Annotated in this window: 45 protein-coding genes and 4 tRNA genes; 34 read left to right on the forward strand and 15 right to left on the reverse strand. The window is 71.1% G+C overall.

Annotated elements, in window-relative coordinates; all coding sequences use genetic code 11:
* From E4P40_RS27965 to E4P40_RS07250, 12 genes are all read left to right on the forward strand, one after another.
* The coding region (locus E4P40_RS27965; protein ID WP_167762136.1) for an MFS transporter at positions 1-470 on the forward strand (470 nt) is incomplete at its 5' end.
* Positions 471-521: 51 nt separating this feature from the next.
* Entirely contained in the window at positions 522-1496 is a 975-nt protein-coding gene (locus tag E4P40_RS07200; RefSeq protein ID WP_135158121.1) for an alpha/beta fold hydrolase, read from the forward strand.
* On the forward strand, positions 1489-2409 hold the full coding sequence (locus tag E4P40_RS07205; RefSeq protein ID WP_135158122.1) for an LLM class flavin-dependent oxidoreductase: 921 nt from the start codon (positions 1489-1491) through the stop codon (positions 2407-2409). Before E4P40_RS07200 ends, E4P40_RS07205 begins: the two co-directional genes overlap by 8 nt.
* Positions 2410-2561: 152 nt before the next feature.
* Positions 2562-3605, forward strand: a complete 1044-nt coding sequence (locus E4P40_RS07210) for an ABC transporter substrate-binding protein (RefSeq protein WP_135158123.1) — start codon at positions 2562-2564, stop codon at positions 3603-3605.
* A gap of 94 nt (positions 3606-3699) precedes the next feature.
* Complete coding sequence (locus tag E4P40_RS07215; protein ID WP_135158124.1) at positions 3700-4545, forward strand: ABC transporter permease subunit; 846 nt, start codon at positions 3700-3702, stop codon at positions 4543-4545.
* 29 nt (positions 4546-4574) lie between these two features.
* Positions 4575-5423: an ABC transporter ATP-binding protein gene (locus E4P40_RS07220; protein WP_245160181.1), complete on the forward strand. Its 849-nt coding sequence runs from the start codon at positions 4575-4577 to the stop codon at positions 5421-5423.
* Positions 5404-6252 carry an ABC transporter permease gene (locus E4P40_RS07225; RefSeq protein WP_135158126.1) on the forward strand — a complete coding sequence of 283 codons (849 nt, stop codon included), beginning with the start codon at positions 5404-5406 and terminating at the stop codon, positions 6250-6252. The genes E4P40_RS07220 and E4P40_RS07225 overlap by 20 nt, the downstream gene beginning before the upstream one ends.
* A 220-nt stretch (positions 6253-6472) precedes the next feature.
* Positions 6473-7033 (forward strand): 2Fe-2S iron-sulfur cluster-binding protein, encoded by a 561-nt coding sequence (locus tag E4P40_RS07230; protein WP_209305216.1) that lies wholly within the window; start codon positions 6473-6475, stop codon positions 7031-7033.
* Positions 7030-9351, forward strand: a complete 2322-nt coding sequence (locus E4P40_RS07235) for a xanthine dehydrogenase family protein molybdopterin-binding subunit (RefSeq protein ID WP_135158127.1) — start codon at positions 7030-7032, stop codon at positions 9349-9351. Before E4P40_RS07230 ends, E4P40_RS07235 begins: the two co-directional genes overlap by 4 nt.
* Positions 9351-10265, forward strand: coding sequence for an FAD binding domain-containing protein (locus tag E4P40_RS07240; RefSeq protein WP_135158128.1), 915 nt, complete (start codon positions 9351-9353; stop codon positions 10263-10265). Before E4P40_RS07235 ends, E4P40_RS07240 begins: the two co-directional genes overlap by 1 nt.
* Positions 10266-10270: 5 nt before the next feature.
* Complete coding sequence (locus tag E4P40_RS07245; RefSeq protein WP_209305217.1) at positions 10271-10615, forward strand: isochorismatase family protein; 345 nt, start codon at positions 10271-10273, stop codon at positions 10613-10615.
* Positions 10616-10844: 229 nt separating this feature from the next.
* Positions 10845-11570 (forward strand): class II aldolase/adducin family protein, encoded by a 726-nt coding sequence (locus E4P40_RS07250; RefSeq protein WP_135158130.1) that lies wholly within the window; start codon positions 10845-10847, stop codon positions 11568-11570.
* 550 nt (positions 11571-12120) lie between these two features.
* On the opposite strand, the gene E4P40_RS07255 is transcribed toward E4P40_RS07250, so the two are convergent.
* Together E4P40_RS07255 and E4P40_RS07260 are read right to left on the reverse strand one after the other, a co-directional pair.
* Complete coding sequence (locus E4P40_RS07255) at positions 12121-13323, reverse strand: dihydroorotate oxidase (RefSeq protein WP_135158131.1); 1203 nt, start codon at positions 13321-13323, stop codon at positions 12121-12123.
* Positions 13324-13469: 146 nt separating this feature from the next.
* A complete protein-coding gene (locus E4P40_RS07260) occupies positions 13470-14273 on the reverse strand; it encodes an enoyl-CoA hydratase/isomerase family protein (RefSeq protein ID WP_135158132.1) in 804 nt (267 codons plus the stop codon).
* 137 nt (positions 14274-14410) lie between these two features.
* Here E4P40_RS07260 and E4P40_RS07265 point away from each other — a divergent pair, with 137 nt between their 5' ends.
* From E4P40_RS07265 to meaB, 3 genes are all read left to right on the forward strand, one after another.
* Positions 14411-15517, forward strand: coding sequence for an NAD-dependent epimerase/dehydratase family protein (locus tag E4P40_RS07265; protein WP_167762137.1), 1107 nt, complete (start codon positions 14411-14413; stop codon positions 15515-15517).
* A 157-nt stretch (positions 15518-15674) separates the two neighbouring features.
* A complete protein-coding gene (locus tag E4P40_RS07270; protein ID WP_135158134.1) occupies positions 15675-17213 on the forward strand; it encodes a class I adenylate-forming enzyme family protein in 1539 nt (512 codons plus the stop codon).
* The gene (gene meaB, locus E4P40_RS07275; RefSeq protein WP_245160182.1) at positions 17204-18205 is read left to right on the forward strand and encodes a methylmalonyl Co-A mutase-associated GTPase MeaB; all 1002 of its coding nucleotides are present in this window, start codon (positions 17204-17206) and stop codon (positions 18203-18205) included. The genes E4P40_RS07270 and meaB overlap by 10 nt, the downstream gene beginning before the upstream one ends.
* Here meaB and E4P40_RS07280 read toward each other — a convergent pair.
* Positions 18198-18884, reverse strand: coding sequence for a TetR/AcrR family transcriptional regulator (locus tag E4P40_RS07280; RefSeq protein WP_167762138.1), 687 nt, complete (start codon positions 18882-18884; stop codon positions 18198-18200). The two genes, meaB and E4P40_RS07280, sit on opposite strands and share 8 nt — an antisense overlap.
* 193 nt (positions 18885-19077) lie before the next feature.
* Complete coding sequence (locus E4P40_RS07285) at positions 19078-20217, reverse strand: MFS transporter (RefSeq protein WP_167762139.1); 1140 nt, start codon at positions 20215-20217, stop codon at positions 19078-19080.
* Between the two features lie 506 nt (positions 20218-20723).
* Between E4P40_RS07285 and E4P40_RS07290 the strand changes: the two genes are divergently transcribed.
* Together E4P40_RS07290 and E4P40_RS07295 are read left to right on the forward strand one after the other, a co-directional pair.
* Positions 20724-21731: a PhnD/SsuA/transferrin family substrate-binding protein gene (locus E4P40_RS07290; protein WP_135158137.1), complete on the forward strand. Its 1008-nt coding sequence runs from the start codon at positions 20724-20726 to the stop codon at positions 21729-21731.
* Between the two features lie 40 nt (positions 21732-21771).
* On the forward strand, positions 21772-22656 hold the full coding sequence (locus E4P40_RS07295; protein ID WP_135158138.1) for an SDR family NAD(P)-dependent oxidoreductase: 885 nt from the start codon (positions 21772-21774) through the stop codon (positions 22654-22656).
* A 7-nt stretch (positions 22657-22663) separates the two neighbouring features.
* Here the strand turns inward: E4P40_RS07295 and E4P40_RS07300 are convergent, their stop codons facing one another.
* Positions 22664-23935, reverse strand: a complete 1272-nt coding sequence (locus tag E4P40_RS07300; protein ID WP_135158139.1) for an MFS transporter — start codon at positions 23933-23935, stop codon at positions 22664-22666.
* A gap of 221 nt (positions 23936-24156) precedes the next feature.
* Here E4P40_RS07300 and E4P40_RS07305 point away from each other — a divergent pair, with 221 nt between their 5' ends.
* From E4P40_RS07305 to E4P40_RS07345, 9 genes are all read left to right on the forward strand, one after another.
* Positions 24157-24945: an ABC transporter permease gene (locus tag E4P40_RS07305; protein ID WP_135158140.1), complete on the forward strand. Its 789-nt coding sequence runs from the start codon at positions 24157-24159 to the stop codon at positions 24943-24945.
* Positions 24942-25766 carry an ABC transporter permease gene (locus tag E4P40_RS07310; RefSeq protein ID WP_135158141.1) on the forward strand — a complete coding sequence of 275 codons (825 nt, stop codon included), beginning with the start codon at positions 24942-24944 and terminating at the stop codon, positions 25764-25766. The genes E4P40_RS07305 and E4P40_RS07310 overlap by 4 nt, the downstream gene beginning before the upstream one ends.
* Before the next feature lie 45 nt (positions 25767-25811).
* A complete protein-coding gene (locus E4P40_RS07315) occupies positions 25812-26621 on the forward strand; it encodes an ABC transporter ATP-binding protein (protein WP_245160183.1) in 810 nt (269 codons plus the stop codon).
* 71 nt (positions 26622-26692) lie between these two features.
* Positions 26693-27742: an ABC transporter substrate-binding protein gene (locus E4P40_RS07320; RefSeq protein ID WP_135158142.1), complete on the forward strand. Its 1050-nt coding sequence runs from the start codon at positions 26693-26695 to the stop codon at positions 27740-27742.
* Between the two features lie 188 nt (positions 27743-27930).
* On the forward strand, positions 27931-29022 hold the full coding sequence (locus tag E4P40_RS07325; RefSeq protein WP_135158143.1) for an amidohydrolase family protein: 1092 nt from the start codon (positions 27931-27933) through the stop codon (positions 29020-29022).
* 43 nt (positions 29023-29065) lie between these two features.
* Entirely contained in the window at positions 29066-30835 is a 1770-nt protein-coding gene (locus E4P40_RS07330) for a methylmalonyl-CoA mutase family protein (protein ID WP_135158144.1), read from the forward strand.
* Entirely contained in the window at positions 30832-31620 is a 789-nt protein-coding gene (locus E4P40_RS07335) for an enoyl-CoA hydratase-related protein (protein WP_167762140.1), read from the forward strand. Before E4P40_RS07330 ends, E4P40_RS07335 begins: the two co-directional genes overlap by 4 nt.
* A 1-nt stretch (position 31621) precedes the next feature.
* Positions 31622-32089 (forward strand): cobalamin B12-binding domain-containing protein, encoded by a 468-nt coding sequence (locus tag E4P40_RS07340; RefSeq protein WP_135158145.1) that lies wholly within the window; start codon positions 31622-31624, stop codon positions 32087-32089.
* Between the two features lie 93 nt (positions 32090-32182).
* Positions 32183-33679, forward strand: a complete 1497-nt coding sequence (locus E4P40_RS07345; RefSeq protein ID WP_135158146.1) for an amidohydrolase family protein — start codon at positions 32183-32185, stop codon at positions 33677-33679.
* Positions 33680-33700: 21 nt separating this feature from the next.
* Here E4P40_RS07345 and E4P40_RS07350 read toward each other — a convergent pair whose 3' ends face one another.
* Both E4P40_RS07350 and E4P40_RS07355 read right to left on the reverse strand, forming a co-directional pair.
* Positions 33701-35494, reverse strand: a complete 1794-nt coding sequence (locus E4P40_RS07350; RefSeq protein WP_245160185.1) for an acyl-CoA dehydrogenase — start codon at positions 35492-35494, stop codon at positions 33701-33703.
* A gap of 58 nt (positions 35495-35552) precedes the next feature.
* Positions 35553-36290, reverse strand: a complete 738-nt coding sequence (locus E4P40_RS07355; RefSeq protein WP_135158148.1) for a glucose 1-dehydrogenase — start codon at positions 36288-36290, stop codon at positions 35553-35555.
* Positions 36291-36474: 184 nt separating this feature from the next.
* On the opposite strand from E4P40_RS07355, the gene polA reads away from it, so the two are divergent.
* Entirely contained in the window at positions 36475-39213 is a 2739-nt protein-coding gene (polA, locus tag E4P40_RS07360) for a DNA polymerase I (RefSeq protein WP_135158149.1), read from the forward strand.
* A gap of 75 nt (positions 39214-39288) precedes the next feature.
* Here the strand turns inward: polA and E4P40_RS07365 are convergent, their stop codons facing one another.
* Entirely contained in the window at positions 39289-40143 is an 855-nt protein-coding gene (locus tag E4P40_RS07365; protein ID WP_135158150.1) for a class I SAM-dependent methyltransferase, read from the reverse strand.
* 219 nt (positions 40144-40362) lie between these two features.
* Between E4P40_RS07365 and rpsA the strand changes: the two genes are divergently transcribed.
* The gene (gene rpsA, locus E4P40_RS07370; protein WP_135158151.1) at positions 40363-41829 is read left to right on the forward strand and encodes a 30S ribosomal protein S1; all 1467 of its coding nucleotides are present in this window, start codon (positions 40363-40365) and stop codon (positions 41827-41829) included.
* 79 nt (positions 41830-41908) lie between these two features.
* Here the strand turns inward: rpsA and E4P40_RS07375 are convergent, their stop codons facing one another.
* Positions 41909-42181 (reverse strand): hypothetical protein, encoded by a 273-nt coding sequence (locus E4P40_RS07375; protein WP_135158152.1) that lies wholly within the window; start codon positions 42179-42181, stop codon positions 41909-41911.
* A gap of 154 nt (positions 42182-42335) precedes the next feature.
* Here E4P40_RS07375 and coaE point away from each other — a divergent pair, with 154 nt between their 5' ends.
* Positions 42336-42929 (forward strand): dephospho-CoA kinase, encoded by a 594-nt coding sequence (coaE, locus tag E4P40_RS07380; protein WP_135158153.1) that lies wholly within the window; start codon positions 42336-42338, stop codon positions 42927-42929.
* Between the two features lie 9 nt (positions 42930-42938).
* Complete coding sequence (locus E4P40_RS07385) at positions 42939-43466, forward strand: GNAT family N-acetyltransferase (RefSeq protein WP_167762141.1); 528 nt, start codon at positions 42939-42941, stop codon at positions 43464-43466.
* A 13-nt stretch (positions 43467-43479) separates the two neighbouring features.
* Here E4P40_RS07385 and E4P40_RS07390 read toward each other — a convergent pair.
* From E4P40_RS07390 to E4P40_RS07405, 4 genes are all read right to left on the reverse strand, one after another.
* Positions 43480-43554 (reverse strand) — tRNA-Val (locus E4P40_RS07390).
* 51 nt (positions 43555-43605) lie between these two features.
* A tRNA-Cys gene (locus E4P40_RS07395) sits at positions 43606-43676 on the reverse strand.
* Positions 43677-43717: 41 nt separating this feature from the next.
* A tRNA-Gly gene (locus E4P40_RS07400) sits at positions 43718-43790 on the reverse strand.
* Between the two features lie 96 nt (positions 43791-43886).
* Positions 43887-44348: an SsgA family sporulation/cell division regulator gene (locus E4P40_RS07405; RefSeq protein WP_135158154.1), complete on the reverse strand. Its 462-nt coding sequence runs from the start codon at positions 44346-44348 to the stop codon at positions 43887-43889.
* Positions 44349-44508: 160 nt separating this feature from the next.
* Between E4P40_RS07405 and E4P40_RS07410 the strand changes: the two genes are divergently transcribed.
* The 4 genes from E4P40_RS07410 to E4P40_RS07425 all read left to right on the forward strand — a co-directional run bounded on the left by E4P40_RS07410 (position 44509) and on the right by E4P40_RS07425 (position 46593).
* Complete coding sequence (locus tag E4P40_RS07410; protein WP_245160186.1) at positions 44509-45156, forward strand: sigma-70 family RNA polymerase sigma factor; 648 nt, start codon at positions 44509-44511, stop codon at positions 45154-45156.
* A complete protein-coding gene (locus E4P40_RS07415) occupies positions 45153-46013 on the forward strand; it encodes an anti-sigma factor (protein WP_135158155.1) in 861 nt (286 codons plus the stop codon). The genes E4P40_RS07410 and E4P40_RS07415 overlap by 4 nt, the downstream gene beginning before the upstream one ends.
* A gap of 20 nt (positions 46014-46033) precedes the next feature.
* Positions 46034-46495, forward strand: coding sequence for a TIGR02611 family protein (locus E4P40_RS07420; RefSeq protein ID WP_245160187.1), 462 nt, complete (start codon positions 46034-46036; stop codon positions 46493-46495).
* A 26-nt stretch (positions 46496-46521) separates the two neighbouring features.
* A tRNA-Val gene (locus E4P40_RS07425) sits at positions 46522-46593 on the forward strand.
* Positions 46594-46673: 80 nt separating this feature from the next.
* On the opposite strand, the gene E4P40_RS07430 is transcribed toward E4P40_RS07425, so the two are convergent.
* Together E4P40_RS07430 and E4P40_RS07435 are read right to left on the reverse strand one after the other, a co-directional pair.
* The gene (locus E4P40_RS07430; protein ID WP_135158156.1) at positions 46674-47231 is read right to left on the reverse strand and encodes a dihydrofolate reductase family protein; all 558 of its coding nucleotides are present in this window, start codon (positions 47229-47231) and stop codon (positions 46674-46676) included.
* Between the two features lie 91 nt (positions 47232-47322).
* A partial coding sequence (locus E4P40_RS07435) for a multicopper oxidase family protein (RefSeq protein WP_135158157.1) occupies positions 47323-48329 on the reverse strand: 1007 nt, incomplete at its 5' end.

Raw genomic sequence — 48329 nt, forward strand, 5'->3', positions numbered from 1 at the left:
CCGCCGTCATGGGAGCGGTCGGACTGGTGGCCCGGGTGGCGTGGGGCCGCCTGTTCGAACGGGTGCGCCGGCCGGAGCTGCTCCTCGCCTTCCTGCCGGTCGTGGCGACGGGCGCCGTGGGCGTTCTGGCCACGGCGGGCGTCGGCCAGGCTCCCGAGCTCGTCTGGGTCGCCGTCGTCCTGCACGGCGCCAGCGCCGTGGCGGCCAACGCCGTGCTCATGCTGGCGGTGGTCGCCACGTCGGACCCGGGCGTCCTGGGTGCGGCGACAGGGCTCGTCGCCACCGGCCAGTTCGCCGGGTTCGCCCTGGGCCCGATCGCGTTCGGCGCCATGGTCGACGGTTTCGGCGCCTACGGCCCCGGGTGGCTCGCGGTCGGCGCGCTGTACCTCCTGGCGGCAGTCGTCATGGTGGTGGCGGCGTGGCGGGTCCGTCGTCGGCGAGCGGGCGGCGCCTCGACCCTTGACTTATGACCGTTCAGTTACCTAGCTTGGCCATCTGGCCGCCGTGGGGACGGAGAAGTCATGCGAGAACCTGACCGGGGCGGGCGCGTGGCACCGGCGCCCGTGCAGGCGGAGGTCGCGTTCTACTGCGACGGTCTGCGGCTCGCGGCGACGGTGCATCGCCCAGCCGGGCCGCGGCCGGCGAGCGGGTGGCCCGCAGTGGTGGTCTGCAACGGTTTCGGGGCGAGCCGTGAACTGGTCGTGCCCGAGATCGCGGACCGGATCGCCGACGCGGGCATGCTCGCACTGCGCTTCGACTATCGAGGCTTCGGGGAGAGCGAGGGGCGCCCCCACCACCTGATCCCTCAGGAGCAGGTGGCGGACGCGCGGGCTGCCGTCACGTACCTGGAGTCGCGGGACGACGTCGACCCCGGGGCGATCGGGCTGTACGGAACCAGCTTCGGAGGCGGTCACGTCATCGCCCTCGCCGGCACCGATCCACGGGTGCGTGCGGTCGTGTCGGTCGTGCCGGTCGGCGACGGGAGCCGCTGGATGCGCAGCCTGCGCCGCAACTGGGAGTGGAACGCCTTCCGCCGGCGCCTCCGCGAGGACCGCATGCGCCGCATACGCACCGGGGAGTCGGAGTGGGTGGACTCCGACGACATCATGATCCCGGACCCGCACGCCGACGCCTGGCACCAGGAGGTCATCGCGCAGTTCCCCGAGCGCAAGTACTCCCTGCCACTGGAGACCGCCGACCGGCTCCTGGAGTACTCCCCGCAGGCCGTCGTGGCGCACATCGCCCCCCGCCCCCTGCTCCTGATCCACGTCCTCGACGACGACCTGGTCCCCACCGACGAGAGCGAGCAGCTGTACGCGGCCGCGGGGGAGCCCAAGCGCCTGGTCCTGCTGCCGGGAACCCACCACCACGACATCTACGCCGGGGAGCCGTTCGAGGCGGTGATGTCGGAGGCGGTTCCCTGGCTGGCCGGCGCGCTCGGGAGCCGGAGCCACGGCACCGCCGCGGGCGCGGACATCCGCGTGGACGGTGGCTGAGCTCGAGGTCGGCGTCCTGCTGCCGCACTTCGGGGACGACGCGAGCGTCGCCAGGATCCTCGGCCACACCCCCGTCCTCGAGCGGCTCGGATACCGGTCGGCATGGGTGCGGGACAACCTCGCGTACGCCCCGCACGCGTTCGAGCCTCCCGGTCGCCGGTTCGTCGACCCCTTCGTGACCCTCTCGGCGGTGGCGGCCGTGACGGCGTCCCTCGGCGTGGGCACGGCGGTGACCATCCCGTTCCGTCCTCCGGCGGTCACCGCGGCACTGGTCGGGTCGCTGTGCTGGCTGGCGCCCGGCCGGGTCCAGATCGGCATGGGGTTCGGCAGCCCCCGGCCGGCCTTCGCGGCGGTCGGGATCGACTTCCCGGACCGGTACGCGCTGTGCGACCGGACCCTGGCGCTGTTGCGCGACAGCGGCGGGCCGGACGCCGAGGCCGCGGGCCCGCCGATCGACCCGGCGCCGCCTCGGGATCTGCCGCTGTGGTTCGGCGGCGCGTCCGACCGTTCGCTGCGCAGCGCCGTCCGGTGGTGCGACGGGCTGCTGCTCGCCCGCGCCGACCTGACCACCATCACCTCCACGCGCGACAGGGCCGCGGCCATGTCCGGCGACCGTCGGCCGCCGCGCATGGGGACGGTCGCGCTCGTCCTTCCGGGGCGGTCGTACGAGGACGCGCTGCGGGACGTGGACGAGTCGCAACTGCTCGCCGAGCTGTCCCGCGTCAACAGACGCGACTACACCGCGGTGCGGGAGGCGCAGGGCGCCGTCCTCGCGGGCTCGCCGGACGACATCGCCGCCGGCCTGGATGCGCTGGCGGGGGTCGGTGTGGAGCTGGTCGTCGTCGATCTCCGGATGACGATGGGCCGCTTCGAGGAGTGGACCGCGGTCCTGGGCGAGCGCCTGCTCGCGTGAGCGGAGGCCGACGGACCGGCACCGGCGTTATGTGATCGAGACCACAAACAAGTCCGCCAACCCGTTGACTACTAATCGTTCAGTCACCTACGTTCGGCCAACCAACCGCCGGACGCACGTCTGATGGAGGCCGCCACGTGAGGACCCAGGGCATGTCACACACAGCACCAGGCCGAGGACGTCGCCGCTCGGGCCGAGCCGCACTGACGGCCGCACTCCTCGTGTTCCCCCTCCTGGCCGCGTGCGGAGGCGGCTCCGAGGAGCCCGAGGCCTCCGGTGGGGGCGGCGGCGGGGGGGACGAGCCGCTGAGCATCACCGTGGTCAACGGCATCACCTCGTTCGAGTTCATGGCCGCCGACATGGCCGAGAAGATCGGGGTCTGGGAGGACCTGAACCTCGACGTCGAGTACATCCGCGGCAGCGGCGGCGGCGGTCAGGTGACCACCACCATGACGGCGGGCCAGGCCGACCTCGGTCTCCACGGCGGCGGCGCGGCCGCGATCAGCATGGCCGAGGGCATGCCGGCGAAGATCGTCGCCGTCACCGCCCCGTCCTTCTCCGGCATGGTGTGCGTGGTCCACGAGGAGTCCGACATCCAGTCCTTCGCGGACCTGGAGGGCAAGACGATGGGCATCTCCAGCGCCGGCTCGCTGACCGACCTGGTGTCCCGCATGATCGCCAAGAACAACGGGTGGGAGCTGGGCACCGACTTCCACCAGGCGACGATCGGCGACCTGAGCCAGCTCACCGCGGCACTGCAGGAGCGTGTCGTCGACATCATCTGCTGGTCCGCGGAGCCGGCGTTGACGCTGGTCGAGAGGGGACAGGGCCGCATCCTCGGAGACGCCGGGGAGATCGTCGGCCCCAACATCTTCGAGGCGATCGAGGCGACCGACGAGGCGATCGAGTCGAAGCCAGAGGCGATCGAGCGCTACCTGCAGGGCTACTTCACGGCCGTGCAGTACATGAAGGACAACCCGGACGAGAGCATCGAGTTCCTCGCCGAGTACGCCAGCGTCTCCGAGGACGTGGCCCGGCAGGTCTACGAGATGGAGATGGACAACCAGTCCCTCGACGGCACCGCGACCGACGAGATGCTGGAGGGCCTGGTCGCCACCGCCTCAGACCTCTCGGGCAAGAGCCTCGAGGTGGAGCAGGTCTGGGACGACCAGTTCGTCCCGGTCGAGCTGCCCTGACCCAGGCGCCGGACGGCGCCGGGGCATCCGGCGCCGTCCGGCGGACCGCCTCCCCGGAGCGCGGCCATCCAACTTCGAACCAGGGGGGACCCGCATGGTCCAGACGGTCGACCGATCCGCAGCGGGGCCACAGTCGCCCCCGGTCGCCGCCCCCCGGCGGCGGTACTGGCCGTTGCCGGTCCCCGTGGCCCGGCTGCTGCTGATCCTCGCGTGGCTGGTCCTCTGGGAGATCACCGTCCGGCTCGAGCTGCTCAACCCCATCCTGGTCGCGACCCCGAGCGCCACCGCGGTCGAGATGGTCGCCATCCTGGGCGATGAGGAGGTCCGGGCCGCCTTCGGCCGGACCCTGTCCGAGTACGTGGTGGGTTTCACCATCGGAGCTGTCGCCGGCATCGCACTCGGTGTGGTCCTCGGGCTGTCCCGCCCCGCCTTCCGGGTGCTGAACGCGCCGCTGATGATCGTGTACGGCACGCCGAAGAGCATCTTCCTCCCGCTGTTCGTGGTGTTCCTCGGGCTCGGGTTCGAGTCGCCGACCGCCTTCGCCGCCATGGAGACCGTCTTCCCCCTGGTCATCGCGGTCGTCGCGGGGATGCACTCCCTGGACGCACGGCTGATGACGGCGGCGGACGCGATGGGGGCGAGCCGGCTCGACAAGGTGCGCTTCCTGATCATCCCGTCGGCCCTGCCGTCGATCATCTCCGGCATGTGGCTCGGGCTGAAGCAGGCGCTGCTGGCCGTCCTGCTCGCCGAGCTGCTGATCTCCGGCGGTGACAACGTCGGCTTCTACATCGCCCACTACGCGGCCGTGTTCGAGCCCGAGAAGGTGTACGCGCTCATCGGATGGCTCTCGGTCTTCGCCATCACCCTGGGCGTCATCTGGCGACGAGTCGACGCCTACGCCGGTCGTTGGCGCACGGCAGGACGAGGAGCAAGCCTGTGATCCAGTCGACCAATATCGAACGGAGCGATGTGCCAACACAGACGGGGGACGGCGATCCCCGGCCGGTCATCCTCCGCGCGGAGAACGTCTCGGTGTCCTACCAGTCGGCATCGGGCTCCCGGGTCGATGCGGTCCGAGAGGTGTCGCTGGACATCCGCGAGGGCGAGTTCGTGAGCATCATCGGGCCGAGCGGGTGCGGGAAGTCCACCCTGCTCCGTGCCTTCGGCGGACTCACCCGCACCAGCGGTGGATCCGTGCTGCTCCAGGGCGACCCGGTGACCCGACCGAAGCCGGACAAGATCGGCTTCGTCTTCCAGGACTACACGCTCTTCCCCTGGCGCTCGGTCCTGGCCAACACCGTCATGGGCCTGCAGTTCCGCGGGGTCGACCGGCGTGAGCGCGAAGCCACGGCACGCCGGTACCTGGAGCTGGTCGGCCTCGACTGGTGCGCCGACAGCTTTCCCGCCGAACTGTCCGGTGGCATGCAGCAACGTGTTGCGATCGCACGGGCGCTGACCACCGACCCCGCGGTGCTGCTCATGGACGAACCCTTCGGCGCGCTCGACGAGCAGACCCGCACGCTGCTCGGCGGGGAGCTCGCCGGCATCGTCGAGAAGACCGGGAAGACGGTCCTGCTGGTCACCCACAGCCTGGCCGAGGCGGTGTTCCTGTCCGACCGGATCCTGGTGATGAGCGCCCGGCCCGGGTGCATCAAGGAGATCGTCCAGGTGCCGGCGGAACGGCCGAGGACCGAGGAGTTCCTCACCTCCGCCCTGTTCGACGAGATCCGCGCCAAGGTCTTCGCCTCGCTCATCGAGGAGGTCCACCGCCAGGCCCAGGCGAACGAGGAGTCACGGCGTGCCGCGCAACGGGGATAGGCGCAGGGAGCTCCTCCTGGTCGTCAGCGGCCGGCTGGTCCTGGTGGGCGCGCTCATCTGGGGCTGGGACTGGCTGGTGCGCAGCGGCCGGGTGTCGCCGCTGCTGCTCCCGCCTCCGGACGCGGTGCTCAGGCGGCTGTGGGAGCTGCTCCAGGGCGCCGAGCTGTGGGAGAACCTCGCCATCACGGTCTTCGACGTCCTCGCGGCATTCGTCGTGTCCCTCGTCACCGGCCTCGCCGTCGGGGTGACCGTGGGCGCGAGCCGGTACTGGTCCCAGGTGGTCGAGCCGCTGATCGTCGCCGCGTACACGGTCCCGATCATCGTGATCTACCCCGTGATCACCATGCTCTTCGGGATCGACGACCTCTCCAAGATCGTGTTCGCCGGGCTGTACGGGTTCTTCCCGATCGCGGCCAACACCATCCGGGGGCTCATGGTCGTCCAGCCCGGTTTCCTGGACGCCGCCCGCGCCCTGGGCGCCCGACCGAACCAGCTGAAGTGGTCCATCATGGTGCCCGCAGCCCGTCCCCTGATCCTCTCCGGCATCCGGATCGGCCTGTCGCTGAACCTCATCGGCGTGGTGGCCGGCCAGATGCTCGCCTCACGGGACGGCATCGGTTTCCTGATCTCGACGAACGCGCAGTTGCTCAGGTCCCAGGACCTCTACGCCTACATCGCGCTGACGTTCGTCCTGGCCGGGCTGGTCAACTACGTCCTCACCCGCAACGAGCAGGCCATCCCCCGCGAACGCAGGAGCTTCCGGACGCGGAACGGCCGTCGCGGCTCCCCGCTGGCCGGCCCGACGGGGGTGGGTCAGCCCGTCCGGTAGCCGCTCCGTCCGGCGCAGAAAGGTCGTGGGTTTCCTCGCGCATCTGCCCCGGGGCAACTGATCCGTTACACCCCGAGCGAAAGGTGCATCCCGTGGCGGTCCTACCTCACCTACGAGGACGCCTCCGTCCACGGATACCGGGCCGGCTGGGTCCGCGCACGGCGCCCGGCCGGGCTCCGGGCGCCGCGCCTGGTGACGTTCGGCTGAGCGGAGGGAACCCGTGGACGTGAGCGAGGACGAACGGAGCGCCGGCTCCGCGGCTGATCCGGTGTGCACGGCGCAGCTGTCGACCGTGGCCAATGGGCAGCCGGTGACGGCGGACATCGCCTGCCACACGCTGCTGATCGACTTCCTCCGGGAGGAGGTCGGGGTGCGCAGTGCGCGCCGGTCCTGCGACGTCCAGCTGTGCGGGTCGTGCTCCGTACTCGTCGACGGCCTCCCCGTGAGCTCGTGCTGCTACCTCGCCGTGGACGTCGACAAGAAGTCCGTCCTGACGGCCGAGGGACTGCGCGGTCTGGAGGATGCGGACCCGATCTACACCGCGCTCGAGAACGCGTTCGTCGAGCACGCCGCGGTGCAGTGCGGGTACTGCACACCCGGGTTCATGGTCACCCTGTGGTTCCTGATCGAGGGGGGCCATCTCACCCCCGGCACGACCCATGAAGAGCTGCGCACCCTGCTCAAGGGCAATCTCTGCCGCTGCACCGGATACGAACCCATCCTGGCGGCCGCATCCGCGGCCGTGGGAGCACTCGCGGGCGCACGGGGCGACGGCGCGTGACCGGTCCAGCCGTCGTCGACACCGCCGGCGCGACGACCGTCGTCGGGACGTCACACGGGCGCACGGACGCCCGACTGAAGTGCCGCGGTGAGGCCGAGTACGTCGGCGACATCGCACTGCCGGGCATGCTGCACGCCAAGGTCCTTCGCAGCCCCGTCGCGCACGCGCGGATCGTCGGCATCGACGCGTCCGGCGCGGCGGGCGTGCCGGGGCTGGTGCGGATCATCACGGCGGCGGATCTGCCCTTCGGGGACCGCCGGTACGGCCACATCCTGGCCGACCAGCCCGTTCTCGCCCGCGATGCGGTCAGGTACGTGGGGCAACCGGTGGCCATCGCCGTCGCCCGTGATCCCGGTGCCGCCCTCGAGGCCCTGGAGCACGTCGACGTGGACTACGACCCGCTGCCGACGGTCGAGCTGAGCAACGCGTTCGCTCCGGACACCCCGCTCGTGCACGCGGAGCCGGTGGAGCAGGGCTTCCTGCCCAGCGCCGTGGTGCGCGCGGAGGTGACCGGCAACGTGTGCTACGAGTACGCCGACGTCCGGGGCGACATCGAAGGCGCGCTGGCCCGCGCGGACCACGTGGTCGAGCGGGATTACACGTTCCCGAGCACCTACCAGTACGCGATGGAACCGCACAGCGCCATCGCTGTCCGGCAGGGGAACGCGCTGGAGCTCTGGGCGGCGTGCCAGCACCCGTTCCTGGTGCGTCGCGAGATCGCGCGACTGTTCGGTCTGGACCTGGACGACGTCCGGTTGCACGTGCCGTTCCTCGGCGGGGGCTTCGGCAGCAAGTCCTATACCACGGTCGAGCCGCTGGTCTGCACGGCTGCCTGGCTGACCGGCGCACCGGTCAAGCTGGTCAACACGGTCGAGGAGTCCATCCAGACCAGCCGGCAGCACAACATGCGCTGCCGGATGCTGACCGCGATCTCTCGGGACGGGGAGCTCCTCGTACGCAGCGCGCGCATCCTGATGGACACCGGCGCCTACGCGACCAACGGGCCGACCATCACCTTCTTCACCGGCGTGGCGGCTCCCGGTCCCTATGCCTGGGGCGCCGTCGACGTGAACGCCAAGTGCGTCTACACCACCCGCTCGCCGTCCGGCTCGTACCGCGGCTTCGGGGCCTCGCACACCCAGTGGATCAGCGAGATGCAGCTCGACGAGGTCGCGGCGATGGCCGGCCTCGACCGCATGGAGCTGCGCCGGCGCAATCTGCTCCGGCGGGGGGATCTCGTGCACCCGCGGCTCGGGCCCCTGGACGCCGACCTCGCCGACAGCTTCGAGAAGGTGCTCGCCGGCCTGCCCGCACGTCCCGACGCCGCTCCGGGGACGAGGGTCGGCGTCGGCGTCGGGTTCGGGGTCATCCCCGCCGGTGCCGATCCGTCGGCGAACGCCCTGGCGCGTATCCGCAGCGACGGCCGGGTCAAGCTCCTCGTCGGCAGCACGGAGATCGGTCAGGGAGCCAGGACCGTCTTCGCGCAGATCGCCGCGGAGGTGCTCGACGTGCCCGTGGAGAGCATCGAGGTCCCTGGCGCGGACACGAGCATGACGCCGTTCGACCGCTCCACCGGAGCGAGTCGCTCGACGACGCTGGTGGGGCTGGCGGTGGAACGCGCGGCACGCGACGTGGTCGCCCAGCTGTCCGCGCTGGCCGTGCGGCTGCTCCCTGCCGACAGCGGCGAGGTCACCTACGCCGACCGCACGTTCTCCCGGGGCGGCCTGGGTGTGTCCTTCGACGAGGTCGTGGCACTGCTGGGGCCCAATGGCGACGAGATCGTCGGACGCGGGCGCGTGGGCATCGGCGAGGACAAGCCGAACTTCCCGGTCTACTGGGAGGTGTGTGCCGCCGGAGCGGTCGTGTCCGTCGACGAGGGCACCGGCAAGGTGACCGTCCTGCACACCGTGGGGGTCCCCGACGTGGGACGCGCGATCAACCCACGCCTGGTCGCCGTCCAGGACTCCGGCTGCAGCATCCAGGCACTCGGTCACACGCTGCTCGAGGAACTCGAGTTCGGCGACGACGGTGAGCTGCTGACGCCGTCCCTGGTCCAGTACCGGGTGCCGACCACCGACGACATCCCGCACCGGATGGACTGCGAGCTGGTGGAGAACCAGGACGGCCCGGGACCCTTCGGCGCGAAGGGCTGCGGGGAAGGGGCCTTCGGCGCGATCCCCGCGGCGATCATGACCGGCCTGCTCGACGCCGGGGTGCGGGTCCACGACCTGCCGGCGACGCCCGAGCGGATCTGGACCAGCCTCCACGCGGAGGAGCAGCCGGCGGACGGACCACCTACGTTCCGGGCGTTGGCCTGATGCTGCGCCGCGGCCTGCACGTGCACCGGGCGCACGGCATCCAGGAGGCGCTCGCCCTGCTGGAGGAGTACGGCGAGGACGCCACTCTCTACGCCGGCGGCACCGAGCTGGTGCTGGTGCTCAAGCTGGGGCTGTCGTCGGCCCAGCACCTCGTCGACGTACGGGGCATCCCGGAGCTCACCGGTGTCGGTCTGCTCGCCGACGGCGAGCCCGACACCGGGACAGTGCTCCGGATCGGCGCGGCCACGACGCACTGGGCGCTCCAGGGCGCCCCCGCCGTCCGTGCCGGGTGGCCCGCGCTCGCCGCCATGGAACGCACGGTGGGCAACCTCCGCGTCCAGGCGACCGGAACGCTCGGGGGCAACCTCTGCTTCGCCGACCCCCAGTCCGACCCGGCGACGTTCCTGGTCGCCGGCGAGGCCGCGGTGGTCTGCGCCTCCGCCGGGCCGCGGCGGACGATGCCCGTCGCGGATTTCCTCGTGGATGCGTACAGCCCGGCTCTGCGCGAGGGGGAGGAGCTCTTGGAGAGCATCCTGCTGCCCCTTCCCGCCGAGGGCACCTCCGTGGTGCACCGGAAGCTGGCCTTCGGTGAGCGGCCGGACGTGACGTGCTGCGCGTTCGTCACCACGGTCGACGGCCGGATCGACGGGGCGCGCGTGGTCCTGGGGTCGGTCACCGGCGTCCCCGTGGCGCTCGCCGCCGCCACAGAACTGGTCGGGCGGTCGTCGGCGGAGGCCGCCGACGCCGCGGACGACGTCGCCCACACTGCCGTGGCCGAGGTCGCCGACCGCATGCTCGGTGACAAGCAGACCCCCTATGCCCGGTCGCTGGCGCGCTCGCTCGTGGCATCGGTCGTCGCCGAGGCGGTCACCGCCGGTGCGGCTCCACCCCCCGCCTCGTTCCCCGGAGGATGACCCGGATGCGTTCGGCCCTGGATCAGCTCGCAAGGATTCCCGACCAGGACGTCGCGGCGCTGCGCACGATGTGGTCCGGCGACCTGCCGGAGGCCCGCCCCCCGGGGGAGCGCCCCGCGGTGATCATCACCGGCATGACGACCAGCGGCTGCGTGCGGGCGACGGTGAACGACGCCTTCATGCTGAACTTCCACACCGTCGTCCCCCTCGAGTGCGTGGCGGACCGCTCCCAGCTCTCCCACGAGGCGGAGTTGATCGACATGGGGGCGAAATCTGCCGATGCGGTCGACGTCGGAGACCTCGTCGCGGTGCTCGCTGACCCGCGACCCCTCACTGTCACCCGGGCGTGATGCGTAGCCCTGGGTCCCGACCACCGACCCGCCGATCAGGCCACCGTTCAGCCGACCGAGGCCTTTCCGGTCGACGGCGGGAGTCGCGTCACCGGGGCCGCCAGAACGGTCCTGGATCTCGTCGCTGTGCCCGGTTCCAGTTCCCGCTATCGTTGAATGAACGGTCATTGATCGAGCGGACCGCTGTTCCTCGGCACGGGCTGACCACCACTCTCCAGGGAGACACCACATGATCGACATCGACACCCATCGCCGCGACCTGGCCATCGCCAACCGAATCCTCGCCCGAGAGGATGTCGTCGACCACCTCGGCCACATCAGTGCTCGCCACCCGGAAGATCCGAGCCGTTTCCTGTTGTCGCAGTCGCGCAGTCCCGAACTGGTCACGCCCAGCGATATCAAGGAATACGATCTGGCGGGGACTCCGACCGATGGACCGCCGCACCCCATGTATGTCGAGCGCTTCATCCACGCCGCGATCTACCGGGCCCGGCCGGACGTCAACTCGGTTGCACACGCGCACGCCTACGACCTGCTGCCGTTCACCGTCGCCTACGACGCGAAGCTGAGGGCCGTCGTCCACCCCGCCTACACCATCGGCACCGAGGCGCCGGTGTGGGACTTCCGTGACAGGTTCCCGAACGGGACACCGCTGGTGTTGGACATGACGCAGGGCGATGATCTCGCCGCCACACTGGGGCAGAACTCCGTGGCACTGATGCGCAACCACGGGTTCGTCGTTGCCCTGGACTCGGTCGTCAGCACGATCTACGCCAGCGTCTACCTGAAGGTCAACGCGCGAGTCCAGAGCGAGGCCATGCGCTTCGGCGGCGACGTGTCCTATCTCCAGCCGAGAGAGCTGGAGGCGATCGATGAGCTGTACAGGAACGCACCGCACACCGTGGGCCGGGCGTGGGAGTACTGGGTGCGCCGCGCCGACCTGAACGGCATGTAGGGCCGGCTGGTCATGGTGCAGCTGCGGCGCGCGGGCGATGTGGAGCTCTCGACATGGGGGGCCACGTCGCCGACGTGGTGGACGTCGGCGACAGGTCGCGGCGCTCGCCGGACGGCGAGCGGTGACGCCCCCCGCCCCCCCAGGCAGTCGATGAGGGCGATCAGCCGTACCTGTGCCGGTGACCCCGGCCGGACCCGGTGTACCGCATGACGCCGGTCGTGCCGTCGATGTCCATGTTCTGGACGATGTGACAGGGCTCGGGATGTCCACGGCCCTACCGAGTAGCCGGTCAGGGCCGCCGTGAGGTCGTCCCAGCATCGGTGATCGGGGACGTCCGCCAGCGAGACCGTCGAGTCCCCGCGCAGACAGGTCTGCGCGGCCACGCCGTGCTCGATCGCCCACTGCCGGCGTCCGTGGCTGCAGGTGCCGTACCAGAGGTCGGGCGTGTCCTCGACGACGTCCGAGGACGATGCGCAGCATCCCGACGTTCCGCTTGCTCGATGAGGACGTCGCTCGTGGTGAGGAATGACGTGCGCTGGTCGGCCCGTGCTCAGTCCGGTGGATGCGCCTCGTGCGCGGGTGCACCCTGGGGAATCCGGTCGACCCGAGCGGCGAGCTCATCGGCGAGCAGCGGGTTGAAGAAGGCTCCGCTCGCGCTCTGCACCGCCGTGGCCCCCGCGTCGAACAGCCTGAGCGCCTCGTCCACACCGGTCGCCCCGCCCATCGCCAGGATGTCGAACGCGACACCCACGTCCTCCCTCAGCGCGGCGAGGCCGCGCACGAAGTCCACGGCCAGGTGACCGATGGGATGACCGGACACGCCCGCCTCCAGCCGGCCGGGGAAGGTGGGGCGGGACCGGGTCGGATCGCGCACCGGGAGCTGCAGGGCGTTGATGCCCGCCACGCCGTCCACCAGGTGGGCCACCGGTCCGAGCGAGAGGCGCAGACGCTCGGCAGGCATGTAGCCGACCTTGACGACGAGGGCGACCGAGTCGCCGAGCGCGGCGCGGACGGCCCCCACGATCGACCGGACGCTGTCGCCGTCGAGATAGATCGCCGGGAGCGGCCGCCCGTCGGCGACGCCGTTGGGGCAGGACAGGTTCAGTTCGATCGCGCGCACGCCCGTCTCTGCGCCCAGCACCGCCGTCCGGGCGAAGTCGCTCGCGAGTTCCTCGCCCCGGTGGTCCTCGAAGTTGCCCATGACGCTGAGCAGGAGCAGCTGGTCGGCGTCGAGGGCGGACATCGCCCTCCGCACGTCCGGTTGCCACACCGCCGGGTCGTGGGACGGCACCCCGAAGGAGTTGACCGTCGAGAATCGGTGCGCCGAGCGGGGCCACACGGTGGGTCCGGCGGTCACCTCGGCGGAACCGATGTCGGCTTCCTCCCACGGCGCCGCGTCGGTGTCGGCGAAGTACCAGTTGGCATCCGGCAGCGCGGGGCGGGGGACAGAACGCACCGTCTTGTACGTGAGCAGGTTGAATCCCTGTCGCGCGTAGAAGGACACCCACCGCGCGTTCATGGTGAGGGGGCAGGCCGGGATGCCGATGGGGACGCCGATGGGCTGCCCGAGGACGGTCCAGGGGCCGCCCGGCGCGGGGGCCCGGTGGTCGTCGACGACGGAGCCGCCGCTGAACGGTCCGCTCTCGTTCTGCTTCAGGTCCTGGCGGAAGTCGTAGCGGGGGAAGGGGAACCCGTGGCGTTCCAGCAGGTCCGCCCGGCCGGCACGGAACAGCAGCCGGCCCAGTTCGCACACGAGCCGATCCGGCTCGCCGCGGTGCCGGGCGACCAGGGCACGGGCCTCGACGGTGAGGTCGGGCGGACCACCGGCGGCGAGGTCACCGAGCAGGTCCTCGGCCCGCCCTGCGGCGACCGGCCGGATCGGCGGGATGTCCGTGGCCGTCAGCGGTCCCGGAAGTCGGCCGGCCGGCGCTCGCCGTAGGCCCGGATCGCCTCGTCGAAGTCCTCGGTCATCATGCAGAGCGTCTGCGTCCGGTTCTCCATCTCCATCGCCTGGCGCAGGGCCGGCGCGTCCAGCGTGTAGTTGAGCAGTTCCTTGGTCATGCGGATGCCGAACGGTGAGTTCTGGAGGATCTGCCCCGCCAGCTCCTCGGCCGCCTCCAGGTGCCTGCCTTCCTCGACGACGCGGTTGACCAGTCCGATCCTCGCCGCCTCCTCCGCCTCGACGAAGCGCCCCGTGTAGAGGATCTCGGCGGCGAGCGTCGGACCGACCAGCCGCGGCAGGAACCAGGATGCGCCGTCGTCGCCGCCGGACAGCGCGAGGCGGATGAACGCGGCGTTGAAGCGGGCCGTCGTGTCGGCGATCCGGAGGTCCGCAGCCGCCACGAGAGCGAGACCGCCACCGACCGCGGGCCCGTGGACGGCGGCGATCACCGGCTGGGGGATGTCCCGCAGACGCAGGACCATCGAGGCCAGCCGCCGCTGGAGCCGATAGCGCGCCTGCACCTTGCCCACCGCTTCGGGCCAGCCCTCCACACCCTCGCCCATGTCCAGGCCGGCGCAGAAGGCGGGGCCGGCGCCGGTGAGGATCAGAACGCGCGCCGTGAGGTCGGCCTCGAGCTCGTCGCAGACCCGATGCACCTCGTCGACGGTCGCGAGGTTGTAGGCGTTGCGTCGCTCGGGGCGGTTCAGCGTCAGCACCGCGACCTGGTCCCGGCGCTCGAAGAGCACGTGCTCGTACGTCATCGTGGGCACCTCATGGCCAGCCACTGTGGTGAACGTCCGTTCAGGTGTCAAGCCGGGGCGTCTTCCGGGTTGCCGTTGACTTCTAAACGTTCAGTCATACGATGAGGACTCTTTCCGGACCACGAGGGAGAGCGCACGTGGACAAGACAGCGTTGGTCATCGGCGGCACCGGGCCCACCGGCCCGCCGATCATCCGCGGCCTGCAGGAGCGGGGCTACCGGCCCGTCATGCTCCACAGCGGCAAGCACGAGGTCGAGGAGGTCGGGCCGGACAAGCTGGAGCACATCCACACCGACGCGAACTTCGCCGAGACCCTGACGGAGGGGATCGGCGATCGCACGTTCGACCTGGTGATCGCCACGTACGGACGGCTCAGGCTGCTCCCCGAGGTGCTCCGGGACCGCACGCCGCGCCTGATCACCGTCGGCGGCACGATCTACGACACCAAGTACTCGCGTGCCGCGACGGAGGACTCCCCGCGGGATCTGCACCACAAGATCTACGTCAAGATCGTGGAGACCGAGCAGGTGCTCATGGACGCCCACGCCGCGGGCGTCTTCAACGTCACGCACCTGCGCTACCCGAACCTCTACGGGCCCCGTCAGCTCGCCCCTCGCGAGTGGTCGATCATCCGCCGGATCCGCGACGGTCGCCGTCGACTGCCGATCCTGGACGCCGGGCTCACGCTCGAGAGCCGCTCGTACGTGGACAACGCCGCCCATGCGGTGCTGCTCACGGTGGACCACCCCGAGGAGGCTGCCGGTCAGGCGTACAGCGTGGTGGACGAGTACACGCCGTCCGACGCCGACCGGGTCCACGCCATGGCCGCGGTGATGGGTGCCGAGGTCGAACTGGTCAGTTTTCCCCCGAATGCCGGCCGGCCGGCGTGGTACTGGGGGATCGGCCGCAGCCTGCGCTGGGGGCAGGACGGCACCCCGCCGCCGACCACTCACTCGCTGATCGACATGGCGAAGATGAAGGAGCAACTCGGGTACCGGGACCTCGTCGACTTCCCCGGGGCGATCGAGCGGACGGTGAACTTCTACCTCGAGAACTCTCCGGAGCCGGGTGGGGAGGAGGAGCGCCAGCTGAGCGACGCCTTCGACTACGAGGCCGAGGACGCGTTCCTCGCGGCCTACGACCGTTTCGTGGGCGAGTGCGAGTCGATCCCCTTCGAGGGTGTCGTCTACCGGCACCAGTACGACCACCCGAAGGCGCCGGCGTCGGCGTCGACGGCACACTGAGGCGGTCGCGCGTCACGACCACCGGTCGCTCCGGTCCCCGCAGGGGCCGTTCGGGAACCGCACACCGGTTCGGTCCCCGAGCGGCCCCGGGGGCGGCCATGATCGCGATCGCGGCCGCCGTCCCGCTCCCCACCGGCCTGCTGGAGGACATGTCCCCATGGCGCTTCCCAATGACTCGCCCGTCGACCAGCCCGTCGACGCACGGGGCGGCGACTCCCCGTTCGACACCGACGGGCTGATCAGGGAGCCGGACGGAAGGCTGTGGTACCGCGACCACCCGGACACCTTCACGGCCGTGCTGAGCCGCACCGTTGACCGTTGTGGTGACTCCGTGGCGGTCATCGACATCGACGGCACGCCGGTCACCCACGCCGAGCTGTGGGAACTGGCTTCGCGCGTCGCCGGGGGGCTGCGGGAGGACGGCGTCGCGGTGGGGGACCGGGTCGCCATCGACCTGCCCAACTCGCTGGCCTGGGTGACGGCCTTCCTGGGTGTGGTCCTGGCCGGTGGGGTGGCAGTACCGCTCGACCAGCGCGGAACCGCGGAGACCCGCCGGGCCTGCCTGACCGACGCCGCGCCGACCGCCGTCCTCGACGACGCCGGAGGACTGCCGAGCGGCTCGCCGTTCGTCCATGACGCGGACCCCGCAGAGCTCGGCCAGCTGCTCTACACCAGCGGCACGACCGGCGAACCCAAGGGGGTCATGGTCAGCCAGCGCAACCTGGCCGCCCTGAGCGAGATCACCCGTCGCGTCTTCCGCATCGGCGCCCCCGGCTCCCCGCCGCTGCGCAATCTCGTGGCCATCCCCCTGTACCACGCGGCGGGCTGCAACGCGCAGCTGCTCCCGACCCTCGCCCTCGGGGGCACGGCCGTTCTGAGCCGGTCGTCGAGGCCGGAGGACATCGTCGCCATGGCGGTCCAGCACGAGCCGACCATGATGTTGGCCGTGCCGGCCGTGTACAAGCTGCTGGTCCAGCGGGAGCCGGTGCGCTTCCAGGCAGTCGCCTCGCTGCGGTGGCTGATCTACGGAGCGGCTCCGATCTCGAAGTCGCTCATCGACGAACTGCGTGAGCTGCTCCCCGACGTGCGGCTCGGCAACGCGTTCGGCATGACCGAGATCAGCAACATGGCGCTGTTCCTGCCCGACGAGTACGCCGTCACCGACCACGACAGCGTCGGCTTCGCCGTTCCCGGCGTCGAGGTGGACCTCCAGGACGAGGACGCGGCTGGGCAGGGGCAACTGCGCCTGAGAGGCCCCAACATGGCTGCCGGGTACTGGCGGAAGCCGGCGATGACCGACGAGACCTTCGGTTCCGGATGGATCCGGTCCGGCGACATCGCGACGATCGACGGTCGGGGCCTCGTCTACCTCAAGGACCGGGCCAAGGACGTCATCAACCGGGGTGGCGAGAAGATCTACTCGCTCGAGGTCGAGAACGCCCTCGCCGGTCATCCGGGCGTCGACGAGGCCGCCGTCATGCCCGTGACGGACGACGTCATGGGCGAGAAGGTAGGAGCCGTCGTGGTGGCGAGGGATGCCTCGTTGACCGAGGACGCTCTGCTCGCGTTCCTGCGTGACCGCCTGCCGCCGTACGCGCTGCCCGAGCACCTGGTGCTCCGCACGGGGGAGCTGCCCCGGGGCAGCTCGGGGAAGATCCTGAAGGCGCAGCTGCGCGGAGAACTCGGGTGGGGGTGACACCGCATCCCGGAACGCCGGTGCGCCGCTCGCTGCGTGCGCCGGACGTCGACAAGCTGGTCGAGGACGCCTGCGCGGGGCAGTTGCGTGCCGTCAGCCGCTTGCTCAGCCTCGTCGAGGAGGGCGTGCCCGACCTGCCCCGGATCACTGCCGCCCTGGCGGAACGACCCGGTCACGCACACGTCATCGGGCTGACCGGCGCACCCGGCGTCGGCAAGTCCACCTCGGCGAGCGCGCTCGTCGACGCCTACCGCCGTCGCGGTGCGCGGGTCGCGGTGCTGGCCGTCGACCCGTCGTCCCCGCTCTCCGGTGGCGCGCTCCTGGGCGACCGGGTGCGCATGCAGGAGCACGCCGGCGACAGGGGCGTGTTCGTCCGTTCGATGGCGTCCCGCGGGCAGTTGGGCGGCCTGTCGCGGGCGACACCGCAGGCCCTGCGCGTGCTGGACGCGGCCGGCTTCGACGTCGTCCTGCTCGAGACCGTCGGCGTGGGCCAGTCCGAGGTGAGCGTCGCCGGCATGGCCGACACGACCCTCGTGCTGCTCGCCCCGGGGCTGGGCGACGGCGTGCAGGCGGCCAAGGCGGGCCTCCTGGAGGTCGCCGATGTCTTCGTCGTGAACAAGGCCGACACGCCGGGCGCGGAGCAGGTGGTCCGTGACCTGCGGCGCATGCTGTCGCTGGACCACCGCCGAGGGGGCGAGCGGTGGCGCACGCCCGTGCTGAAGACCAACGCCGTCGACCACGAGGGCTACGACGAGGTGCTGGAGGCCGTCGACCGGCACGTCGCGTGGAGCGCGACGACCGGGGAGATCGAGCACCGCCGGACGCGGCGTGCGGGCGAGGAGCTCGACGCGCTCGTGCGGGCAGCGGTCACCCGTCGCCTCGCCGGACTGCGAGGCGGCGAGGCCTTCCGACGGATGGCCGCCGAGGTCGCCGGGGGCCGCTCGGATCCGTACTCCGCGGCCGACCGGCTGATCGGCTCCTTGCTCAGCTGACCGCGCGGCTCTTCCGACTCCGGGCCGCGGTGGGACGCTCCGACCGGCCGAGGATCCGGAGCACCACCGCGGCGGTGTGGTCCGCAACCTGCTCCGGCGACATGTTCCCCGCGCTGCTGTACCAGGAAGCGGTGCTCGAGCACAGCGTCAAGGCCGACAGCGCCGAGAGGCGGACGTCCTCGACGTCGAAGACGCCTCTGGCGACGCCGTCGTCGATCGTCGTGATCCAGATGGTCCGCACCTGGGACATGAGCCGGGCGATCTCCGTCCGGCCCTCCTCCGTGAGCCCGTTGACGCCGTGCCGCCCGACGAAGGCGGCCTTGGGGTTCTTGAGATCTTCGACGACCAGGTCGTAGGCAAGTGCACCCATCCGCTCCGACGGGTCGTCGTACTTGTCGACGATGGCGTGTTCCCGCCGGAGGAGGCTCTCGAGCTCGTAGCTGAGGACCTCGAAGAGGATGGCCTCCTTGCTGGCGTAGTAGTTGTACAGATTGGCGGGGGTCATCCCCAGCTCGCTGGCCAGCTGCTTCATGCTCGTCCCGGCGTAGCTCTGGCGCGTGAACAGCTGTACGGCCGCCAGTCGGATCCGGTCCCGCTGCCGGAAGGCCGCGCTCGCACCATTGGCGGCCGGATCCTCCGAGCCGGGCGGGAAGGCATCGGTTCTGGAATTGATGGTCATCCTCGGGTCACCGTTCATGTCGTGGGAGCCCGGCCGGACCCGGGGAGGAGTTGACAGAAACGTCTCGGCAGGGTGAACAGCCGGCACAGCGTACCGGTCGCCCTCCAGCAAGTTGTGTGTGATAGCAGAGTCCCACCGGGGGGGCAAGACCCCGTAGGGGGACGGGCAGGTGCCGTCGTCGCCTCATGCAGCCTCATCCTCCGTTGAACTGCGGCTCGAGAAGGGACGCCAGCAGGGCGAGCGTCGCCGCCAGGCCCGCCGCGGCGGCCGCCAGGCACCAAGCGAGGAACTGACCGCCCTCCTGCAGCGCGATGCCGAAGAGGAGTGGACCGAAGACCCCGCCTGCGTACGTGCCGGCCTGCACGATGCCCGTCGCCCGTGCCGTGACCGGACCCGCGGCCCGGGTGACGACGTAGTGGACGAGGCCGGGGAAGCCCCACGCTCCACCGAAGGCCAGCAGGCAGCCGGCGACGTACGTCGACGCTCCCGGCGCCGCCATGGCCAGTAGTCCCACGGCGCCGATCGCGAGCATGAGGGCGACGGTCCTCATGGACCCACCGATGCCGTGGTCGGCCGCTGCGCCGACGCCCAGGCGGCAGACCGCGCTGACCACGCTGCCCGTCGCCAGCAGGAAACCGGCCGTGGACGGCGTGATGTCGTGCTCCACCGCAGAGAACACCACGAAGGCGGCGATGGAACTCGTCTGCGCGGCTGCGAGTGCGGTGGCTGCGGTGGTCAAGCCGAGATACCGCCGCAGCGGCGACGGCAGCGCCTCCCGCCGGGAAGATCGAGCCATCGTCGCCGGACGCCCGGCCGGTGCGCGGACCCGCGTCAGCAGGAACAGTGGGATCAACGCGAGCGCCGAAGCGGCCACGAACGTCCACCGCCAGCCCACCGTCAGGGCGAGCACGGGGACGGCCAGCCCGGAGAGAAGTGTTGCCATCGGGATGGCGGCCTGCTTGACGCCGAAGGCGAGCCCCCGGTGGCCGGCGGCGACGGCATGGTTGATCAAGGCGTTGCTGGCCGGGTGCGCTGCCGCATTTCCGACGCCGCCGAGCGCGAGGCACAGCGCCAGCGACTGCCACGACCACCCCAGGAGAGCTGCGCCCGCGAGACTGCCGGCCGCCACCAGGACGCATGCGACAAGGCTCTTCCGCGCGCCGAACCGGTCACCGAGGCGGCCCGCGAACACCGAGAACAGCGCCGACGTCGCCCAGAAGGCGGCCACGATCGTGCCGATGGTGTCCGCCGGGAGCCGCAGGTCCGCCGCGATCTGCACCGAGAGACCGCCGACGAGGAAGACCGGCAGCGATCCCACGGTCGTGCTGCCCACGGCTGCACCCACCGCGTTGACGCCGCCTCGCGTCCCCGAGGCGGAGGGGTCCACCACTTGTGCGCCTCCTCCTGCCGGGGCAAACTTGCTTCACCATAGGTCTCTGAGCGTTCATTCAGAAGCTCGGCGACGACGGAGATGCTCAAGCCCGGCAGGAGACAGATGGTCGTGACGCGCGTGCTGCTCACTCCGCAAGTCCGCGTGCCCCTTACCGCACGGCGTGCGGTGACGGCACTGGACCGGAACAGGTGGCGGCCGGTCGCGTCACGAACCCGCTCGCACCGTCGTCGCAGTCATCCTGCCGGCCACGCCCCGGGCGCTCGTCGCGGCAAGCGCCCTGGCGTTGCTCATCCTCCTCGCGGCATCCGTCACGGTCGTCGGACGTCTGGCGACCGCGGTGTTCCACCGACCCACCAGTCTGCGCAGCGCACTCCGCCCCTAGGCGCTTCCGTCCCGAGCCGCCGTCACGCAATGTCCAGCCCCAGAAACCTGGAACGAGTTGACCGATGAATGTGCCTTTGACCTTCGCCATGTCCCGCAACCCCCGCACCGAGGCGATCCTCGACGGCCGGGTGACGACCCCGGGCATCGATCTGTACACCTCCGAGCTCCAGGCCCCCGACATCTTCTGGCGCCAGCTGCGCTTCGCCGAGTTCGACGTCTCGGAGATGTCCCTGTCGTCGCTGCTCATGCTCATCGACCGGGGGCGGACAGAGTGGACGGCGATCCCGGTGTTCCACGACCGGCGCTTCTTCCACTCCTTCGCCATGGTCAGGCAGGGCGCAGGCATCGAGGCGCCGCAAGACCTCCGTGGCCGTGCCGTCGGGGTGCCCGACTACCAGCAGACAGCGGCACTCTGGACGCGGGCAGCCCTGATGCACGACTTCGGCGTGCAGCCCCAGGACATGGTGTGGCACATGGAGCGGGGCCCCGCGCTGAGTCACGGCGGGGGAGTGGGTTTCGAGCCGCCCGCGGGTGTGGAACTGCACTACATCCCGGAGGCGCAGAGCATCGGCTCGATGCTGATCGACGGGCAGCTCGACGCAGCGATCGTGTACGAGCCGGCCCTGCTGCTCAACGACGAGCCCACCACCGTGGACCGCAGCCCGGCGCACCTTCCCGAGGACGCCGCGACGTGGCTGTTCCCAGACCGCGCGGCCGAGTGCCAGCGGCTGCACGCCCGGCTCGGCTACGTGCCGGCCAACCACTGCGTCGTCATCCGCACGAGCGTCCTGGAGCAACATCCCTGGGTGGCCCTCAACCTCTACGAGGCGTTCGAGGAGAGCAAGCGCCGCAACGAGGAAGCCGTGCGCGGCGCGCTGAGCCTGTACGCGCAGCTCGGCGCTGCCGGCGCCTACGGCGACGGTGGTCCCGAGCCCCAGCTCTACCCCTACGGCGTGCGGCAGAACAAGGACCTGCTCGCCGCGATCGCCCAGCACTCGGCGGAGCAGGGGCTCACGTCCCGGCCGATCCAGCCGTCGGAGTTCCTGGCACCCAGCACCCTCGACCTCTGATTCGGCGACCTGAGCGGAGAACGATGACCAGGGCCGTGCGATGAGCTCCCATCCGAGCGGGGGGGTCCTCGGGAGTCCTCACCTGACAGCCGAGGAGGCCGGCCGTCCCACCGGCAGCCGGCCCGATCACGCCGCTGCCGGAGCGGGTGGATCCACGGCCGACCAGTGGGGACTCCGTGGCCGTGTCGCCGTCGTCACCGGGAGCAGCAAGGGGATCGGCCGCGCCATCGCCGGCCGGCTGGCCGCCCTCGGCTGCCACGTCGTCGTGACGGGGCGCGAGGAAGGCGCCGTCGCCCGGGCGGTGGAGGACCTGCGGATGACGGGGGGCTCGGCGACCGGCATCCGCCTCGACGTCCGTGACCCCACGGGTGTCCATGACGCCTTCGCGCGGGCGGCCGACGAGGCGGGCCCGGTGGACATCCTGGTGAACAATGCCGGCGCCAGCTTCGGCGACGACTTCCGGCGCGGCCCGCTGCTCGAGCTCACCGAGGAGGACCTGCTGGGAGCCTTCCGGATGAACGTCCTGACGGCGTTCCGGTGCACCCGGGCCGTGGTCCCCGCCATGCTGGAGCGCGGTCAGGGCGCCGTCCTCAACGTCTCCTCCGTGGTCGTGAAGACGCCGATGAAGAACTTCGGTGCCTACTCCGCCGCCAAGGCGGCCCTCACCAACCTCACGGAGGCCATGGCGCTGGAATGGGCACCGGCCGTACGGGTCAACTGCCTCCTGGTCGGGCACATCAGCACCGAGCGGGCCGACCGCAACCGCTCACCGGAAGACGTCGCCGAGCTGGAGCGGCACATCGTCCTGGGCCGGCTGGGCCTTCCCGACGACGTCGCGACGGCGGCGGCCTTCCTGGTGTCGCCCGGCGCCGGATGGGTGACGGGCACGGCGATGAGCGTCGACGGCGGCGTGCGCAACGTCTGACCGCCCCTCACGGCAGCGGACGGAGCGGTTCCTGCATGGGCACCGACGGGGCTGCCGGACCACGGCCGCGCACGGTCGCCGTCGGTCGCCCCGCCAGGAGGCCGCAGCCGAGCATGGCCACGACGACTGCCACCAGGCCGGCCAGCGACAGGGTCCACCCATCCGTGGCCTCCGCCGTGGCGCCCGCGGCCCACGTACCGCAGGCAGTGAGGAGGTAGCCCGCGAACTGGCTCATCGCCGAGAGCCGTGCGGCGACGGCCGGCGAACCGGCTCGCAGGACCACCTGGGACAGGCCGATGCTGAGTCCCCAGCCGAGGGCCACCGCCATCACGACGGTCCACAGCAGCCACTGCTGCGGCCAGGCACCCAGGCCGACGAGCCCGACGACCACGAACGGCCCGGGCAGGACCAGCGGGAGGCGGTGGTCGGTCCCCCGGGCGAGGAAGGGAACGAGCAGCGACACAGGCACCCCGACGATGGTGTAGAGGACCAGGGCGAGGGCGGCATCGCGGCGCGTGAGCCCGGCGTCCACCAGGATCGTCGGGAGCCAGGTCAGGCCGGCGTAGAAGAGCAGTGACTGCAGCCCGGTGTATCCGGTGATCAACCACGCGACCGGGGACCGCCACACCGACACCGGGGGCAGCTGCTCGGTGGTCGCGCCCGGCGCGGCGGACGGAGGGAGCGCCCGGCCACCTCGCCGAGCGCGCACGACGAGCAGTGCCGCGGCGACGACCGCCGGCAGGGCCCATACCGAGAGGGCTCCCTGCCACCCCAGATCGGACCAACCGGCGAGGGGGATGCTCACGCCGGCCGCGACGGCGGCGCCTCCGGTGAACGTCGTCACGTAGACCGCGGTCATCATCGACGAGGTGGTGCGGAAGTCGCGCTTCACCATGCCGGGCACCAGGACGTTCCCGACCGTGATCGCAGCGCCGACCACCAGGCTCCCCGCGAAGAGCCCGGGGGTACCCGCGTAGGACCGGCCGACCAGTCCCAGCGCCAGGGTCAGCATGGCCCCCGCGAGGACCGGCTCCAGCCTCCAGCGGTTCCCGAGCCACCCGGCAACGGGGGCCACGAGACCGAAGCAGAGCAGGGGCAGGGTCGTCAGGAGCCCCGCAGCTGTGAGGGAGAGGCCGTGCGCCTGTTGCACCTCGCCGAGGACCGGAGGGACGACCGCTATCGAGGCGCGCAGGTTCAGGGCGACGACGACCACCGTCAGCGCCGCCGCAACGGCGACCCCCTGCCTGACCGGGGCGCCCGGTCGCTGTTCGGCTCCCATGACAGGAGGCAGCCAACCACCCTCGCCGGACCGTTGACAACTGAATGTTCATAAGTAAGGTTTCGCAGAACACGTCCCCCCGGAGCCCGTGGGGACGGGGTTCCGTGCGATCGCATCCAGGAGGAATCCCACGCGTGACAACGAGCGCGGGCGTCAGATCGACACCGGCCGAGCGCGAGGTGGCGCTCACTGCCCCGTCCCGGCGTAGCGGGCCGTCCCGAATGCACGCCGTCGTCCACACCCTGCGTCGGACCACTGCCAACTGGCCGGGGGTGCTCGTCGCTCTGGCGCTGTGGGAGCTGTTGCCCCGGCTCGGGGTCCTTCCCGCCGAGAACATCCCACCGGCCTCCGAGGTCCTTCCCCGATTCGCCGGCCTGCTCGGTGACGCGTCCTTCTGGTCGAACGTCGGCTTCACGCTGCAGGGCTGGGCGATCGGACTGGGCATCTCCATCCTGCTGGCCATACCGCTCGGACTGCTGATCGGCAGCAACGTGTACCTGGACCGTGCGACCCGGGCGACGGTCGAGTTCCTCCGACCGGTGCCCTCGGTCGCCCTGCTGCCGCTCGCCATCCTGGTTCTGGGCATCAGCATGGACATGAAGATCTTCCTCGTGGCCTTCGCGACCTTCTGGCCGCTCCTCGTCCAGGCCATCTACGGGGTGCAGGACGTGGACCCCGTGGCACGGGACACCGCCCGGTCCTTCGGCGTGGGCCGTCTCGCGATCTTCTTCCGCGTCACGCTGCCGAGTGCGGCCCCCTACCTGGCCACCGGCCTCCGCGTCGCATCGGCCCTCGGGATCATCCTCGCGATCACCGCCGAACTGGTCGCCGGTGTGCCCGGACTGGGCCAGGCGATCCTGCTGGCGCAGAGTGGTGGTGCGTACGACCTCATGTACGCCCTCATCCTGGCCACCGGGCTGATCAGCCTCTGGCTCAGTGCGGCGCTGAGGCGGGCCGAGAGGTACGCCCTCCGGTGGCACGTCAGTCACCGGGAGGTGACGTCCGCGTGAGCCGCAGGGTCGTCCTTCTCTCGGTCGAGATTCTGTCTCCACTCGTCCTGCTCACGCTGTGGTACGTGCTCTCGGCGGACTCGACGAACTTCTACTTCCCGCCGCTGTCGCGGATCCTCGAGCGCTTCGGCGAGGTCTGGCTCGGCGAAGGTCTCGTCGACCATGCGCTGCCGAGTCTCGGACGCATGGCTGCCGGCTACCTCGTCGGTGCCGTCGTCGGCATCGTGCTCGGTACCGCTCTGGGTCTGTCCCGGTGGGCGAGGCGGCTCCTCGGGCCGACCGTCGAGTTCCTCCGCGCGCTGCCCGCTGTCGTCCTGATCCCCTTCGGGATCGTCGTCTTCGGCGTCGACACCACGATGAAGGTGTTCATCATCGCCCTGGGGTCCTGCTTCCCGGTCGTCCTGAACACCGCGGACGGTGTCCGGTCCGTGGAACCCACGCTCATGGACGTCTCACGGAGCTTCGGGTTCACCCGGGCCGAGCGGCTCTGGCGGGTGACGCTGCCGTCGGCGAGCCCGCAGATCTTCGCGGGCCTGCGGACCAGCCTCGCCCTGGCACTGATCCTGATGGTGGTCAGCGAGATGGTCGCCAGCACCAACGGGATCGGCTACTCCATCCTGCAGGCCCAGCGGCTGTTCGCCACGGCGGACATGTGGGCCGGAATCCTGCTCCTGGGGCTGCTCGGCTACGTGATCAACCTGCTCCTCGTCCTCATCGAGAAGCGCGTCCTCGCCTGGCACCGCGGTTTCCGCAGCAGCGTGCTGGGAGTCGCCGCGCCCACCAGGGCGCCGCGGTCCCGTCGAGCCGCGGTTTCCCGGTAGGCCGGGCATGCAGGTCTCTGGGTCCTACGCGAAGGAGTGTGCAGCGTGATCGTGGAAGTCAGCGGGCTCCGCAAGTCCTACGGGGCGGGCGAGACCGCCCACCTGGCGATCGCCGACGTGAGCTTCTCGGTGGAGCAGGGGGAATTCCTCTGCATCGTGGGCCCGTCGGGGTGCGGCAAGACGACGCTGCTCCGCTGCCTCTCCGGCCTCATGCCGCCGACCAGCGGATCGGTGGAGGTGCAGGGGCGGGTGGTGCGTCAGCCGCCCGAGGAGATGGCGCTGGTGTTCCAGGAGTACAACCGGTCCCTCTTCCCGTGGATGTCCGTGCGGGGGAACGTCGAGTTCCCCCTGAAGAAGAAGATGCGGTCGAAGGCCGAGCGGCGGACGGCCGCGGACGACGCGCTGACCGCGGTCGGGCTCTCGGGCGCGGCCGACAAGTACCCGTGGCAGCTGTCGGGCGGCATGCAGCAACGCGTGGCGATCGCCCGCGCGATCTCCTACCGGCCCGAGATCCTGCTCATGGACGAGCCGTTCGCCTCGGTGGACGCGCAGACGCGGATCGAGCTCGAGGACCTCATCCTCAAGGTCCGCGACAGCTTCGGCATGACCGTCCTCTTCGTCACGCACGACATCGACGAGGCGGTCTACCTCGCCGACCGGGTGGTCATCCTGTCCCGCTCACCCACGCGCGTGCAGGAAGTCCTAGGGGTGCCGCTGCCGAGGCCGCGCCACCAGACGACGACCAAGGAACTGCCCGAGTACGTCCACCTCAGGGGCCATGTCTTCCGGGCGATCATGGGTGGCGACCAGCGCCCGGACGAGAACGCACAGCTCCGACGAGGTCCGCACGACTGACCTCGCGCAGTCGCGGTCCCGGCGCCGTCGTCGCGGGCCCACATCCTCCCTCTTCCAGAAAGGCGTGAGAGATGCACGGCATCACCGTTCGTTCACCAGGTCGTGGTAGTCCTCGGACGAGAGCCGGACGCAGCGCAGTTGCGCTCCTCCTGGCGGCTGCCCTCGCCGCATGTGGCGGAGGGGACGGCGAAGACGGCGGGGGCGGCGGTTCCGCCGGCGCGGGGGAGGGCGGCGGCGAACTGACCAAGCTCGACGTCGGCATCCTCCCCATCGTCACCCTCGCCCCGCTCGCGATGGGCGTCGACAAGGGCCTGTGCGAAGAGGAGGGCCTCGACGTGGAGCTCCACCTGGCTCAGGGGGGGTCCGCGCTCGTCCCGGCGGTGGCCAGCGGCCAGTACGGGTTCGGCTTCTCCAACAACCTGTCGCTCATGGTGGCCCGCGGGCAGGGTCTGCCCCTCCGCATCGTCGCCGCCGCCAGTCGGGAGACCCGGCCGCCGGACCGGTTCGTGGAGGCACTCATGGTGGGGCCGGACAGCGACGTCCAGTCGCCGGCGGATCTGGCCAACTCCACCATCGCCGTCAACACGCTCAACAGCCTCCAGCAGGCCGCGGTCCAGGCGACGCTGGAGGACGCGGGTGTCGACCTGTCCACCGTGCAGTTCGTGGAGATCCCGCTGCCCGACATCCCCGTGGCCCTCCAGGAGGGGCGGGTGGACGCCGGCCACACGGGCGAGCCGTTCGTGACGGTCGCCGAGCAGCAGGGGAGCCGCGTCATCGCCGACTCGTACCTGGCCATCGAGGACGGGCTCGACATCTCCTCGTGGTTCACCACCGACACGTTCCTGGAGCAGAGCCCCGATGTCGTCGAGCGCTTCATCGCCTGCATGGACGCCGCGCGGACGTACGCGGCCGACAACCCCGATGAGATCCGCTCCTTCCTGCCCGGCTTCATGAACGTCGATCCCGAGCTCGCTCAGGAGGTCCAGCTGGGCGAGTGGCCCGAGGGCCTGCCCAAGGAGTCCTCGCTCCAGGGCATCTACGACGCGGCTGTCAAGTACGGGATGCTCGAGGAGGAAGCACTCCCGGACCCGACAGAACTGCTCTACGAGCCGGAGGAGTGAGCCCAGGGTCCGGTTGCGCCGCTGCCCCCTCGCCGCAACCGGACCCGCGCGGCAACCGGACCCGCGGACTCGCCGGTCAGCTTGACAATGAACATTCATTCACATAGGAACGACGTGGGAGGCAGGCCACTGTCCAGGGCCGCCGGACGAGTCCGCGACCCCTCCCGTGAGGCGAAAGGAAACCCTTAATGATCATCGACGCCCACATGCACGTCCTGCTCGGCGAGCCGGGGCACGAGAACCTCCCCGAGCGGTACCGCAAGATCCTCGCCATGCTGTGGGCGTACGGGGGGAAGCCCCCGTACAACCGCGATCCCAACTCCTTCCTGGACCGCGTCGAGCCGCGGATGACCGACCGGGACGGCAAGTACACGATCGCGACCCTGGACCAGGGCGGCGTGGACGGCGCGGTGCTCATCCCGTCCGACTACGGGCTGGCGGTCGGCGAGGACCAGCCGATGACGGTCGACGAGATCCACCAGGGGATCGCCTCGCTGCAGAGCGCGTACCCGAATCGCTTCTTCGGCTTCGCCGGCGGTGACGCCCGTCGGGTGAACGCCTATGCGGACTTCGAGCGGGCGGTGACGGAGTACGGCCTCAAGGGCTACAAGGTCATGCCGCACCTCGGGTACTACCCGTCGGACCGGATGCTCTACCCGTACTACGAGAAGTGCCAGGAGCTCGGCATCCCGGTCGCCATCTGCACCAACATGGAGTGGACGACCTGCCGGACGCGCTTCAACGAGCCGCTGCACATCGGTGACGTCCTCGTCGACTTCCCCGACCTCAACGTGATCATCTTCCACGTCGGCTTCCCCATCCCGTCGTGGTTCGAGCAGTGCCTGATGCTCTCGGTCGCGTCGATGAACGTGTATCTGCAGTTCGACGCCTGGATCTTCCCGTCGTTCACCCCGCAGCAGCAGGGCTTCCTGCACGCGATGAACAGCGAGCCGATGATCATCAACATGCTGGACCGGGCTCGCAAGATCACCGGCGCGCACCGCATCGTCTTCGGCACCGACAACAACTGCGGCCCGTCCATGCACACCGACAAGCTCTACGACGGCCGCGGATACAAGTGGATCGTGGACTGGTGGCGGACGCTGCCCGAGCGCGCTGCCAAGTACGACGTCGAGTTCACCCAGGACGAGGTGGACCTGATGCTGGGCAAGAACATGGCCCGGCTGCTCGGGGCCATCGACATGCCCGAGTACAACCGCGCGCACAAGTTCAACACCCCGGTCCGCACGCCTGGCCCGCGTCCGATGCCCTTCGGCTGACGCCCCGCTGGGTCCGGGTTCGCTGAGCGGAAGGAGAGGACGGATGGCGCAGGAGAAGTCGAGGGGCTCGACCGGGCCGGATGCCGTTGCCGCCGAGCGCACGCGCTGGGAGCAGGAGGTGCTGGCGCCCGCGGTCAAGCGGTTCGACCTGGAGCGCCCGGGGGACCGGTTCTACGGGCCCGACGACGCCCCCGACTTCGACTTCCTCCGGGATGTCGGGTTCCCCGGCGAGTACCCGTTCACCGCGGGGCCCTATCCGACTCAGCCATTCGCGGCGGGTGCGCGCGGCACGGGCCTGATCCCTCAGGGCAAGGGACTGGCCCGTGCCGGCCGGTACTCCGGGTACGGGACCTCCGAGGACACGGCCGCGTACTACGCGTTGATGATCAAGAGTGGTCAGCGGGCCGGGCCCAACGTCGCCTTCGACCTGCCCACCCAGTGCGGATACGACTCGGACGACCCCAACGCGCTCGGCGAGGTGGGGCGGGCCGGCGTGGCGATCGACTCGTTCGAGGACTTCCGGGCGCTCTACGAGCCGTTCCAGGGCGACCTGGAGATCGACCGGGTCGGCTCCAACTGGACCATCAACGCACCCGCCGTGATCATCGTCGCGATGTACTACCTCCTGGCGGAGGAGCGGGGCGTCGACCCCTCCCGGCTGCGGGGCACCCCGCAGAACGACATCCTCAAGGAGTTCATCGCACGGGGGACGTACATCTTCCCGCCCCGGCCCTCGATGCGGTTGGTCCGGGACCTGTTCCTCTTCACGACGAAGCACCTGCCGAAGCTCAATGTCGTCAGCGGGGGCGGGTACCACATGCGCGAGGCGGGCGCGACGCGTGCCCAGGACCTGGGGTTCTCCATCGCCAACGGGATCGCCTACCTGGAGACCGGCGTGGCCGCGGGCATCGACATCGACGTGCTGGCTTCCCGCGTGACGTTCAACGCCTTCGGCGGCAGCCTGGAGATGTTCCCGGAGATCGCCCACCAGCGCGCGGCCCGCCGGATGTGGGCGCGTACGGTCCGCGAGCGGTTCGGTGCCAAGGACCCGCGCAGCTGGGTCCTCCGGCAACCCAACGGCGCCCACATGGGCTACTACAACGCCACGGTGAACCGGCCGCTCAACAACCTCACACGGGCCGTGGTGGGAGGCATCGCCAGTGCGCTCAGCGGCTACGGGCCCAACTGCGAGCCGCCGTTCGACGAGGCACTCGGTCTCGGCTGGAGTCAAGAGGGGATGCAGCTGTCGGAGGACGCGGCACGCATCCTGCAGCACGAGGCCCGGCTCACCGAGGTCCGGGATCCGTTGGCGGGCTCGTACTACGTGGAGGCGCTCACCGACGAGGCGGAGGCCGCGGCCTGGGAAGTGGTCGAGGAGGTCGAGTCCTACGGCGGCTCGGTCGGAGCCATCGAGGCCGGCTTCATGCAGGAAGCCGTCTCGCGCAGCGCGGTGGAGCGGACCATGGCGCTGCAGACCGGGGAGCGCGTCGTGGTTGGCGTCAACGCCTTCACCACCCCGGAGGAGATCGACGTCAAGGTCGGTCTGCACTCCCAGCGGGTCTACGGCACGGAGCAGATGAGATCCGCCGAGTCCCGTCAGCTGGCGAAGCTCGCCGAGCTGCGCCGGCGGCGGAACGGCGCCGAGGTCACCCGGACGCTGAACGCCCTCCGGGAGGCCGCGGAGGACGAGAACGCGAACGTCGTGCCGGCCGTGGTGGACTGCGTCCGCGCGCTGTGCACCGTCGGCGAGATCTGCTCGGTGCTGCGCGAGGTCTTCGGCGAGTACCGCGAGGGCCGGGTGCTCGTCGAGTGAGCCAGGCACTCGCGGGGGTGACGTGCACGGTCGAGGAGCACGTCGCCACGCTGACGTTCACGAACCCACGGCAGCACGGTGCCCTCACGCCCGAACTGCTGCGGGACCTCCGCCGCGAGCTGCGGGTCCTGGAGCTCAAGCGTCCACTGACCCGCGTCGTCGTCCTGCGCGGCGGAGAGGTCTTCTCCAGCGGCTATGCCCTCGACCGCTTCCCCGAACCCGACGAGCTCGCGGTCCAGGACGAGATCGAGGAGCTGTGCCAGGCGATCGAACGCTCGCCTCTGGTCGTCATCGCGCTGCTGCGGGGCGTCGCCGTAGGTGCCGGCCTCGACGTGGCGGCCTCCTGTGATTTCCGGTTCGCGGAGCGGACCTGCCGGTTGGGGATCACGCCGGCCAAGCTCGGCATCGTGTACACCGTCCAGGGCAGCTCACGGATCCATCGGCTCGTGGGCCCGGACTGGACGCGACGGCTGTTCTTCACCGGGGACCTGGTCCAGGCCGAGGAGGCCAGCCGTTTCGGGCTGGTCACCCAGGCACTCGACTCGCCGGAGGAGGCCGAGCGGGAGGCCTACGCGCTTGCGACGAGGATCGCCGCCAGGGCGCCGTTGTCGGTGGCGGGCAGCAAACGGATCATCGCGTCGATCGAGTCGTCCCGCGGCCTGCCGATCGCGCAGGTGGCCGAGTTGCACGAGCTGCGTCGCGCCGCCCTGCGCAGCCCCGACTGCGCCGAGGCGCGTGCCGCGTTCGCCGAGAAGCGGACACCGGTCTTCACGGGGGAGGAGTGACATGACGACATTCCGGGACAGTGACCTCGACCGGCCTGGGGAGGCGCCTGGGTCCGCGGGGAGGGTCCTCGTCGCCAAGATCGGACTCGACGGGCACGACGTCGGCGCGAAGTACGTCGCTCGGCTGCTGCGCGACAGTGGGTTCGAGGTGGTCTACCTCGGCATCCGCCAGCGGGTGGAGGCCGTCGTCCGTGCGGCGATCGACGAGAACGTCGACATCGTCGGGCTGAGCATCCTGTCGGGCTCGCACGTCGCACTGGTGGAGCGGGTCTGCGCACTGCTGGCCGAGGAGGACGACGATCCGCCGCCCGTGGTCGTGGGTGGGGTGATCCCGCCCGAGGACCATCAGGCCCTCAAGGAACTGGGCGTCCGGGCCATCTTCAACGCGGGCACCAGCCCCGAGCAGATGGTGGACGTCATGCGCCGGCTCGTCATCGATCCCGACGCCGTGGCGGCCGGTGAGCCCTGAGCCGCGACCACTCCGGTGCCGGGCGTCCGGCAGCCCCATACCGGCACGACCAGCAGTGACGCATGACCATCCTTTCCGACAGTGAGGACGACGATGCCCAGCAGGACCCTCATCCGTGGTGGCCAGGTGTACGAGCACGGCGGGGACATCCACCGGCCTCGTACCGCCGACGTGCTGGTCGAGGGCAGCACGATCGTCGATGTCGGCCCTGACCTGAGGGCGGAGGACGCGGCGGTGATCGAGGCCTCCGGCAAGCTCCTCGTCCCCGGCCTGGTCAATGCGCACTACCACTCGCACGACACGCTCTGCCGCGGCATGTTCGAGGAGCAGACGCTCGAGACCTGGTTGCTGTACACGCTGCCCATGGGCGCCGGGCGGAGCAAGGAGGAGATCCGGGCCCGCACCCTCGTCGGGGCCCTGGAATGCCTCCGGTCGGGCATCACCACGGTGCAGGACATGCTGGGGCTGGTCCCGCTGACGGAGGACAACGTCGACGTCGTCCTCTCGGCGTATCGGGAGGCCGGCATCCGGAGCGTCTTCTCGCCCATGGTGTGGGACATCCCCCCGGTGGCCATGGTCCGGCACCGGGACACCCTGCCCGACGACGTGCAGGAGATGCTCGGAACGCGGGCGCTCGGTGCCGAGGAGCAGTTGGACTTCCTCCAGGCACAGCTGGACCGGCACCCGGCCGTCGGCGCGCAGCACTGGGCGCTCGCGCCCTTCGCGCCGCAGCGGTGCACGCCGGAGCTGCTGCGGGGCTGCGCGAAGCTCTCAGCGGAGCACAACCTGCCCGTGTTCACGCACGTCTACGAGACGCGCGGCCAGGTGCTGATCGCGCGGGAGCTGTTCGGGGAGCACGGCGGTTCCCTGATCAACTTCCTGGAGGACGTCGGGTTGCTCACCCCGCTGCTGAACATCGTGCACAGCGTGTGGATCTCCCGCGGGGAGATGGACCAGATGGCCGCTGCGGACGCCGGGATCGTGCTGAACTTCCTGAGCAACCTCAAGCTGAAGAGCGGTATCGCGCCGGTGCTGGACCTGCGGGAGTCGGGGGTCCGCCTGGCTCTGGGGTGCGACAACTGCAGCGGGACCGACGTGCAGAACCTCTTTCAGGCGATGAAGCTGTTCTGCCTCTTCGCCGCGGTGAGCGACCCCGAGCCGGGGCCGCCCCTCGCGCACGAGGCGCTCCGCCACGCGACGCTGGGTGGCGCGCGTGCGGTGGGCCTGGGGGACCGGATCGGCGCGATCGAGTCCGGGCGGGAGGCCGATCTCGTCTTCATCGATCTGGACGACATCGCCTACCTGCCGTACAACAGCGCCGCCCGTCAGCTGGTCTACACGGAGACCGGCCGGGGCGTGGAGAGCGTCATGGTCGCCGGCCGCATGGTGGTCGACCGGGGCACGGTCACCACCGTGGACGAGCAGGCCCTGCGCGAGGAGGTGGCCGGTCTCATGCGCCACTTCGTGGACGACTACGACGCCGTGGTGCGCTCGCGCGAGCGCGCACTGCCCTACATGGCCGAGGCCCAGCGCCGCGTCTGGAGCCAGGACATCGGGATGCACCGCTTCCTCCAGCGGACCCGGGCCTGACCTCGCCCGACCCGAGCGTCCTCAGAGGACGCTCGGGTCGAGGTCGACGGTCGTCCTGTCCAGGGTCTCCAGCAGCCGCAGCCGGGTGCGTGCGTCGGGCAGCTCGTAGCGGCAGAAGTACCGCGCCGCAGCGCGCTTCGCGGCGGCGAAGCCGTCCTCCCGCTCACCCAGGGCCAGCAGCTGGTCGAGCCAGGCCCAACCCACCACCAGGTGCCCGACGGCCTCGAGGTAGAGCGAGGAGTTCGCCAGCCGCACCTGCGCGTCCGGCTCGTCCAGCAGCACAGAGGTGACGTCGACGAGCTGGCCGAGGGTGTCGCCGACGGCACCGGCCAGCTCCTGGAGGTGCGGAGCCCCGCCGCGGGCACGGGACAGCGTGGCCTCGATGAGCTCGCACAGTGCGGTGAACGCGGCACCGTTGTGCATCGACACCTTGCGGCCCAGGAGGTCGAGGCCCTGGATGCCGTGCGTGCCCTCGTGGATCGGGTTGAGCCTGTTGTCCCGGTAGTGCTGTTCCACGTCGTACTCGCGGGTGTAGCCGTACCCGCCGTGGACCTGGATGGCCAGGTCGTTGGCGGCCAGGCACCACTGCGAGGGCCAGCTCTTGGCGATCGGCGTGAGGATCTCCAGGAGCAGCGAGGCCCGGTGACGCGACTCGGCCGTTTCGCCGGTCAGCTGCTCGTCGACCAGCCTGCTGCAGAACAGCACCACCGCGAGCGCGCCCTCGACGTAGCTCTTCTGCGCCAGCAGCATGCGGCGCACGTCCGGGTGCTGGTCCAGGGCGACCGGAGGCTGTGAAGGGTCCTTGGCTCCGAGCGGGCGGCCCTGTGTGCGGGTGCGCGCGTAGTCGACGGACTTGAGGTAGCCGGTGTAGCCCAGTGCGGCAGCGCCGGCCCCGATCGCGATCCGGGCCTCGTTCATCATGTGGAACATCGCGGCCAGGCCCTGGCCTTCTGCGCCCACCATGGTGCCGACGGCGCCGGTGCGGCCGCCGGGCGTGTGCCGCCCCTCGCCGAAGTTGAGCACGGTGTTCGTGGTTCCGCGGTATCCCATCTTGTGGTTGAGGCCGGCCAGGACGACGTCGTTGCGCTCGCCGATCGAGCCGTCGTCGGAGAGGAGGAACTTGGGAACCAGGAAGAGGGAGATCCCTCTGACACCTGGTGGTGCATCGGGTGTACGGGCCAGCACGAGGTGGACGATGTTCTCGCCGAGATCGTGGTCACCCCCCGAGATCCACATCTTGGTGCCCGTGAGCCGGTAGCTCCCGTCCTCCTGCTTCACGGCGCGCGTGGTGATGTCGGCCAGCGACGAGCCGGCCTGGGGTTCGGACAGGCACATCGTCCCGTGGAAGCGGCCCTCGAGCATCGGCCGGACCCAGGTGTCCACCTGCTGGGTGGACCCGTGCGCCATGAGCAGGTTCGCGTTCGCCACGGTGAGCAGCGCGTAGGACCAGGTGCCGATGTTCGCGGCCTGGAACCAGGCAGCCGCCGCTGTCGCCACGACATGGGGGAGCTGCATGCCGCCGAGTTCGACGTCGGCGCTCGAGCCGATCAGCCCCGTGCCGGCCAGGACGTCGAGGGCCACCCGGACCTCCGGGTGCATGTGGACGGTCTCGCCGTCGAAGGTGGGCTCCTCGGCGTCGTTGCGCCTGTTGTGGGGGGCGAAGTGTCTGGTGGCCACCTCCTCGGCGAGCTGCAGGACAGCGTCGAAGGTGCCCCTGTCGTGGTCCACGTAGCGGTCGCGGGAGGTCAGCGACGTGACGCCGAGCCAGTCGTGCAGCAGGAACGCGAGGTCGTTCCGGGACATCAAGCGGCTCATCGGGGGCATGCGAGCTCCAGGGGCGTGGGCGGCTACCTGCGGGTGGCCTTGCGATCGGCTAGATGGAGATGCCGCCGTCGACCGGGAGCACGACCCCGGTGATGTAGGCGGCCTCGTCCGAGGCCAGGAAGCAGACGGCACCGGCCATCTCCGCGGGGTCCGCGAAGCGGCCCAACGGGATGCCGCCTGCCATCTCGGCCCGGCGCTCTTCCGGGATGGACGCGATCATGCGGGTGTCGGCATTGGGTGAGATCGCGTTGACGGTGACGCCGAAGCGGGCCAGCTCCTTGGCGGCCGTCTTCGTGAAGCCGATGATCCCGGCCTTCGCCGCGGCGTAGTTGGCCTGGCCCGGGTTCCCGCGGAGACCGGTGTAGGACGTCACGTTGATGACCCGCCCCCCACCCTGGCCCCGGAAGTGCGGGGTCGCAGCACGCGTGAAGCGGTAGGTGCCTCCGACGTGCACCGCGAGGACGGCGTCCCAGTCGGCGTCGGTCAGCTTCCACGAGACGCCGTCCCGCAGGATGCCGGCGTTGTTGACCAGGACGTCCAGGCGACCGGTGTCCTCGATGACCCGCGCGACGACGGCCTCGACCGCGTCGGTGTCGGTGACGTCCGCCGGGAGGCCGATGGCCCCCACGTCGGCGGCCGCCGCGTCCAGTTCGGCCGCGTCGGCGTCGATCATGAACACGGCGGCGCCGGACCGCTGGAAGGCCTCGGCCAGGGCACGGCCGACGCCACGCGCTGCGCCGGTGACGACGACCGAGCGCCCGGTGAAGTCGAAGGAACAGGTGGGCACGGGGAACCTCCGGTGGGCGCGGGAGCAGATCCGGTGCGGGTTGTGCGCACCGGAGCGGATGGCATGAGGTTAATGATCGTTCGATCAGGCTGGTCGCACAAGGCCGGCACCGCGCTCACCGCGGGGGCGGGCAGCCCGTCTCGGCCGCGGGGCGTGGGGTGCAGCCCCACTAGGATCGGCTGCGATGTCCGCACCGGTCTCCACCTCAGCGCCCGCTGTCCCGACGACTTCCGGGGCGCGCCCGCGGCTGCTGCTGCTCGACGGGCACTCCCTCGCCTACCGCGCGTTCTTCGCCCTGCCCGTCGAGAACTTCTCCACCACGACCGGCCAGCCGACGAACGCCGTCTACGGCTTCACCTCGATGCTGATCAACATCCTGCGCGACGAGAAGCCCTCCCATCTGGCCGTCGCGTTCGACGTCGGGCGCACGACCTTCCGCAGCGAGATCTTCGCCGACTACAAGGCCAACCGGTCGGAGAGCCCGACCGACTTCCGCGGCCAGGTCAGCCTCGTCCAGGAGGTGCTCGCGGCCCTGCACGTGCCGGTCATCACCGCGGAGGGCTACGAGGCAGACGACGTCATCGCCACACTCACCGTCCAGGCGGTCGAGCAGGGCATGGACGTCCTCATCGCCACCGGCGACCGCGACGCGCTGCAGCTCGTCAACGACCACGTCACCGTGCTCTACCCGCGCAAGGGCGTGTCCGACATGACCCGTTTCACGCCGGCGGAGGTCGAGACCAAGTACGGGCTGAGCCCGGCCCAGTACCCCGACTTCGCCGCGCTGCGCGGCGACCCCAGCGACAACCTGCCGAGCATCCCCAGCGTGGGGGAGAAGACCGCGGCCAAGTGGGTCCGCGAGTACGGCTCCCTCGACGCGCTGGTCGACCAGGTCGACACGGTCAAGGGCAAGGTCGGGGAGAAGCTCCGCGAGCACCTCTCCTCGGTCATGCAGAACCGGCGGCTCACCGAGCTGGACCGCGCCGTCCCCCTGGACCTCGGTCCGGGCGACCTGGCCGTCCAGCCGTGGGACCGCAACGAGGTGCACACCCTCTTCGACAACCTGCAGTTCCGGGTGCTGCGGGACCGGCTGTTCGCGACGCTGACCAGCGCCCAGCCCGAGGTCGAGGGCGGCTTCGACGTCGCCGAGGACGAGATCCCGGCGGGCGGCCTCGGGACGTGGCTGGCGGCCAACGCCCGCACCGGCCGCACCGGCCTGATCTTCCGGGGCAGCTGGGGCCGGGGCGGCGGGGAGCTGACCGGGATCGCCCTGGCCGCGGCCAACGACCACGCCACCTTCGTCGACCTCGGGCCGGACCTGGACCCTTCCGACGAGCAGGCCCTCGCCGCCTGGCTCGCCGACCCGACGACCCAGAAGGTCGTGCACGAGGTGAAGGGCCCCTACCTCGCGATCTGGGCCCGCGGCTGGGAGCTGCAGGGCGTCGTCAGCGACACCGCGCTCGCCGCCTACCTCGCGCTGCCGGGGCAGCGGTCCTTCGACCTGGGTGACCTGGCGGTCCGGTACCTCAAGCGCGAGCTGAAGGACGCCGCCGAGCCCGAGGGCCAGCTGACCCTCGACGGGCTCGGGCCGAGCGAGGACGACGTCGCCAGGGAGGCCGCGCACGCCGACGTCCTCAAGGCCGTCGCCGTCAACGACCTCTCCGACGCCCTCGAGACCGTTCTGGGCCAGCGCGGCGGTGACGCCCTGCTGGGCGGGATCGAGCTGCCGCTGACGCGGGTCCTCGCCGCGATGGAGTACCGCGGCATCGCTGCCGACGTCGACTACCTCCAGCAGCTGCAGCGCGAGTTCGCCGACGGCGTGTCCGCCGCGGCGGCCGAGTGCTACGCCGTCATCGGCCGGGAGGTGAACCTCGGGTCGCCGAAGCAGCTGCAGGCGGTGCTGTTCGACGAGCTCGGGCTGCCGAAGACCAAGAGGAACAAGACCGGGTACACGACCGACGCCGACGCCCTGACGTGGCTGCTGGAGACCACGGGACACCCGTTCATGGAGCACCTGCTCCGGCACCGCGACGTGACGCGGCTGCGGACGGTCATCGACGGGCTGCTGCCGATGGTCGACGACGCCGGCCGCATCCACACCACGTTCCAGCAGACGATCGCGGCGACCGGGCGGCTGTCCTCGACCGACCCGAACCTGCAGAACATCCCGATCCGCACCGCCGAGGGCCGCCGGATCCGGCAGGCCTTCGTCGTCGGCCAGGGCTACGAGTCGCTCATGACGGCCGACTACAGCCAGATCGAGATGCGGATCATGGCCCACCTCTCCGGAGATGCCGGGCTGATCGAGGCGTTCACGTCGGGGGAGGACCTGCACTCCTTCGTCGCGTCCAGGGCGTTCGACATCCCGATCGAGGACGTCGACCCCGAGATGCGCCGCCGGATCAAGGCGATGAGCTACGGGCTGGCCTACGGCCTCAGCGCGTACGGGCTCGCCCAGCAGCTGAAGATCACCCCCGAGGAGGCGCGCGGTCAGATGCACGCGTACTTCGAGCGGTTCGGGGGGATCCGGGACTACCTCGACAGCGTCGTCGACGAGGCGCGGATGACCGGCTTCACCGAGACGACCCTGGGACGGCGGCGCTACCTGCCCGACCTCACCAGCGACAACCGGCAGCGCCGCGAGATGGCCGAACGGATGGCGCTCAACGCGCCCATCCAGGGCTCGGCGGCCGACGTCATCAAGGTCGCGATGCTCAACGTCGAGAAGGCCATCGTGGCCGAGGGGCTGCGCTCCCGGATGCTCCTGCAGGTGCACGACGAACTCGTGCTCGAGGTCGCGCCGGGGGAGCGGGAGAAGCTCGAGGAGCTGGTGCGCCGGGAGATGGCCGGCGCCGCGGAGCTGTCCGTGGCGCTCGAGGTGTCCGTCGGCTTCGGCGACAGCTGGGACGCCGCCGCGCACTGAAAGAGGACCCTCTGGCCCCCCACCGCTCGCAAGCTCGCGGCGGGCCCCTGCCAGAGGGCCGTCGCCGGTGCCGGCTCAGGCCGGCTTGCTGCTGACGAGAATCATCGTGCCGGGGATCAGGGCGCCGCGGGCCGGCGACCACTGGCCCCACTCCTGGGTCCGGCCCGGCGTCCACTCCGGCTCGACGAGGTCGGCCAGCACCAGACCGGCGCCCACGACGGCGCGGACCCAGTCGCCGACCGTCCGGTGGTGCTCGGCGTAGACGGTGCGGCCCTCGTCGTCGGTCTCCACGTACGGGGTCCGGTCGAAGTAGGAGGAGATGACGCGGAGGTCGCCGGGATCGGGGGAGTCGGGGAACGGCCAGCGCATCGGATGGTTCACCGAGGCGACGAACCGGCCACCGGGGCGGAGCACGCGGGCGACCTCGCGCAGCGCGCCCTCCACGTCGGCCACGAAGGGCAGCCCGCCGAACGCCGAGCAGACCACGTCGACGCTGCCGTCGAGGAAGGGCAGCGCGCCGGCGTCGGCCTGCACCAGCGGGACGGCGATCCCGGTGGACCGGTTGAGCTCCGCCGCGCGCGACAGCATCCCCGCGGAGAGGTCGAAGGGGACGACGTCGGCGCCGGCCCGCCGCAGCCATCGCGCGCACGGCGCGGAGCCGCAGCCGATCTCGAGCACCCGCCGCCCCGCGACGTCCCCGAGCAGGTGCGCCTCGTCCTCGCGCAGGCCCTCGGGTCCCCAGAGGAAGTCCACGTCGCCCAGGTCGGCGCCGTGCTCGGCGAGATAGGCGGGCGCGGCGGCGTCCCACCAGCGGCGGTTCGCCCGGGCCGACTCCTCGTCCCCGGCCGGTCGCCGGGCCACGCCACCCGCCGCCGGATAGCCGTCGCTGCCGAGCGGGAGGGAGGGGTATGGGGACGACGGAGAGCTCATGGCGCGCCGATGGTGACACGCCGGAACGTGACCTAGTGACCTGCCACCCAGGTGGACCCGCCGGTCTCGGCGTCCGTACGATGGGGAATGCGCCAGAGGTCTGTCGTGGTTTTCCCCACACGGAACGCCAGAACCGGCTCTCCCCGCTGATCATCCCCGTGGTCGCCGACCGCGGGCTGCCCTGTCCCTACGCATAAACCGTCCGGAGCTACCAACCACATGACCTCCACTCAGGTCCGTCCTTCCAGCACCCCCCAGGTCGCCGTCAACGACATCGGCTCGGCCGAGGACTTCCTCGCGGCGATCGACCAGACGATCAAGTACTTCAACGACGGCGACATCGTCGAAGGCGTCATCGTCAAGGTCGACCGGGACGAGGTGCTGCTGGACATCGGCTACAAGACCGAGGGCGTCATCCCCTCGCGTGAACTCTCCATCAAGCACGACGTCGACCCCAACGAGGTCGTCAGCGTCGGCGACGAGGTGGAAGCCCTGGTCCTCCAGAAGGAGGACAAGGAAGGCCGGCTGATCCTCTCCAAGAAGCGCGCTCAGTACGAGCGCGCCTGGGGCACCATCGAGGCCAAGAAGGAAGCCGACGAGGTCGTCACCGGCACCGTCATCGAGGTCGTCAAGGGCGGCCTGATCCTCGACATCGGCCTGCGCGGGTTCCTCCCCGCCTCGCTGGTCGAGATGCGTCGCGTGCGCGACCTGCAGCCCTACGTGGGCCGCGAGCTCGAGGCGAAGATCATCGAGCTCGACAAGAACCGCAACAACGTCGTCCTCTCCCGTCGTCAGTGGCTGGAGCAGACCCAGTCCGAGGTCCGCAGCGAGTTCCTCAACAAGCTCGCCAAGGGCCAGGTCCGCACGGGCGTCGTCTCCTCGATCGTCAACTTCGGTGCGTTCGTGGACCTCGGCGGCGTCGACGGCCTGGTGCACGTCTCCGAGCTGTCCTGGAAGCACATCGACCACCCGTCCGAGGTCGTCGAGGTGGGCCAGGAGGTCACCGTCGAGGTCCTCGACGTCGACCTGGACCGCGAGCGGGTCTCGCTGTCGCTGAAGGCGACGCAGGAGGACCCGTGGCGTCAGTTCGCCCGGACCCACCAGATCGGTCAGGTCGTCCCCGGCAAGGTCACCAAGCTGGTCCCGTTCGGCGCGTTCGTGCGCGTCGACGAGGGCATCGAGGGCCTGGTGCACATCTCCGAGCTGGCCGAGCGCCACGTGGAGATCCCGGAGCAGGTCGTGCAGGTCGGCGACGAGATCCTGGTCAAGGTCATCGACATCGACCTCGACCGTCGCCGCATCTCGCTCTCGCTCAAGCAGGCCAACGAGGGCGTCGTCGGCGACGAGGAGCAGTTCGACCCGGCCGCCTACGGCATGGCCGCCTCCTACGACGCGGAGGGCAACTACCTCTACCCGGAGGGCTTCGACCCCGACACCGGCGAATGGCGCGAGGGCTTCGACGCCCAGCGCGAGGAGTGGGAGAAGCAGTACGCCGAGGCCCAGGCCCGCTTCGAGGCGCACCGCAAGCAGATCGCGGCCGCCAAGGAGGCCGACGCCGAGGCGGCTGCCGGTGGCAGCTACTCCAGCGACGACGCTGCCGGTCCGGACGCTCCGGCCACCGGTGGCACCCTGGCCAGCGACGAGGCCCTGGCCGCGCTGCGGGCCAAGCTCGCCGGCGGGGAGTGATCCTCAGCTAGACCGCTGAACGCCAGAGGCCCAGAACCGATCCGGTTCTGGGCCTCTGGCGTTCAGTCGCCGCGGCGTGCTACAGGCTGAGGATGATCGCGAACGCCGTGCGCGGGCGGCCACCGGAACCGGCCAGGAAGCTCCAGGTGTGGCGCCCGGCGGGCGGGGCCTGGAACAGCCAACGGGTGAACGAGCTGCGGCGGGCGACGGCGGGCCGCTGGAACTGCATCCGCTCCCGCACGGCGGGGATGTCGGTGACGCGTACCCCGGTGGCCGAGCCGAGCCGGTGACGGCCGGCAGCGCGGCGGGCAGCACGGGACGACGGAGCGCCGACGGGCGTGGGACGGGACATGTTCGGTTCTGCCTCTCTCGGCGGGGAAGATCGCCGAGGCGGACGTTATGGGCTGTTACGCGTGTGACTGGAGCGACGCGCCGGGCAGGACGGGCCGGTGTTACTCGCCCGTGACCTTCCACGCGGCGCATCGGCGGGTCGCTACTGTCCGGACGTGCGCATCGGGTTGACCGGCGGGATCGGATCGGGGAAGAGCACCGTCTCGGCCCTCCTGGCCGAGCGCGGCGCGGTGGTCGTCGACGCCGACCGCATCGCCCGCGACGTCGTCGAGCCGGGCACCCCGGGGCTGGCCTCGATCGTCGAGGCGTTCGGCAGCGGCGTGCTCACCCCCGACGGGGCGCTGGACCGGCCCGCGCTCGCCGCGCTGGTGTTCACCGATCCGGCGGCCCGGCGGACCCTCGACGGCATCGTGCACCCGTTGGTGCGGGCGCGCGGACGCGAGCTGGAGTCGGCCGCACCGCCGGGATCGGTCGTGGTGCACGACGTGCCCCTGCTGGTGGAGACCGGCCAGGCCGCCTCCTACGACCTCGTGCTGGTCGTCCTGGCCGACGTGGAGACCCGGGTCGCGCGGCTCGTCCGGCGCGGTCTGACGGCCGAGGACGCCCGGGCCCGCATCGCGGTGCAGGCCACCGACGACGAGCGGCGCGCCGTCGCCGACGTCGTCCTCGACAACACCGGGACGCCGGAGCAGCTGGCCGAGCAGGTCGACCGCGTCTGGGCCGAGCGCGTGATCCCGGCCCTGGGATGACCGCCGGCGATGGCTGAGCGTGCGCCGACGGTGCGGCTGCGCCCGGTCGACGACGCCGTCCTCGCCGAGATGGTGCGGGCAGCACTCGGGGACGCCGCTCCGGACGAGGTGACCCCGATGCTCACGCCCGGCAACACCTGGACGCCGGAGCGGGTGGAGTGGCTGACGCGTTTCCACGCCGACCGTCGGGCCGGCCTGGACGGGCCGGCCGGGGAGGCCACCTGGGCGGTGGAGGTCGACGGGGACGTCGCCGGGGCGGTGCGGCTGAAGCGCACGGCCGAGCCGGGAGTCCTGGAGACCGGCATCTGGCTCGCGCGGGGCGTCCGGGGGAGGGGGGCGGGCCGCCGGGCGATCGCCGCCGTCCTCGCGCAGGCCGCGGTCCTGGGCGGGCGGGAGGTCCGGGTGGAGACCGGTCGCGGCAACCAGGGCGCTCTCGCGATCCTCCGGGGGCTGGGCTTCGAGTGCAGCGACGCCGGGGGTGACCGGGTGGCGGCGCGGCGGGCGGTCCCGGGAACGACGAGAGCCCCAGGTCGGTGACCTGGGGCTCTGCTGGTGGGCGATACTGGGATCGAACCAGTGACCTCTTCCGTGTCAGGGAAGCGCGCTACCGCTGCGCCAATCGCCCCTCCCGGCCTCGCGGCCGGACCCTCCTCCGCGCTCGTGCTCCGCGGAGCCGAGGTGGAGACGGGATTTGAACCCGTGTAGACGGCTTTGCAGGCCGTTGCCTCGCCTCTCGGCCACTCCACCGCACGCGGGCGCCGGTCTCTCGACCAGCGCCCGAGGTTCCGAGCGGACGACGGGATTCGAACCCGCGACCCTCACCTTGGCAAGGTGATGCTCTACCAGCTGAGCCACGTCCGCGTTGCGTGCAGAACTCTAACCGACGCCTCCGAGCCCTCCAAGCAGGGGGGTGCGGCGACCGCCTCCTCGGAGGTCCGCCGGACACGTCCCCGCTGGTCAGCGGCCCGGGTCGGCCCCACCGGAGAGCAGCGCGTGCAGCTCCTCGTCCAGGTCGAGCAGCGCGCTCTCCGTCCCCGACGGCACGAGCGTCTCCGTCTGGCGGAGGAATGCGGCGACGGTCGCGCGGGAGAGCTCGAACAGCGCCTCGCCGGAGGGCGCGCGCAGGTGGAGGAACAGGACGTCGGTGGCCGCGTGGGCCGGCCACAGCCGGACGTCGCCCTCGCCCGCAGGCCCCTCGAGCCCCGCCTGCAGCAGTTCGCGGCTCAGCAGCCAGGCGATGCCGCCGTCCTCGACGTCGACCACACCGTTCTCGTCACCGACGTCACCGAACGCGATGCGCACCGCGAACGGGTCCGCCCCGTCGTAGCAGAGCAGCGCCGGTACCTCGGTCCACGACTGCGGACCGACCAGCTGGAGGGTGATGGGGGAGGAGTACCCGGGGGTCCATCGGCTCGGCATGTCAGGTCAACGACCGTCGGGTCTCGAAGTGACGTGGCATTGCACTTCCTTCACATCCGTCACACCCGTACCGCGGGCGGCTCCGTTGTCCTCCGTGTCATGCCCCCGCGGCGCCCATGTGAACCGTTTGGAACGGGTGATGCGAACCGGACGTGTGACCATGGGAGCCGTGACCTCCCCGCCGCGACGAACGGAGGACGCCGCGGGGGACGCCGACATCATGCGGCGCATCCGGGCGGGCGACCGGAGCGCCGTCGACGACCTCTACGACCGCTTCCGGCGGCCGGCCTTCGCGCTGGCCCGTCGGATCCTCGCCGACGACACGATGGCGGAGGACGTCCTCCAGGAGGTGTTCCTCAGCGTGTGGCGTGATCCCGGCGCGTTCGACCGGGGCCGGGGGAGCGTCGCCTCGTGGCTGCTGGCCGTGGTGCACCACAAGGCGGTCGACGCGGTCCGGCGCGAGGAGTCCCAGCGCCGCCGCCAGGCGAGAGCCGAGGACGAGATGGCGCTCGACGCGCCGACGGCGACGCGGAACGTCGAGGACGAGGCCTGGGCCCGGGTGGTCGCCGAGCGGGTGCGGACGGCGCTCGGCGCCCTGTCGGCTCCCCAGCGGGAGGCCCTGACGCTCGCCTACTACGGCGGCTACACCCAGCGGGAGGTGGCCGCCCTGACCGGCGCGCCGCTGGGCACCGTGAAGACCCGGATGCTGGCCGGCATGCGGCGACTGCGCGAGGAGCTCGGCGGGTCGGGGAGCGGCGACCTGGGGGGCGCCCTCGACAGCGCGGCCGCAGAGGAGGGACGGCGATGAGCGCCGGCCGCAGCGGTGGACCGCTGGACGACGACCACGCGGGCTTCGACGAGCTCGCCGTCGGCTGGGCGCTGCACGCCCTCGAGCCGGAGGACGAGGACGCCTTCGCCGTGCACCTGCCCGGGTGCGCCCGGTGCGCGGAGACCGTCGCGGTGGCCGCCGAGGTCATGGCGGCGATGGCCGCGGACCTGCCGGCCGCGGAGCCGTCCGCGCAGGTGCGGGACCGGCTGCGCTCGGCCGTGGCCGAGACGGAACAGGTGCGCCGGCCCGCCGTCCCCGCACCGGCCCCGGCCGCCGCCACCGCCACCGGCGGCGAGGTTCCGGTCGAGCCCTCCGTCACCAGTCCCGTCGGCTCCCCGGCGGACCCGGCGACCTGGCGCCGCCTCCTGCCCGGCGCCCTGGTCGCGGCCGCGTTCGCCGCCATCGTGGCGCTCGGCCTCTGGAGCGTCTTCCTGAACGCGGAGCGGGACGAGGCCGTCGCCGCGGCGGCCGCGCAGGCGGAGATCGTCGATGCACTGTTGGAACCGGGCAGGGCGGCCGTCGCGCCGGTCGCCGACGACGACGGCCGGACGGTGGCGACCGTCATCGCGCGCGAGGACCGCATGCAGGTGGTCGCGGACGGGCTGACGACCAACGACACGGCGGACTCCGTCTACGTCGTCTGGGGCATGCGCGACGGAGTTCCGGACCCCATCGGCACCTTCGACGTGGTAGACGATCGTTTGGACCTGCGGACCGTAGGCTCCGACCGGACCGGCCTCGACGACTACTCCGAGTACCGCATCAGCATCGAGCCCGGTCGTGCGGCTCCGTCGGTCCCGACGGAGGTCGTCGCAGCCGGGGAGGTGGCCAGCTGAGCGGACAGGGCGCGACGGACGTGCCGCAGCGCTCGCACCGGGAGACCTCCGGCGAGCGTCGCGCACGGTACGACGCCGACGAGGTGCGCAGCCTGCGCGAACGGATCGCCGAGACCCGCTGGCGCCGACGGATCGCCGCGCGACGGTCGATCAACCACCCGTACCGGATCGCCGTGGGAGTGATCGGCGGGCTCATCGTCGCGCTGGGCATCGTCACCATCCCGCTGCCCGGCCCCGGGTGGCTGACCGTCATCGCCGGCCTGTTCGTGCTCGCGACCGAGTTCCTCTGGGCCGAGCGCCTGCTGGAGTTCACGAAGAAGCACGTCAAGCGCTGGACGGACTGGGTCGGCACCTGCCCGATGTGGATCCGGCTGCTCATCGCGGCGGCCACGGCGGCCTTCGTCTACGGCGTCCTGGTCGTCACCCTGCACATGGTCGGCGTGCCGACCTGGGTGCCGGGGTGGGTCCCGCTCTGGCGCTGAGCGTCTGGCACAATCAGAGGCGATCCGGGCGATTGGCTCAGCGGTAGAGCGCTTCGTTCACACCGAAGAGGTCACTGGTTCGATCCCAGTATCGCCCACCGGATCGGAGGGCCGGGCTCCCCGCGGGGCGTCCGGCCCTCCGTCGTCTCCGGGCTGCGACGCCACCCACCGGTGCGGCTCAGCGGGTCCGGTAGTGCGCGTAGATCAGCCCGCTGGCGAACGCACGCTGCTCGACCAGCTCGAGATCGAGGCGGACGCCGTCGGGGAAGAACCGCTTGCCGCCACCGACCACGCTCGTCGTGAGGAAGAGGTGGTACTCGTCCACGAGGCCGGCAGCGATCGCCTGGGCGGCCAGGTTCGGGCCGTCGACGCTGAGATCGGAATCGGCCTCGGCCTTGAGTCGGCGCACCGCGTCCGGGTCGAAGGTCCGCTCGATCCTGGTCCTCCCGCTCGACGCCGACTCCAGGGTGGTGGAGTAGACGACCTTCTCGGCGGCCTGCCAGTCGCGCGCGTACTGCACGATGTGCGGCGGCGCATCGGGGTCGGTGTGCGCGGTCTCCCAGAAGACCATCGTCTCGTACATGCGTCGGCCGTAGAGGTACGTGCCGACGTGGCGGAAGGCGTCGCCGATGAAGGTGTGCACCTCCTCGTCCTCGGCCCCCCTGCCGAGGTCGCCCTCGGCTGCCTCGGCGTAGCCGTCGAGCGAGGTGATCATCGAGTAGATGAGCCTGGCCATGCGTCTCCTCCGGGTACGGGCGCGCGGTCGCTGAGTGGTCCTGGGGGCTGGGACCTGGCCGGAAGCCGGAACTCATCGAGCGGCCGCCAGGTCAGCGCCTGACGTACTCCACCAGCCGCAGCATCCCGTCCTCCATGTGGTGGTGGTTGTGGCAGTGGAACAGCCACCTGCCCGGGTTGCCGGCGAGGAAGTCGAAGGTCACCTCGCCGCCGCGCGCGGGGACGGCCACGGTGTCCTTCACGGGGCCGCGTCCACCGGGCGCCAGCACCTGGAAGTGGTGCCCGTGCAGGTGCATCGGATGCCACTTGCTGCTGGTGTTGCGCATCGTGATCCGCACCCACTCGCCCTCGGTGACCGGGAGCGGGTTGGCATCCGGGTAGCTCTGGCCGCCGATCTGGGTACCGGTGAGGGTCAGGTCGTAGAGCCGGTCCGGCGCGCCGGCCGGCAGCTGCAGGGGTTCGACGGCCAGGAGGTCGGCGTACTGCAGCAGGCGCCCGTCGAGTTCGACGGGCCGCTCGGCCACGGCCGGCGGCCCGGACGACCCGCTGCCGGAGTAGCGCAGCACCGCACGGCCCCAGCCGGCCCGTCCCTCCGGCTCGACGCCGACCTGCCACGCGCCTCCCGGCTGGACGGCGTCGACGAGGACGTCGTACCGCTCGCCCATCCCCAGCCGCAGGGCGTCGACGGTCACCGGCTCGACCGGCATCCCGTCGGAGTGGGTGACGGTCAGCCGGTGCCCGGCGACGGCGAACCGGAAGCCGGTGTCGGCGGCGATGTTCATGACGCGCAACCGCAGCCGGTCGCCGGGCCGCGCCTGCAGCACGGGCGGGTCGTCCGGCGGCCGCCCGTTGATCAGCAGGAGGGGATAGGCCCGGCCGCCGAAGGACACGACGTCGGTGGGGTCGAGGTCGGGCTGCGCGACCCCCTCCCCGGCCGGGGTGCCGTGGTCGGCGTGGTCGTCGACGCCGTCCCGCCAGTCGTCCAGCATGAGCGTGTACTCGCCGTCGTAGGCCAGGGGCTCGTTCCGCGGCTCGACGATCAACGGCCCGTACAGCCCGCGGTCGAGCTGCACGCCGACGTGGGCGTGGTACATGAACG

The organism is Blastococcus sp. CT_GayMR20, assembly GCF_004570345.1.

Bases quoted from the DNA above. Each gene is read 5' to 3' on its own strand.
- E4P40_RS07320 (WP_135158142.1), top strand. From the start codon at position 26,693: ATGCACGGCATCACCGTTCGTTCACCAGGTCGTGGTAGTCCTCGGACG.
- E4P40_RS07240 (WP_135158128.1), top strand. From the start codon at position 9,351: ATGCTGCGCCGCGGCCTGCACGTGCACCGGGCGCACGGCATCCAGGAG.
- E4P40_RS07340 (WP_135158145.1), top strand. From the start codon at position 31,622: ATGACGACATTCCGGGACAGTGACCTCGACCGGCCTGGGGAGGCGCCT.
- E4P40_RS07215 (WP_135158124.1), top strand. From the start codon at position 3,700: ATGGTCCAGACGGTCGACCGATCCGCAGCGGGGCCACAGTCGCCCCCG.
- E4P40_RS07300 (WP_135158139.1), bottom strand. From the start codon at position 23,935: ATGGGAGCCGAACAGCGACCGGGCGCCCCGGTCAGGCAGGGGGTCGCC.
- E4P40_RS07295 (WP_135158138.1), top strand. From the start codon at position 21,772: ATGAGCTCCCATCCGAGCGGGGGGGTCCTCGGGAGTCCTCACCTGACA.
- E4P40_RS07280 (WP_167762138.1), bottom strand. From the start codon at position 18,884: ATGACCATCAATTCCAGAACCGATGCCTTCCCGCCCGGCTCGGAGGAT.
- polA (WP_135158149.1), top strand. From the start codon at position 36,475: ATGTCCGCACCGGTCTCCACCTCAGCGCCCGCTGTCCCGACGACTTCC.
- E4P40_RS07385 (WP_167762141.1), top strand. From the start codon at position 42,939: ATGGCTGAGCGTGCGCCGACGGTGCGGCTGCGCCCGGTCGACGACGCC.
- E4P40_RS07345 (WP_135158146.1), top strand. From the start codon at position 32,183: ATGCCCAGCAGGACCCTCATCCGTGGTGGCCAGGTGTACGAGCACGGC.
- E4P40_RS07365 (WP_135158150.1), bottom strand. From the start codon at position 40,143: ATGAGCTCTCCGTCGTCCCCATACCCCTCCCTCCCGCTCGGCAGCGAC.
- E4P40_RS07375 (WP_135158152.1), bottom strand. From the start codon at position 42,181: ATGTCCCGTCCCACGCCCGTCGGCGCTCCGTCGTCCCGTGCTGCCCGC.
- E4P40_RS07350 (WP_245160185.1), bottom strand. From the start codon at position 35,494: ATGAGCCGCTTGATGTCCCGGAACGACCTCGCGTTCCTGCTGCACGAC.
- E4P40_RS07330 (WP_135158144.1), top strand. From the start codon at position 29,066: ATGGCGCAGGAGAAGTCGAGGGGCTCGACCGGGCCGGATGCCGTTGCC.
- E4P40_RS07415 (WP_135158155.1), top strand. From the start codon at position 45,153: ATGAGCGCCGGCCGCAGCGGTGGACCGCTGGACGACGACCACGCGGGC.
- E4P40_RS07290 (WP_135158137.1), top strand. From the start codon at position 20,724: ATGAATGTGCCTTTGACCTTCGCCATGTCCCGCAACCCCCGCACCGAG.
- E4P40_RS07270 (WP_135158134.1), top strand. From the start codon at position 15,675: ATGGCGCTTCCCAATGACTCGCCCGTCGACCAGCCCGTCGACGCACGG.
- E4P40_RS07405 (WP_135158154.1), bottom strand. From the start codon at position 44,348: ATGCCGAGCCGATGGACCCCCGGGTACTCCTCCCCCATCACCCTCCAG.
- E4P40_RS07305 (WP_135158140.1), top strand. From the start codon at position 24,157: ATGCACGCCGTCGTCCACACCCTGCGTCGGACCACTGCCAACTGGCCG.
- E4P40_RS07250 (WP_135158130.1), top strand. From the start codon at position 10,845: ATGATCGACATCGACACCCATCGCCGCGACCTGGCCATCGCCAACCGA.
- E4P40_RS07210 (WP_135158123.1), top strand. From the start codon at position 2,562: ATGTCACACACAGCACCAGGCCGAGGACGTCGCCGCTCGGGCCGAGCC.
- E4P40_RS07325 (WP_135158143.1), top strand. From the start codon at position 27,931: ATGATCATCGACGCCCACATGCACGTCCTGCTCGGCGAGCCGGGGCAC.
- E4P40_RS07200 (WP_135158121.1), top strand. From the start codon at position 522: ATGCGAGAACCTGACCGGGGCGGGCGCGTGGCACCGGCGCCCGTGCAG.
- E4P40_RS07245 (WP_209305217.1), top strand. From the start codon at position 10,271: ATGCGTTCGGCCCTGGATCAGCTCGCAAGGATTCCCGACCAGGACGTC.
- rpsA (WP_135158151.1), top strand. From the start codon at position 40,363: ATGACCTCCACTCAGGTCCGTCCTTCCAGCACCCCCCAGGTCGCCGTC.
- E4P40_RS07260 (WP_135158132.1), bottom strand. From the start codon at position 14,273: ATGACGTACGAGCACGTGCTCTTCGAGCGCCGGGACCAGGTCGCGGTG.
- E4P40_RS07410 (WP_245160186.1), top strand. From the start codon at position 44,509: ATGGGAGCCGTGACCTCCCCGCCGCGACGAACGGAGGACGCCGCGGGG.
- E4P40_RS07430 (WP_135158156.1), bottom strand. From the start codon at position 47,231: ATGGCCAGGCTCATCTACTCGATGATCACCTCGCTCGACGGCTACGCC.